This is a genomic window from Mesorhizobium sp. P2_D6 (assembly GCF_056404315.1).
In genome coordinates, this window is the sequence record NZ_JBFUEG010000006.1 from 111069 (window position 1) to 166363 (window position 55295).

At 62.9% G+C, this 55295-nt stretch carries 60 protein-coding genes, 1 tRNA gene and 1 pseudogene (2 of these 62 cut by a window edge); 40 read left to right on the forward strand and 22 right to left on the reverse strand.

What is annotated here, in order from left to right; genetic code table 11:
* A protein-coding gene (dxs, locus tag AC1D1L_RS14885) for a 1-deoxy-D-xylulose-5-phosphate synthase (protein WP_477342361.1) crosses the window boundary here: on the forward strand, positions 1–1013 show its 3' portion. It extends 901 nt beyond the left edge of the window; only the last 1013 of its 1914 coding nucleotides appear in the window; its start codon lies beyond the left edge, outside the window; it ends in the stop codon at positions 1011–1013.
* A gap of 233 nt (positions 1014–1246) precedes the next feature.
* Positions 1247–1531, forward strand: a complete 285-nt coding sequence (locus AC1D1L_RS14890; RefSeq protein ID WP_477342363.1) for a hypothetical protein — start codon at positions 1247–1249, stop codon at positions 1529–1531.
* A gap of 171 nt (positions 1532–1702) precedes the next feature.
* On the opposite strand, the gene AC1D1L_RS14895 is transcribed toward AC1D1L_RS14890, so the two are convergent.
* Complete coding sequence (locus tag AC1D1L_RS14895) at positions 1703–2116, reverse strand: GFA family protein (RefSeq protein ID WP_477342365.1); 414 nt, start codon at positions 2114–2116, stop codon at positions 1703–1705.
* Positions 2117–2390: 274 nt separating this feature from the next.
* On the opposite strand from AC1D1L_RS14895, the gene AC1D1L_RS14900 reads away from it, so the two are divergent.
* Together AC1D1L_RS14900 and AC1D1L_RS14905 are read left to right on the forward strand one after the other, a co-directional pair.
* Positions 2391–3155: a TlyA family RNA methyltransferase gene (locus AC1D1L_RS14900; protein WP_112563874.1), complete on the forward strand. Its 765-nt coding sequence runs from the start codon at positions 2391–2393 to the stop codon at positions 3153–3155.
* Complete coding sequence (locus AC1D1L_RS14905; protein WP_477342367.1) at positions 3152–4387, forward strand: class I SAM-dependent RNA methyltransferase; 1236 nt, start codon at positions 3152–3154, stop codon at positions 4385–4387. Before AC1D1L_RS14900 ends, AC1D1L_RS14905 begins: the two co-directional genes overlap by 4 nt.
* A 7-nt stretch (positions 4388–4394) precedes the next feature.
* Here the strand turns inward: AC1D1L_RS14905 and AC1D1L_RS14910 are convergent, their stop codons facing one another.
* The 6 genes from AC1D1L_RS14910 to AC1D1L_RS14935 all read right to left on the reverse strand — a co-directional run bounded on the left by AC1D1L_RS14910 (position 4395) and on the right by AC1D1L_RS14935 (position 8573).
* Positions 4395–5048, reverse strand: a complete 654-nt coding sequence (locus AC1D1L_RS14910) for a transglutaminase-like cysteine peptidase (protein ID WP_376775142.1) — start codon at positions 5046–5048, stop codon at positions 4395–4397.
* Positions 5049–5238: 190 nt separating this feature from the next.
* Entirely contained in the window at positions 5239–5628 is a 390-nt protein-coding gene (locus AC1D1L_RS14915) for a type II toxin-antitoxin system VapC family toxin (RefSeq protein ID WP_477342369.1), read from the reverse strand.
* On the reverse strand, positions 5615–5890 hold the full coding sequence (locus tag AC1D1L_RS14920) for an AbrB/MazE/SpoVT family DNA-binding domain-containing protein (protein WP_142866757.1): 276 nt from the start codon (positions 5888–5890) through the stop codon (positions 5615–5617). The genes AC1D1L_RS14915 and AC1D1L_RS14920 overlap by 14 nt, the downstream gene beginning before the upstream one ends.
* Positions 5891–5965: 75 nt before the next feature.
* Positions 5966–7378 carry a metalloprotease TldD gene (gene tldD, locus AC1D1L_RS14925; protein WP_477342372.1) on the reverse strand — a complete coding sequence of 471 codons (1413 nt, stop codon included), beginning with the start codon at positions 7376–7378 and terminating at the stop codon, positions 5966–5968.
* A gap of 105 nt (positions 7379–7483) precedes the next feature.
* A complete protein-coding gene (locus AC1D1L_RS14930; protein ID WP_477342374.1) occupies positions 7484–7951 on the reverse strand; it encodes a YbjN domain-containing protein in 468 nt (155 codons plus the stop codon).
* 73 nt (positions 7952–8024) lie between these two features.
* On the reverse strand, positions 8025–8573 hold the full coding sequence (locus tag AC1D1L_RS14935) for an invasion associated locus B family protein (protein ID WP_352584613.1): 549 nt from the start codon (positions 8571–8573) through the stop codon (positions 8025–8027).
* Positions 8574–8935: 362 nt separating this feature from the next.
* On the opposite strand from AC1D1L_RS14935, the gene coxB reads away from it, so the two are divergent.
* The 16 genes and pseudogenes from coxB to AC1D1L_RS15015 all read left to right on the forward strand — a co-directional run bounded on the left by coxB (position 8936) and on the right by AC1D1L_RS15015 (position 20365).
* A complete protein-coding gene (gene coxB / locus AC1D1L_RS14940) occupies positions 8936–9832 on the forward strand; it encodes a cytochrome c oxidase subunit II (protein ID WP_477342375.1) in 897 nt (298 codons plus the stop codon).
* Between the two features lie 38 nt (positions 9833–9870).
* A complete protein-coding gene (gene ctaD, locus AC1D1L_RS14945) occupies positions 9871–11523 on the forward strand; it encodes a cytochrome c oxidase subunit I (protein WP_352584617.1) in 1653 nt (550 codons plus the stop codon).
* Between the two features lie 70 nt (positions 11524–11593).
* On the forward strand, positions 11594–12538 hold the full coding sequence (locus AC1D1L_RS14950; RefSeq protein ID WP_477342376.1) for a heme o synthase: 945 nt from the start codon (positions 11594–11596) through the stop codon (positions 12536–12538).
* Positions 12539–12540: 2 nt separating this feature from the next.
* Positions 12541–12696 carry a hypothetical protein gene (locus AC1D1L_RS14955; protein ID WP_162712272.1) on the forward strand — a complete coding sequence of 52 codons (156 nt, stop codon included), beginning with the start codon at positions 12541–12543 and terminating at the stop codon, positions 12694–12696.
* An 8-nt stretch (positions 12697–12704) separates the two neighbouring features.
* On the forward strand, positions 12705–13331 hold the full coding sequence (locus AC1D1L_RS14960; RefSeq protein ID WP_142866751.1) for a cytochrome c oxidase assembly protein: 627 nt from the start codon (positions 12705–12707) through the stop codon (positions 13329–13331).
* Between the two features lies 1 nt (position 13332).
* On the forward strand, positions 13333–14214 hold the full coding sequence (locus AC1D1L_RS14965) for a cytochrome c oxidase subunit 3 (RefSeq protein WP_352584622.1): 882 nt from the start codon (positions 13333–13335) through the stop codon (positions 14212–14214).
* A gap of 93 nt (positions 14215–14307) precedes the next feature.
* A pseudogene (locus AC1D1L_RS14970) lies at positions 14308–14439 on the forward strand (L,D-transpeptidase family protein); the annotation flags it as partial.
* 22 nt (positions 14440–14461) lie between these two features.
* The gene (locus AC1D1L_RS14975; protein WP_112563894.1) at positions 14462–14848 is read left to right on the forward strand and encodes a DUF983 domain-containing protein; all 387 of its coding nucleotides are present in this window, start codon (positions 14462–14464) and stop codon (positions 14846–14848) included.
* On the forward strand, positions 14845–15600 hold the full coding sequence (locus AC1D1L_RS14980; RefSeq protein ID WP_477342377.1) for an SURF1 family protein: 756 nt from the start codon (positions 14845–14847) through the stop codon (positions 15598–15600). The genes AC1D1L_RS14975 and AC1D1L_RS14980 overlap by 4 nt, the downstream gene beginning before the upstream one ends.
* Before the next feature lie 170 nt (positions 15601–15770).
* Positions 15771–16781 carry a 4-hydroxy-3-methylbut-2-enyl diphosphate reductase gene (gene ispH, locus AC1D1L_RS14985; RefSeq protein WP_436258878.1) on the forward strand — a complete coding sequence of 337 codons (1011 nt, stop codon included), beginning with the start codon at positions 15771–15773 and terminating at the stop codon, positions 16779–16781.
* Positions 16782–16788: 7 nt separating this feature from the next.
* Positions 16789–17751: a homoserine kinase gene (locus AC1D1L_RS14990; protein WP_477342378.1), complete on the forward strand. Its 963-nt coding sequence runs from the start codon at positions 16789–16791 to the stop codon at positions 17749–17751.
* On the forward strand, positions 17748–18293 hold the full coding sequence (gene rnhA, locus AC1D1L_RS14995) for a ribonuclease HI (RefSeq protein ID WP_112563900.1): 546 nt from the start codon (positions 17748–17750) through the stop codon (positions 18291–18293). Before AC1D1L_RS14990 ends, rnhA begins: the two co-directional genes overlap by 4 nt.
* A gap of 30 nt (positions 18294–18323) precedes the next feature.
* Positions 18324–18899: a histidine phosphatase family protein gene (locus AC1D1L_RS15000; protein WP_477342379.1), complete on the forward strand. Its 576-nt coding sequence runs from the start codon at positions 18324–18326 to the stop codon at positions 18897–18899.
* Positions 18900–18995: 96 nt separating this feature from the next.
* Positions 18996–19277 (forward strand): ribbon-helix-helix domain-containing protein, encoded by a 282-nt coding sequence (locus AC1D1L_RS15005; RefSeq protein ID WP_477342380.1) that lies wholly within the window; start codon positions 18996–18998, stop codon positions 19275–19277.
* Positions 19267–19578, forward strand: a complete 312-nt coding sequence (locus tag AC1D1L_RS15010; protein ID WP_477342381.1) for a type II toxin-antitoxin system RelE/ParE family toxin — start codon at positions 19267–19269, stop codon at positions 19576–19578. Before AC1D1L_RS15005 ends, AC1D1L_RS15010 begins: the two co-directional genes overlap by 11 nt.
* 127 nt (positions 19579–19705) lie before the next feature.
* Positions 19706–20365 carry a hypothetical protein gene (locus AC1D1L_RS15015; protein ID WP_477342382.1) on the forward strand — a complete coding sequence of 220 codons (660 nt, stop codon included), beginning with the start codon at positions 19706–19708 and terminating at the stop codon, positions 20363–20365.
* Positions 20366–20374: 9 nt separating this feature from the next.
* On the opposite strand, the gene AC1D1L_RS15020 is transcribed toward AC1D1L_RS15015, so the two are convergent.
* The 3 genes from AC1D1L_RS15020 to AC1D1L_RS15030 all read right to left on the reverse strand — a co-directional run bounded on the left by AC1D1L_RS15020 (position 20375) and on the right by AC1D1L_RS15030 (position 22342).
* Entirely contained in the window at positions 20375–20854 is a 480-nt protein-coding gene (locus tag AC1D1L_RS15020; RefSeq protein WP_477342383.1) for a DUF2938 domain-containing protein, read from the reverse strand.
* An 88-nt stretch (positions 20855–20942) separates the two neighbouring features.
* The gene (locus tag AC1D1L_RS15025) at positions 20943–21425 is read right to left on the reverse strand and encodes a peroxiredoxin (protein ID WP_023668407.1); all 483 of its coding nucleotides are present in this window, start codon (positions 21423–21425) and stop codon (positions 20943–20945) included.
* Positions 21426–21535: 110 nt separating this feature from the next.
* Complete coding sequence (locus AC1D1L_RS15030; protein ID WP_477342384.1) at positions 21536–22342, reverse strand: protein-disulfide reductase DsbD domain-containing protein; 807 nt, start codon at positions 22340–22342, stop codon at positions 21536–21538.
* A 214-nt stretch (positions 22343–22556) separates the two neighbouring features.
* Between AC1D1L_RS15030 and AC1D1L_RS15035 the strand changes: the two genes are divergently transcribed.
* Complete coding sequence (locus tag AC1D1L_RS15035; protein ID WP_477342385.1) at positions 22557–23165, forward strand: YqgE/AlgH family protein; 609 nt, start codon at positions 22557–22559, stop codon at positions 23163–23165.
* A 29-nt stretch (positions 23166–23194) separates the two neighbouring features.
* Here AC1D1L_RS15035 and AC1D1L_RS15040 read toward each other — a convergent pair whose 3' ends face one another.
* From AC1D1L_RS15040 to thrC, 4 genes are read right to left on the reverse strand one after another with little or no spacing between them, the layout of a single operon-like run.
* On the reverse strand, positions 23195–26083 hold the full coding sequence (locus AC1D1L_RS15040) for an EAL domain-containing protein (RefSeq protein WP_477342386.1): 2889 nt from the start codon (positions 26081–26083) through the stop codon (positions 23195–23197).
* A 2-nt stretch (positions 26084–26085) separates the two neighbouring features.
* Positions 26086–26682, reverse strand: a complete 597-nt coding sequence (locus tag AC1D1L_RS15045) for a GNAT family N-acetyltransferase (protein ID WP_192256360.1) — start codon at positions 26680–26682, stop codon at positions 26086–26088.
* A 20-nt stretch (positions 26683–26702) separates the two neighbouring features.
* Complete coding sequence (locus tag AC1D1L_RS15050) at positions 26703–27995, reverse strand: M16 family metallopeptidase (protein ID WP_142866738.1); 1293 nt, start codon at positions 27993–27995, stop codon at positions 26703–26705.
* A gap of 14 nt (positions 27996–28009) precedes the next feature.
* Entirely contained in the window at positions 28010–29407 is a 1398-nt protein-coding gene (gene thrC / locus AC1D1L_RS15055) for a threonine synthase (protein ID WP_477342387.1), read from the reverse strand.
* A 128-nt stretch (positions 29408–29535) separates the two neighbouring features.
* Between thrC and AC1D1L_RS15060 the strand changes: the two genes are divergently transcribed.
* The 7 genes from AC1D1L_RS15060 to AC1D1L_RS15090 all read left to right on the forward strand — a co-directional run bounded on the left by AC1D1L_RS15060 (position 29536) and on the right by AC1D1L_RS15090 (position 32841).
* A complete protein-coding gene (locus AC1D1L_RS15060; protein WP_477342388.1) occupies positions 29536–30264 on the forward strand; it encodes a hypothetical protein in 729 nt (242 codons plus the stop codon).
* Between the two features lie 203 nt (positions 30265–30467).
* Complete coding sequence (locus AC1D1L_RS15065) at positions 30468–30791, forward strand: ArsR/SmtB family transcription factor (RefSeq protein WP_477342389.1); 324 nt, start codon at positions 30468–30470, stop codon at positions 30789–30791.
* Positions 30788–31213: an SRPBCC family protein gene (locus AC1D1L_RS15070; RefSeq protein ID WP_477342390.1), complete on the forward strand. Its 426-nt coding sequence runs from the start codon at positions 30788–30790 to the stop codon at positions 31211–31213. Before AC1D1L_RS15065 ends, AC1D1L_RS15070 begins: the two co-directional genes overlap by 4 nt.
* A 67-nt stretch (positions 31214–31280) precedes the next feature.
* Complete coding sequence (locus tag AC1D1L_RS15075; RefSeq protein ID WP_112564249.1) at positions 31281–31673, forward strand: VOC family protein; 393 nt, start codon at positions 31281–31283, stop codon at positions 31671–31673.
* A gap of 26 nt (positions 31674–31699) precedes the next feature.
* Positions 31700–31921 (forward strand): hypothetical protein, encoded by a 222-nt coding sequence (locus AC1D1L_RS15080; protein WP_477342391.1) that lies wholly within the window; start codon positions 31700–31702, stop codon positions 31919–31921.
* A gap of 5 nt (positions 31922–31926) precedes the next feature.
* Complete coding sequence (locus AC1D1L_RS15085; protein WP_477342392.1) at positions 31927–32391, forward strand: DUF1801 domain-containing protein; 465 nt, start codon at positions 31927–31929, stop codon at positions 32389–32391.
* A gap of 12 nt (positions 32392–32403) precedes the next feature.
* Entirely contained in the window at positions 32404–32841 is a 438-nt protein-coding gene (locus AC1D1L_RS15090) for a DUF1801 domain-containing protein (RefSeq protein ID WP_477342393.1), read from the forward strand.
* A gap of 2 nt (positions 32842–32843) precedes the next feature.
* Here the strand turns inward: AC1D1L_RS15090 and AC1D1L_RS15095 are convergent, their stop codons facing one another.
* The gene (locus tag AC1D1L_RS15095; RefSeq protein WP_477342394.1) at positions 32844–33530 is read right to left on the reverse strand and encodes an HAD family hydrolase; all 687 of its coding nucleotides are present in this window, start codon (positions 33528–33530) and stop codon (positions 32844–32846) included.
* A gap of 188 nt (positions 33531–33718) precedes the next feature.
* On the opposite strand from AC1D1L_RS15095, the gene AC1D1L_RS15100 reads away from it, so the two are divergent.
* Positions 33719–34852 (forward strand): DNA methyltransferase, encoded by a 1134-nt coding sequence (locus AC1D1L_RS15100; protein ID WP_477342395.1) that lies wholly within the window; start codon positions 33719–33721, stop codon positions 34850–34852.
* 25 nt (positions 34853–34877) lie between these two features.
* On the opposite strand, the gene AC1D1L_RS15105 is transcribed toward AC1D1L_RS15100, so the two are convergent.
* Positions 34878–35489, reverse strand: coding sequence for an HAD family hydrolase (locus AC1D1L_RS15105; RefSeq protein ID WP_477342396.1), 612 nt, complete (start codon positions 35487–35489; stop codon positions 34878–34880).
* Between the two features lie 25 nt (positions 35490–35514).
* Positions 35515–36621 (reverse strand): A/G-specific adenine glycosylase, encoded by a 1107-nt coding sequence (gene mutY / locus AC1D1L_RS15110; protein WP_477342397.1) that lies wholly within the window; start codon positions 36619–36621, stop codon positions 35515–35517.
* A gap of 50 nt (positions 36622–36671) precedes the next feature.
* Between mutY and AC1D1L_RS15115 the strand changes: the two genes are divergently transcribed.
* From AC1D1L_RS15115 to AC1D1L_RS15135, 5 genes are all read left to right on the forward strand, one after another.
* On the forward strand, positions 36672–37178 hold the full coding sequence (locus tag AC1D1L_RS15115; protein ID WP_477342398.1) for a DUF721 domain-containing protein: 507 nt from the start codon (positions 36672–36674) through the stop codon (positions 37176–37178).
* A 156-nt stretch (positions 37179–37334) separates the two neighbouring features.
* On the forward strand, positions 37335–38087 hold the full coding sequence (locus AC1D1L_RS15120; RefSeq protein WP_477342399.1) for a DsbA family protein: 753 nt from the start codon (positions 37335–37337) through the stop codon (positions 38085–38087).
* A gap of 69 nt (positions 38088–38156) precedes the next feature.
* A complete protein-coding gene (gene smc, locus AC1D1L_RS15125) occupies positions 38157–41615 on the forward strand; it encodes a chromosome segregation protein SMC (RefSeq protein ID WP_477342400.1) in 3459 nt (1152 codons plus the stop codon).
* A 108-nt stretch (positions 41616–41723) separates the two neighbouring features.
* On the forward strand, positions 41724–42707 hold the full coding sequence (locus AC1D1L_RS15130; RefSeq protein WP_477342401.1) for an NAD-dependent epimerase/dehydratase family protein: 984 nt from the start codon (positions 41724–41726) through the stop codon (positions 42705–42707).
* Between the two features lie 1192 nt (positions 42708–43899).
* Entirely contained in the window at positions 43900–44193 is a 294-nt protein-coding gene (locus AC1D1L_RS15135; protein WP_477342402.1) for a hypothetical protein, read from the forward strand.
* A 118-nt stretch (positions 44194–44311) separates the two neighbouring features.
* Here the strand turns inward: AC1D1L_RS15135 and AC1D1L_RS15140 are convergent.
* Positions 44312–44386: transfer RNA gene (locus AC1D1L_RS15140), tRNA-Gln, on the reverse strand.
* Between the two features lie 109 nt (positions 44387–44495).
* Positions 44496–44840, reverse strand: coding sequence for a VOC family protein (locus tag AC1D1L_RS15145; RefSeq protein ID WP_477342403.1), 345 nt, complete (start codon positions 44838–44840; stop codon positions 44496–44498).
* Between the two features lie 215 nt (positions 44841–45055).
* On the opposite strand from AC1D1L_RS15145, the gene ppdK reads away from it, so the two are divergent.
* The 3 genes from ppdK to AC1D1L_RS15160 all read left to right on the forward strand — a co-directional run bounded on the left by ppdK (position 45056) and on the right by AC1D1L_RS15160 (position 49901).
* On the forward strand, positions 45056–47761 hold the full coding sequence (gene ppdK / locus AC1D1L_RS15150) for a pyruvate, phosphate dikinase (RefSeq protein WP_477342404.1): 2706 nt from the start codon (positions 45056–45058) through the stop codon (positions 47759–47761).
* A gap of 175 nt (positions 47762–47936) precedes the next feature.
* Positions 47937–49040 (forward strand): glycosyltransferase family 9 protein, encoded by a 1104-nt coding sequence (locus tag AC1D1L_RS15155; RefSeq protein WP_477342405.1) that lies wholly within the window; start codon positions 47937–47939, stop codon positions 49038–49040.
* Positions 49041–49130: 90 nt separating this feature from the next.
* Complete coding sequence (locus AC1D1L_RS15160) at positions 49131–49901, forward strand: polysaccharide deacetylase family protein (protein WP_477342406.1); 771 nt, start codon at positions 49131–49133, stop codon at positions 49899–49901.
* Positions 49902–50035: 134 nt separating this feature from the next.
* Here AC1D1L_RS15160 and AC1D1L_RS15165 read toward each other — a convergent pair whose 3' ends face one another.
* Together AC1D1L_RS15165 and AC1D1L_RS15170 are read right to left on the reverse strand one after the other, a co-directional pair.
* The gene (locus AC1D1L_RS15165; protein WP_477342407.1) at positions 50036–50425 is read right to left on the reverse strand and encodes a DUF427 domain-containing protein; all 390 of its coding nucleotides are present in this window, start codon (positions 50423–50425) and stop codon (positions 50036–50038) included.
* A 144-nt stretch (positions 50426–50569) separates the two neighbouring features.
* Positions 50570–51001 carry a hypothetical protein gene (locus AC1D1L_RS15170; RefSeq protein WP_477342408.1) on the reverse strand — a complete coding sequence of 144 codons (432 nt, stop codon included), beginning with the start codon at positions 50999–51001 and terminating at the stop codon, positions 50570–50572.
* Positions 51002–51209: 208 nt separating this feature from the next.
* Here AC1D1L_RS15170 and AC1D1L_RS15175 point away from each other — a divergent pair, with 208 nt between their 5' ends.
* From AC1D1L_RS15175 to AC1D1L_RS15185, 3 genes are all read left to right on the forward strand, one after another.
* Positions 51210–52838 (forward strand): fatty-acid--CoA ligase, encoded by a 1629-nt coding sequence (locus AC1D1L_RS15175; RefSeq protein WP_477342409.1) that lies wholly within the window; start codon positions 51210–51212, stop codon positions 52836–52838.
* Between the two features lie 175 nt (positions 52839–53013).
* Complete coding sequence (locus tag AC1D1L_RS15180) at positions 53014–53796, forward strand: DUF1499 domain-containing protein (protein WP_477342410.1); 783 nt, start codon at positions 53014–53016, stop codon at positions 53794–53796.
* Positions 53797–54170: 374 nt separating this feature from the next.
* Entirely contained in the window at positions 54171–54605 is a 435-nt protein-coding gene (locus tag AC1D1L_RS15185; protein WP_477342411.1) for a hypothetical protein, read from the forward strand.
* Between the two features lie 203 nt (positions 54606–54808).
* Here the strand turns inward: AC1D1L_RS15185 and AC1D1L_RS15190 are convergent, their stop codons facing one another.
* Positions 54809–55295: the end of a LacI family DNA-binding transcriptional regulator gene (locus AC1D1L_RS15190; RefSeq protein WP_477342412.1), read on the reverse strand. Its footprint extends 527 nt past the window's final position; only the last 487 of its 1014 coding nucleotides appear in the window; the start codon falls outside the window, past its right edge; its stop codon occupies positions 54809–54811.

The following is a 55295-nucleotide window of genomic DNA, read 5'->3' on the forward strand; positions in this document are numbered from 1 at the left end:
GCGTCAACAAGTTCGACGTCATCACCGGCGCGCAGACCAAGGCGCCGGCCAATGCGCCGGCCTACACCAAGGTGTTCGCCGAAAGCCTGATCCAGGAAGCGCACGCCGACGACCGCATCGTCGCCGTCACCGCCGCCATGCCGAGCGGCACCGGCCTCGACCTGTTCGGCGAGGCGTTTCCCGCCCGGACCTTCGATGTCGGCATCGCCGAGCAACATGCGGTGACGTTTGCCGCCGGCCTCGCCACGGAAGGCTACAAGCCCTTCGCCGCCATCTATTCGACCTTCCTGCAGCGCGCCTATGATCAGGTCGTCCACGACGTAGCGATCCAGAAACTGCCGGTGCGTTTCCCCATAGACCGCGCCGGCTTTGTCGGCGCCGACGGCGCCACCCATTGCGGCGCCTTCGACACCACCTTCCTGGCGACGCTGCCGGGCTTCGTCGTCATGGCGGCCGCCGATGAGGCGGAGCTTCGCCACATGGTGCGCACCGCCGCCTATTACGACGAAGGCCCCATTGCCTTCCGTTATCCGCGCGGCAACGGTGTCGGCGTCGACATGCCGGAGCGCGGCTCGGTGCTCGAAATCGGCAAGGGCCGCATCGTCAGGGAAGGCACCAAGGTGGCGCTGCTCTCCTTCGGCACGCGGCTGCACGACTGCCTGATCGCCGCCGAGGAACTCGGCGCTGCCGGACTTTCGACGACGGTTGCGGACGCCCGTTTCGCCAAGCCGCTCGATGAGGATCTGATCCGCCGTCTCGCCCGTTCGCACGAAGTGCTGGTGACGGTGGAAGAGGGCGCTGTCGGCGGGTTCGCCAGCCATGTGCTGCAGTTCCTCGCCCATGAAGGCCTGCTGGAAAGCGGCCTGAAAGTGCGGCCGCTGGTGCTGCCGGACGAGTTCACCGACCATGCCAAGCCAGAAAAAATGTATGCAGACGCCGGGCTAGACGCCGCCGGCATCGTGCGCACGGTGTTCGTTGCGCTTGGCCATTCCGCGCGCGCGCAGCGCGCCTGAACAAATCTCGCGCAACGCGCCTGAATCAAAATCTCACGCCTTTGAAGCGGTTTGCCGGCTTCTAAAGCAATTCCAGGAAAAGTGTGAAGCGGTTTTCCGTCCGGAATTGCGTCAAGCGCTCTAGTCGTAACGCTCTGTTAACGCTTCTGTTTGGCGTTTCGCTTACCGTGTCTTTTGGCCGTTTTTCAACGCCGCCCTGCTAGAACCCGACCAAGGCAGGGAGTTAAAAAACAATGCGAACGCTTCTGTGCGGCGCGGCCCTTTTGGCTGTAATCGCCGCGCCCGCCGTGGCCGAAACCCGCTACGACCGCAAGCTCGAACAGGCGGTGGTCGAGATCGTCGCCGGCAAGATGGGCAACATCAGGGGCGGCTTTTCCTACAAGCAGGTGCCGCAGCTCGTCGTCGTGCCGGACGTACCGGCTGCGCCCGTCGAGAGCCCGCCCAAGCAGGCTTCTGGCGACGCCAATGACGGGCTGACGCCCGCCGTCGAGCGGCCGGCCTCGCGCACCATTTTCTAGAGCCTGTTCCATCCCGATGGGATCGGGATGGGGCTCTATCTCTTTATGTAGAGCATGATCTCCGGACAAAACGGTTCCCGTTCCAGGGTCCAGTGGGCGGCGCCGCAATGGCAGGTTCCCTTCAGCATTCAGCCTCCTCGGCATTGCCTCGTCCATCCGCCTGGGCATCGTTCAACTGGGCATGTTCTCGAACTGGGGGAGGTCGAGTGGCTTTACCCATCCGAGACGACGCCTGGTGAACATCTCGAGTTTCGGCGCGATCAACTCAGGGCGGTCGAGACTTCCGAGCTGGACGAACACCGTGCCGGGGAAGCCGTCGAGATTGTCCGTGAATACCCGCGCCGCGCATTCCGGGCAGGAATTCCGGTCGAGCCCATTGCCCGAATTGGCGATATAGTGAAACGCTTTCGGTTTGCCGCTGATCAGCGTGAAATCATCCTCTGGCACGGCGAAAAACGTCGCAGCTTCGCCGCCGGAAGCCTTCTTGCAGTCGAGGCAGTGACAAACTGCAATGAAAGTGGGATCGGTATCAAACTCGAACTTGACCGCGCCGCAGGCGCACTTCGCAGTGTACTTCTTGGTCATGACTTGTCCCCTCTATCGCAATGACGGTGGTTTAACGTGCGCGCACGGCATCGCATGAAGCGTCGTTAGGGATCGCCTTCAAACGTCCAGCGCGCGGGCGCCGCAATGGCAGGTTCACATCAGCATTCGTACTTCGCATGCCTCGTCCACCCGCCTGGCCATCTTGCCGGACCTTGCGCGATAATCAACCGGTGGACTGATCTGCGTCTCCGGTTCCAGTGTCCCGCTCATCCAATGTCCTTGCCTTCGTGACCGGCTTTCGCCATGAAGGCCGATGAACTCCCCTCTGCCAGCCAGCACACGCCAGCGGCTCGACGAATTGCTCGTACAGCGCGGCCTGTTTGCAAGCCGCTCGCGCGCCCGCGACGCGGTCGAGCGTGGAACTGTCTCAGTCGACGGCGTGGTCGCCCGCAAGCCCGGCCAGACCGTCCTGCCGCAATGCCTCATCGTCATCGACGATCCCGCGCAAGGCTATGTCTCGCGCGCGGCGCTGAAGCTGATTGCCGGGCTCGACCATTTCAGTCTTGATCCCTCGGGCTCGGAAGCCCTTGATATCGGCGCCTCGACCGGCGGCTTCACCCAGGTGCTGCTAGAGCGCGGTGCAGTCCACGTTACGGCAATCGATGTCGGCCACGGCCAGATGCATCCCGATGTCTCGTCCGACCCGCGCGTCACCGTGATCGAGGGCTTGAACGCCCGCGAGCTCACCGCCGCTGATCTCGGCGGCCGTATCCCGGATTTCATCGTTTCCGACGTCAGCTTCATTTCGCTGAAACTGGCGATGCCGCCGGCGCTTGCCATCGCCAGGCCGGGAGCGCGTGCGGTGTTTTTGGTCAAGCCGCAATTCGAGGCCGGCCGCGAGGCGATCGGCAAGGGTGGCCTGCTGAAAGACCCCTATGACGCCGCGCGCGTTGCCGGCCTGCTGCAGGAATGGCTCGAAGGCGTCCCTGGCTGGCGTACATTGGGTCTGCACATGTCGCCGATTGAAGGCGGCGACGGCAACCGCGAATTCCTGCTCGGTGGGATCAAGGACCGATGAGCACGCGCTTCACCATCAAGAGATTGGGCTCGCAAGGCGATGGCGTCGCCGAGACGGAAACCGGCGAGCTGTTCATTCCCTTCACGCTGCCGGGCGAAACTGTCACCGCGGCGCGCGAAAGGGATCGCGCCACTCTGATGGCGGTGCTGGAAGCCTCGCCGCTGCGTATCGACCCGGCCTGCCGGCATTTCACAGAATGCGGCGGCTGCGCCGTCCAGCATCTGCAAGCCGACGCCTACCACCAGTGGAAACGCGACAAGGTGGTGCATGCCTTGAAGGGCATTGCTAGCGATATCGGCGCCTTGGTGCCGTGTGCACCCCACACACGCCGCCGCGTCGTGCTTGCCGCCCGGCGCGCCGACACCGGTATGCTGCTTGGCTTCCATCGCCATCTGTCGCCGGAAATCATCCCCATCGAGGAATGCCCGATCTCGTTGCCAGAGATCGTCGCAGCACTCGATCGCTTGCGAGCGGTCGCCGACCTGGTTTGCGCCACCACCAAGTCGTTCCGCATGGTGGTCACGGTGACGGGTTCGGGCCTCGACGTCGCGGTCTATGAGTCAGGCAAACTGGGCGAGAACCAGCGCCGGGTCGCCTCAAACTTCGTCATGGCCAATGGATTTGCCCGGCTTTCGATCGACGACGAGATCGTCATCGAGCCGAAAAAGCCGGTGGTCATGTTCGGAACCGTCGCTGTCGCCGTGCCGCCCGGCGCCTTTCTGCAGGCCACCGAAGCCGCCGAACAGACGATGGCCGATATCGTTGGCGGACATCTGAAACGCGCCAAGAAAGTCGCGGATCTCTTCGCCGGCTGCGGCAGCTTTGCGCTTCGGCTGGCGGCGAAATCCGAGGTCCACGCGGTCGAAGGCGACGCGGCGGCCCTGTCGGCGCTTGACCGCGGCTCACGCTTCGCCACCGGCCTGAAGCGGGTAACCGGCGAACGCCGCGACCTGTTCCGGCGTCCGCTGACGTTCAAGGAACTGAACGCCTTCGACGGTGTCGTCTTCGACCCGCCGCGCGCCGGCGCCGAAGACCAGTCGAAGCAGATCGCCCGCTCCGACGTGCCCTTCGTCGCCGCCGTCTCCTGCAACCCGGTGACGCTGGCCCGGGATTTACGCATCCTCATGGATGGCGGCTATATGCTGAAAAGCGTCACGCCGATCGACCAGTTCCTCTGGTCGCCGCATGTCGAGGCGGTGGCGCTGCTGGAGAAGCCAAAGAGACGGCGGTAGCCGCAACCTAGCTTGGCGACATCCGTTTCGGCGTGCCGCCGCGTTGGTTGATCGACACCCAATTGTTTGGGTTCTGCTGCGACTGGCGTTTCAGGAAATAATAGCCCGTCGCGTTCCAGGGCCTGATCTCATCGACCAGATTGTCCAGGACGAGATCGCCCTTGTCGGTCTTCACGGTCAGGATGGTGTGGCCTTCATTGTTGAGGTCGCGCACCACCGTCATCAACAGCGCCTGCCGGGGGAAACCTGCCTGCAGAAGAAGCTTGCGCTTGTAGAGCGCGTAGATCTTGCAGTCGCCCTTGCCGTCCACAGGATAGTCCCAGTGGTCTTCCATGGTGCCCCAGTGATCGAAATTGCTGACGGGCTTGATGGACCTGTTCGCCTTCTGATTGACCCGCTTGAGGATGCTCAGCTTCTGCGCGGTCAGCTTGACGTCGGCGGCCGGCAAAGCGGGGACCTTGCACTCCTTTGGCCGGCGATGGCAGAAATCGACCCAACCGTAGGGGACGCTGGTGCTTCCGCCCACGGCGGCGGCAGATTGGGTCGACCGCGCCTTGAACCATGTCGACTGTGCCGCCGCCGTACCGGCATGCAGCGCTGTCGCGCCAATCAACGAAACGAAGCCAAGGAGGAGAGCCAGGACGCCGGGCCGCATTGCCATCACCAACACCGCAACGAGAAGCTGGGTACCGTGTTTGTGCGCAAACGGCAGCCCAGGCAGTTCAACAGTTACTAATTTCCTAATGTGAATTGTGTTCGCTTCAAGGTGCCGGCTGAGATTTGAAGTCGGAAAACAGCCTGCGCTTTCGGGGTTACGTCGAACGGCAGGCCGCTACCGGCGCGCCTCTTTGCTATGCTTCCTGCACGCCATCATGTCCGGCCGCCTTTGCAGCCTTCAGGAACCCGCGGTCAAAGGTTGCAAAGCCAGCACAATGAGCTGCTTTCCCCAGATGCAGCGCATCTGCGAAATCCATTCCCGCTTCGGACAGATCGAGCGCAGAGGAGACGATCGCAGCGTCTTCCAGTTCAACCGTGGGCAACCCGCCGAACACTCGCAGCGCGCCCGCGATCGCGGCTTGGCCATAGCCATAGGCACTGCGCAGCACCCATTCGGCCTCCAGGACTGCCGTGACGGCGACAAAGACGGGCTGACCATCGATCAGCCGCCGGGCTCGCGGGGACTGCTCCGGATCGTCGTTCGTCAAATACCTGACGACAACGTTGGTATCAATCGCGAGCATTGCGCCGCCGGGCTTCTGCAAGGACGGCCGCGTCCATCTCCTCCAGAGTCTTCGGCCTGCCACTGTGCGGTAGGACACCAAAGACATCCTCTGGTCGCGTCGGGGCAAAGGCCGGCGCCAATTTCAGAAGCACTCCGTCCGGCGTATCTTCGACCTGCAGACGTGTGCCCGCACCCCAATCTTTGCGCTTCCGGATCGCGCTGGGCAGGATTACCTGTCCCTTGGTGGAGACGGTCGTTGTAAGTTTTTCTGTAGCAGCCATCGCGCACGCCTTTGTGTAAGACAAAGGTAAGATATTCTTATTGCGTCAGCTATTCAAGCCTGGCGGATTGGCACCTCAAACCCTGGTGCCGCCCACCGTCATCTGGTTCATCCTGAGATGCGGCTGGCCGACGCCGACCGGCACGCCCTGGCCGGCCTTGCCGCACATGCCGATGCCGTTGTCGAGCTTCATGTCTTTGCCGATCATCGACACGCGGTGCATGGCGTCCGGCCCGTTGCCGATCAGCATGGCGCCCTTGATCGGCTGCGTCACCTTGCCGTTCTCGATCATGTAGGCCTCGGTGCAGCCGAACACGAACTTGCCCGAGGTGATGTCGACCTGGCCGCCGCCGAAGGAGACGGCATAGATGCCGTTCTTGACCGAAGCGATGATCTCGTCCGGCTCCATGTCGCCCGCCGTCATGTAGGTGTTGGTCATGCGCGGCATCGGCTGGTGCGCATAGCCTTCGCGCCGGCCGTTGCCGGTCGCCTTCATGCCCATCAGCCGGGCGTTCTGGCGGTCTTGCATGTAGCCGACGAGCTTGCCGTCTTCGATCAGCACGTTGCGGGCGGACGGCGTGCCTTCATCGTCGACGGTGAGCGAACCGCGCCGCTCGGGCATGGTGCCGTCATCGACGACGGTGACGCCCTTGGCCGCCACCTGCTGGCCCAGCAGGCCGGCGAAGGCCGACGTCTTCTTGCGGTTGAAATCGCCTTCCAGCCCGTGGCCGACTGCCTCGTGCAGCATGACGCCCGGCCAGCCGCTGGACAATACGATATCGAACGTGCCGGCCGGCGCCGGGATGGCTTCGAGATTGACCAGCGCCTGCCTGAGCGCCTCTCGTGCCGCATGCTTCCAGCTGTCCTCGACCAGGAACTCGCCGAACGCCTTGCGCCCGCCCATGCCGTAGGAGCCGCTTTCCTGGCGGTCGCCATCGCCGACCACGACGGAGACGTTGATGCGGACCAGCGGGCGGATATCGCGCACCATCTGGCCGTCGGCGCGCACGATCTCGACATGCTGCCAGGACGCGGCGAGCGAGGCCGTCACCTGGCGCACGCGCGGATCCTCGGCCCGCAGCCAGGCGTCGATTTCCTGCAACAGCTTGGCCTTGACCTCGAAGGAAGGCGAGGGGATCGGGTTCTCGTCGCCGTAGAGATGGCGGTTGGTGCGGACAGGGGCGGCGGCAAGCGTGCCGGAATAGCCGCCCTTGACGGTCGACACCGCGTCCGCCGCGCGCAGCAGCGACGCTTCGGAGAGGTCGCTGGAATGGGCGTAGCCGCTGGCCTCGCCGGCCACTGCGCGCAGGCCAAAACCCTGGTCGGTGTTGAAATTGGCGGTCTTCAGTCTGCCGTTGTCGAACATCAGCGCTTCGCTCTCGCTGTATTCGAGGAACAACTCACCGTCATCGGCGCCGTTGAGGGTCTCGGCGACGATCTCTTTGATGCGATCGTCTGAAATGTCGAATTGGCCGATCAGGCTGTTCATGGCAGGTCCGTTCACAGGAGGAATGGTGTTGCCATGATGTAGGCGCGAAGACGCACCTGCACAATCCGCAATGAAGATCCGCAGTCGGCCAGCGGTGCGCGGGTCCTACTTCTCGTTCACGAATTCCTTGATGTCGCTGGTCATGGAATCCCAGTTCGAGAACTGCTCCTCCAGATTGGAACGGGTGATGCCGCCCTTGAAGCTGACATCCATCTTGAAGTTCGAGCCGTCGCCCGCAAAGGACTTCACGTAGCGGTATTTCTTGTTCCACTCATTGGCCTGCTCTGCCGTGAAGTCATCGGCGTAGCCTGCCGTGAACTGGATCGACGTGCACTTCTCGTGGTTTTCGCAGCCGTAGAACCAGACCGAATACTTCATGCCCTGAATCCGACCGGAAACCATCGGGTCGCCATTGTCGTCCTTGTCCATCTTGGCCGAGCCATAGCCTTTCGCAATATCGAGAATGACGGCCGGATCTGGCGCCGTCATGATTTCGGCATCCTCGGCCCAGGCGACCGAAATAGCACCGGTCAGGATTAGACCAGTGGACAGGAGCAGGCAAAACGCGCGCATGATGACACCCACAGTCAAAATCAAACCCGTGGGAATTCTGCTTCAGGAACAGCTTTTTTCGCAAGCATCAAGTTCAGGGCAGCGCCGCAAAACCGTCGGCGAAGCCCTTGAGGTCGACGGGGATGCCGATGCCTTCTTCCGGCGTCTGGAAGACGATGAAGGTAGCCGACGTCCCGGTCTTCAGCGTGTCGAGCAGCGGCTTTTCGAGAATGACCTCGGCATAGCAGCCGTCCTGGAAGCAGCGCACGAAATAGGCGCGGCCGATATCCTTGCCGTCGACATTGAGGCCGAGTCCGTTGGGCAAAAGCACGCCGAGCGGCGCCAGCACACGCAGGATCTCGGCCTTGTTGTCGGCGGTGCGCAGCACGACGACCGAAAGTCCCATTTCCGGGCGATCCTCGGCGACGACATTCTGCATCATCACGCACTGTTCCGACGTCGCGCCGGCCGGCGTGTCGCAGATGATCGACCACGCGCCATGCGTCGACTTGACCGTGCCGCTAGGCTGCGCTGCATTGGCGATGCCGGTGGCGGACGAGCCGATACCGATCAGGGCGGCGAGAAAGATGACCTTCGCCCCGCTGCTCGAAAGCCAGGAGTTTCTCGAAAGCCAAGAGGTCATGACGGCTCCATTGCGAATCACGGCACTTTAAGCCGCGCCAAGGCCAAGTAAAGGATAGGGCGACCGCCGGTCAGCCCCGGCAAGCGCAATAATGCGCTTTTCCCTAGCAAATTCGCCCTAATTGCGACCGTCGGGCGCATTCCGGCCACAAGCCCGCATAGCCCATCTGTCGACGATCCGCGCGGGCCGCGATGCCGTCGAAACGGCGCGGTCGCGCTTGCGCGCAAAAATGCCGCACGGTTTTGCCCGCTCCTTTCTTGCGGAGGGAAATAGAGTATGGTTTGAACCACCCTTGGGACTGTCCGGGATTCCCATCCCGGCATTGTTCGATATTCTTGCGCGCGATCGCGAGGAACCGGGAGATGAAGAGGGCGATGAGAAAATTCCCAGCAAGCGCCAAATTGATGGCAACAGCAGGCGCTGCAGCCGCATTTTTCGCCGGTGCCTCCGCCCATGCGGCCCAGCCGCAGCCATGGGAGATGAGCTTTCAGCCGCCCGCAACCGACATGATGCGGCAGATCGAGTGGTTCGGTAACTACACAATGTGGTTCGTCGTCCCGATCACCGTCCTGGTTCTGGCTCTGCTTGCCTGGTGCATCTTCAGGTTCCGCGCCAGCGTAAACCCGGTTCCATCCAGGACCAGCCACAACACGCTGATCGAGATCATCTGGACGGTTGGGCCGGTCGTGATCCTGCTGTTCATTGCCATTCCCTCGTTCCAGCTCCTGACCGCGCAGTACACGCCGCCGGAAGAGGCCAAGCTGACCGTCAAGGCGACGGGCAATCAGTGGAACTGGGACTATGAGTACCAGACCGAGAACACGCTCTCCTTCAACTCGGCCATCCTTCAGGATGCCGATCGCGCGGCGATCGGCAAGGAAGACCGCAAGGTCTACCCGCGCCTGCTGGCGGTCGATAACGAGCTGGTGGTGCCGGTCAATACCATGACCCGTGTCCTGGTCACCGCGACCGACGTCATCCATTCCTTCGCCATGCCGGCCTTCGGCATCAAGATGGACGCTGTCCCCGGCCGCACCAACGAGACCTGGTTCAAGGCGGAGAAGGAAGGCCTCTATTACGGCCAGTGCTCGCAGCTCTGCGGCAAGGACCACGCCTTCATGCCGATCGCCATCCGCGTCGTCTCCGACGCGCAGTACAAGACCTGGCTGGCAGCAGCCAAGACCGACCTTCCCGGCGCCAACAAGGCGCTGATGGCCGAGGTCGACGGTACCAACAAGGTAGCGGCCGCCGGCAACTGATGCCGCAGGTTAGCAAGATTTAGGGAACGGAGCCGACCATGGCAGAAGCTGCAGCTCACGACGATCACGACCACAAGCCCTATCATGGCTGGGTCCGGTGGGTGTACTCCACCAACCACAAGGATATCGGCACGCTCTATCTGATCTTCGCGATCTTCGCAGGCATCGTCGGCGGCGCGCTTTCGGTCGTCATCCGCATGGAGTTGCAGGAGCCGGGCATCCAGATATTCACCGGCCTGGCGCAGATGGTCTACGGCATGAACGGCGATGCCGCCATCGACGGCGGCAAGAGCATGTACAACGCCTTCGGCACCGCGCACGCGCTGATCATGATCTTCTTCATGGTCATGCCGGCGCTGATCGGCGGCTTCGCCAACTGGATGGTGCCGATCATGATCGGCGCCCCCGATATGGCCTTCCCGCGCATGAACAATATCTCGTTCTGGCTGCTGCCGCCGGCCTTCATCCTGCTCATCGCCTCGGCCTTCATGCCGAGCGCGCCCGGCGCCTACGGCGTCGGTGGCGGCTGGACGCTCTATCCGCCGCTGTCGACCTCCGGCCAGCCCGGACCGGCCATGGATCTGGCGATCCTGTCGATCCACATTGCCGGCGCCTCGTCGATCCTCGGCGCCATCAACTTCATCACCACCATCTTCAACATGCGCGCGCCGGGCATGACGCTGCACAAGATGCCGCTGTTTGCCTGGTCGGTGCTGGTCACCGCCTTCCTGCTGCTGTTGTCGCTTCCGGTTCTGGCCGGCGGCATCACCATGTTGCTCACCGACCGCAATTTCGGCACCACCTTCTTCACCCCGGATGGCGGCGGCGACCCGCTGCTGTTCCAGCACCTGTTCTGGTTCTTCGGCCATCCTGAAGTCTACATCCTGATCCTGCCGGGCTTCGGCATCATCAGCCATATCGTCTCGACCTTCTCGAAGAAGCCGGTGTTCGGCTATCTCGGCATGGCCTACGCCATGGTCGCGATCGGCGCCGTCGGCTTCATCGTCTGGGCGCACCACATGTACACGACCGGCCTGTCGCTCGACACGCAGCGCTACTTCGTCTTCGCCACCATGGTCATCGCGGTGCCGACGGGCGTGAAGATCTTCTCCTGGATCGCGACGATGTGGGGCGGGTCGATCTCGTTCAAGACGCCGATGCTGTGGGCGCTCGGCTTCATCTTCCTGTTCACGGTCGGCGGCGTCACCGGCGTCCAGCTCGCCAATGCCGGCCTCGACCGCTCGCTGCATGACACCTATTTCGTCATCGCTCACTTCCACTACGTGCTGTCGCTGGGCGCGGTGTTCGCCATCTTCGCCGGCTGGTACTACTGGTTCCCGAAGATGACCGGCTACATGTACTCGCCGGTGATCGCCAACACCCACTTCTGGGTCACTTTCGTCGGCGTCAACCTGATCTTCTTCCCGCAGCATTTCCTCGGCCTCGCCGGCATGCCGCGCCGCACCATCGACTATCCCGACGCGTTTGCCGGCTGGAACATGGTGTCGTCCTACGGTTCCTATATCTCGGCCGTCGGCGTGGTGATCTTCCTCTATGGCGTCTTCGAAGCCTTCCAGAAGAAGCGGGTGGCCGGCGCCAATCCATGGGGCGAGGGTGCAACGACGCTCGAATGGCAGCTGCCTTCGCCGCCGCCCTTCCACCAGTGGGAACAGCTGCCGAAGATCAAGTAAGGCAGCCCGAATACGAAACCGCCGGCCCGCCGGCGGTTTCGGCCAACGGAATGATTGGACTCAACTACGCATGGCCCTGGTCGACGACCCATTGATTGACGAAGCGGGCTTTCGAATTTCGGAAGCCACGGCGGGCGACTTTTTCGCCCTCTTGAAGCCGCGCGTCATGTCGCTGGTGGTGTTCACGGCCTTTGTCGGCATGGTGGCGGCGCCCGTGACCGTCAACCCGTTGATAGCGATGGTCGCAATCCTGGCGATCGCCATTGGCGCCGGCGCCTCGGGCGCGCTCAACATGTGGTACGACGCCGACATCGATGCCGTGATGAGCCGGACCGCCGGTCGCCCGGTCCCGTCCGGCCGCATCCTGCCCGGCGAGGCCTTGAGTTTCGGCCTTGTGCTGTCGGCGCTGTCGGTGATGACGTTGGGTGTGCTGGTCAACTGGCTGTCGGCGGCGCTGCTCGCCTTCACCATCTTCTTCTACGCCGTCGTCTATACGATGTGGCTGAAGCGCTCGACACCGCAGAACATCGTCATTGGCGGTGCCGCCGGCGCCATCCCGCCGGTGATCGGCTGGGCGGCGGTGACCGGAACGGTAAGCTTCGAAAGCCTCGTACTGTTCCTGATCATCTTCCTGTGGACGCCGCCGCATTTCTGGGCGCTGGCGCTGTTCAAGTCCGACGACTACGCCAAGGCCGGCATCCCGATGATGCCTGTTATCGCCGGCCAGGCCTCTACCCGCCGCCAGATTTTTGCCTATGCGCTGATCCTCGCGCCGATCGGCGTGCTGCCCTGGGTGCTCGGTTTCACCACCGCGGGCTACGGCATCGCTTCGCTGACGCTCGGCGCCGGCTTTGTCTGGTATGCCTGGAAAGTGCTGCGTATGACCGATGACGACCGCGTCATGAAGCCGGCCAAGGCGCTGTTTGCCTATTCGCTGCTCTACCTGTTTGCGATCTTCGCCATCTATCTGGCCGACTGCGTCGTCGGTCGCGCTCTGGCCATCGGTGGAGCATGACCATGATCGACAAGAAGCTTGAACTGGTCACGCTGACCGAGCGCCAGCAGAAGGCGCGGCGCAACCGTTCGGCCGCGATCGGCCTGGCGCTGGCGGCGCTGGTTGTCGTTTTCTACGTCATCACTATCGTCAAATTCGGCCATACCGGATCGATGTGAGGCCGACGATGACCCGCCAGACCATGACCGATCCCGGGAAGAAAAACACCAACCGCGTTGTCGCCGCCGTCTGCGTCGCCTTCTTCGGCGGCATGATCGGCATGGCCTACGCCGCGGTGCCGCTCTACAAGATGTTCTGCCAGGCCACCGGCTATGGCGGCACCACGCAGCGCGCCGAGAAGCAATATGCCGGCCGCATCCTCGACCGCGACATCACCGTGCGCTTCGACGCCAACACCAATGGCATTCCCTGGCAGTTCCAGCCGGTCGCCCGCTCGGTCACCATCAAGATCGGCGAGACCACGCAGGCGCATTACAGCGCCACCAACAAGTTCGACCGCGCCGTCACCGGCCGCGCCACCTTCAACGTGCAGCCGGAACTGGCAGGCCCCTACTTCAACAAGGTCGAGTGTTTCTGCTTCACCGACACGACACTGAAGCCCGGCGAGACGCTGGACATGCCGGTCGTGTTCTATGTGGATCCAGACATCGTCAACGTGCCGGAACTGAAGGACTTGAAGACGATCACCCTGTCCTACACCATGTTCCCGGTCGAAAAGAACAAACCGGTCGCTTCATCGGCGCCGGACAGCACCACCAAAGTTTCAGATACCGAAGCAAATCTCGGGGGTTGATATGGCAGACGCGCACGCAAAACCACAACACGACTACCATCTCGTCAACCCGAGCCCGTGGCCCTTCCTGGGCTCCATCGGCGCGCTGGTCACCGCCGTCGGCGGCGTCGCCCTGATGCAGTATCTCAAGAACGGTGATTTTCCGATCTTCGGCCACAACATCGCCAACCCGTGGCTGTTCTTCATCGGCCTGGTCATCGTCCTCTACACCATGTTCGCCTGGTGGTCGGACACGATCAAGGAAGCGCATGAAGGGCATCACACGCGTGTCGTGTCGCTGCATCTGCGCTACGGCATGATCATGTTCATCGCTTCGGAAGTGATGTTCTTCGTCGCCTGGTTCTGGGCTTATTTCGATGCCAGCCTGTTTCCGGGCGAGGTGCAGCAATATGCCCGCACCGCCTTTACCGGCGGCGTCTGGCCGCCGAAGGGTCTCGAGGTCCTCGATCCCTTCCATCTGCCGCTTTACAACACCATCATCCTGCTTTTGTCGGGCACGACGGTGACCTGGGCGCACCACTCGCTGATCCATGGCGACCGCAAAGGCCTGATCAACGGCCTGGTGCTGACCGTCGGCCTCGGCATGCTGTTCACCATGGTGCAGGCTTACGAGTACATTCACGCGCCGTTCGGCTTCAAGGATTCCATCTATGGCGCCACCTTTTTCATGGCGACCGGCTTCCACGGTTTCCATGTGATCATCGGCACCATCTTCCTGCTGGTCTGCCTGATCCGCGCCATGAAGGGTGACTTCACGCCGAAGCAGCATTTCGGCTTCGAGGCGGCTGCCTGGTACTGGCACTTCGTCGACGTGGTCTGGCTGTTCCTGTTCAGCGCGATCTATGTCTGGGGATCGGCCGGCGCGCTGATCGAAGGCCACTGACGGCTTTCATCGGGGAATCAACCCCAAGGAATCGGAGAGGCGGCCGCGGCAATGCGGCCGCCTTTCTTCTTTTTGGCGCCCATCATGGCCTACGGCTTCGGCTGGCTGGGCTGGCTGCTTCAATTGGTCGACTGGACCGATGGCTGCATTGGGGTTACCGACTCCGACATGGATGAAATCTGGGCTATGGTGCCGGATGGAACGCCGATCGAAATTGAGCCGTAGAACATGAGCGAAGACACTATCCATGAGTGAAGATAGGGCGATCTGGCCACCCATCGAGCCGATTTCGGCCGGCCTGCACGGCCGGTGTCCGCGTTGCGGCGAAGGGCGGCTGTTCTCCGGCTTCCTGACCGTCGGCAAGCGCTGCATGAATTGCGGCCTCGACTATTCCTATGCCGATGCCGGCGATGGCCCGGCCGTGTTCGTCATCCTGATCATCGGCTTCATCATCGTTGGGCTGGCGCTGTGGGTGGAGGTGACGCTGAGCCCGCCGCTCTGGCTGCATTTCATCATCTGGATACCGCTGGCGGTGGCGCTGTGTCTGACGGCGCTCCGGCTGATCAAGGGCGTGCTGCTGACGCTGCAATACACCAACAAGGCTGCTGAAGGCCGGCTGGACCACGAGCAATGAGCGAGGCGCTGGCCAAAGCCACCGGCCGTTCGCGGCCGAAGACGGCGTTGCTGCTCGGCCTCGGCCTGGTGCTGTTCGTCATCCTGCTGGGGCTAGGCACCTGGCAGGTGCAGCGCCTGCACTGGAAGGAAGGCCTGCTGGCGACCATCGACCAGCGCACCCACTCGGCGCCACGGCCACTGGCGGACGTCGAGAAGGAATTTGCCGCCACCGGCGATGTCGACTACACGCCGGTCACCGCCAGCGGGACGTTCCTGCATTCCGGCGAGCGGCATTTCTACGCCACCTGGGACGGTGACGCCGGCTTCAATGTCTACACGCCGCTGGCGCTCGACGATGGCCGCTTCGTGCTGATCAACCGCGGGTTCGTGCCCTACGATCTCAAGGACGCCGCCAAACGCCCGCAAGGGCAGGTGACGGGCAAGGTGACGGTCACCGGCTTGGCGCGCAATCCGCTGCCGGCAAAGCCGTCGATGATGCTGCCCGACAATGATGTGGCCAAGAACATCTTCTACTGGAAGGACCGCGACGTCATGGCGGCAAGCGCGGGCCTGCCCGCGGGTGCCGTGCTGGTGCCGATCTTCATCGACGCCGACAAGACGCCGAATCCCGGTGGGCTGCCGGTCGGCGGCATCACCATCATCGATCTGCCGAACTCGCATTTGCAATATGCGTTCACCTGGTATGGCCTTGCCGCCGCCCTTGCCGCGGTTCTGATCATCAGGTTGCGCCGCCCGGCAAAGCCTGAATGATATTACAGCGCCGCGCGTCCTTTTGGACGCGCAAAGGACGCTGTAACACTTTTGGTTTGGCGCATGATCGTTTCCGAAAATCGATTCCGATTTTCGGGGTCATGCGCTGCTGCCCTTGACAGGGCAGGGGTGCACACCTCATTTCGCCTCTGAACAACCGGCCCGGATTCATGCTTCACACCAAGACCAAGCCTCCTCTGACGATCCGGCTCTGCCAGCCGCGCGGCTTTTGCGCCGGCGTCGACCGCGCCATCCAGATCGTCGTGCTGGCGCTGAAGAAATACGGCGCGCCGGTCTATGTCCGCCACGAGATCGTGCATAACCGCTATGTCGTCGAAGGCCTGCAAAGCCTGGGCGCGGTGTTCATCGAGGAACTGTCGGAGATCCCGCCCGAGCATCGCAAGTCGCCTGTGGTGTTTTCGGCCCATGGCGTGCCGAAATCGGTGCCGGCCGACGCCCAGGCGCGAGAACTCTTCTATCTCGACGCCACCTGTCCGCTGGTGTCGAAGGTGCACAAGCAGGCGATGCGCCACCAGCGGCTCGGCCGCCATGTGCTTCTGATCGGCCATGCCGGCCATCCCGAGGTGATCGGCACGATGGGCCAGCTGGCGGAAGGCGCCGTGACGCTGATCGAGACAGAAGCCGACGCCGCTACCTTTGCACCGGCCAACCCTGAGGCGCTCGGCTTCGTCACCCAGACGACGCTGTCGGTCGAAGACACCGCCGGCATCATCCGGGCGCTGCAGGAGCGCTTCCCGCAATTGCATGCGCCGGCCGCCGAATCGATTTGCTACGCCACCACCAACCGCCAGGAAGCGGTCAAGGACACCGCCGCCGGCGCCGATCTCTATCTGATTGTCGGCGCGCCGAATTCTTCCAATTCGCGCCGACTTGTCGAAGTGGCGGAGCGCGCCGGCGCCACCATGTCGCTTCTCGTACAGCGCGCTTCCGAAATTCCGTGGAATGACATCACTGACATTTCGACGCTCGGCCTGTCGGCCGGCGCGTCGGCGCCGGAGATCATCGTCGACGAGATCATCGACGCTTTCCGCCAGCGCTTCGAGGTGACCATCGATCTTGCGATCACCGCGACCGAAACGGAGGATTTTCCAGTCATGCGGGTTCTGCGCGATGTCGAACTGACGCGGGCCGATATGGCCTTCGTCAACGGAGCCGCGTGAACAGCCCATGGCGGTCTACACCGATGTCAACGAGGGCGAACTCGGCGGGTTCCTCAGGGCTTATCCGGTTGGCGAATTGCTGTCCTACAAGGGCATTGCCGAGGGCACCGAGAATTCGAATTTTCTGCTGCACACATCGAGCGGCTCCTACATCCTCACGCTCTACGAAAAGCGCGTCGACAAGGCCGACCTGCCGTTCTTCCTCGGTCTGATGGGCCATCTCGCCCGCAAAGGCATTTCCTGCCCGCTGCCGGTAACCGCGCATGACGGCACCGTCATCGGCACGCTGGCCGGCCGGCCGGCGGTCATCATCACCTTCCTCGAAGGCCTGTCGCTGCGGCGGCCGACAGCGGCGCATTGCGGCGAAGTCGGCAAGGCGCTGGCCGCCCTGCATCTCGCCGGCCAGGATTTTGCGATGACCCGCGACAACGCGCTCGCCATCGACGGTTGGCGCAAGCTCTGGAACGCCTCACACGGCCGCGCCGACGAGGTCGAGCCGGGACTGGCCGCCGAGGTCGACGCCGATTTCGCCGATTTCGAACGCCATTGGCCGCAGGGCCTGCCGGCGGGCATCATCCATGCCGACCTTTTCCCCGACAATGTCTTCTTCCTCGGCGAAAAACTGTCGGGCCTGATCGACTTCTATTTCGCCTGCAACGACCTCTATGCCTATGACGTCGCCACCTGCCTCAACGCCTGGTGTTTCGAGAAGGATTTTTCCTTCAATCTCACCAAGGGTACGGCGCTGCTGGCTGGCTATCAGAGCGTGCGGCCTTTGAGCGATGCCGAGAAGGCGGCGCTGCCGATGCTGGCGCGCGGCTCGGCGCTGCGCTTCATGCTGACCCGGCTCTATGACTGGCTGACCGTTCCCGATGGCGGGCTGGTCATGAAGCGCGATCCGACCGAATACATCCGCCGCATTCGCTTCCACCGCGCCATCAGGTCCCCTTCGGAATATGGACTGACATGACCAAGCAGGTTGAAATCTTCACCGACGGCGCCTGCTCGGGCAATCCCGGTCCCGGCGGCTGGGGCGCCATCCTGCGCTTCAACGGCAAGACCAAGGAATTGTCCGGCGGCGAGGCTGAGACCACCAACAACCGCATGGAACTGCTGGCCGCCATTTCGGCGCTGAATGCGCTGAAGGAGCCGTGCGCCGTCGAGCTTCACACCGACAGCAAATATGTCATGGACGGCATCTCGAAGTGGATCCATGGCTGGAAGAAGAACGGCTGGAAGACCGCCGACAAGAAGCCGGTCAAGAACGGTGAGCTCTGGCAGGCGCTGGACGAGGCCAACCGGCGTCACAAGGTGACCTGGAACTGGGTCAAGGGCCATGCCGGCCACACCGAGAACGAACGCGCCGACGAACTCGCAAGGGAAGGCATGGCGCCGTTCAAGAAGGGCTCGGCCGCATCTGCAACCCCGAAGCCTGCAGCCGCGCTGAAGCCGGCCGCGCCGGCCAAGCAGCCGGCGACCCCGAGAGCGCGGCGCTCGACCCAGAGCTATTGAGTTTAGGCTTCCCGGCAGGAAACCTCACCCGTGCCGATTGCATACTACATCACCCATCCCCAGGTTCAGATCGATGCCAACGTTCCCGTGCCGGAATGGGGACTGTCCGAGATCGGACGGGCGAGGGCGCTGGCCATGCTCGAGCAGCCATGGGTCGGCTCGATCCGGCGTGTCGTCTCGTCAGTGGAGCGCAAGGCGATAGAAACCGCTGAGATACTGGCCAGGCAGCTTGGCCTCACGGTCGAGGTGCGCGAACGCATGCATGAGAACGACCGCTCGGCAACCGGCTTCCTGCCACCGCCGGAGTTTGAGGCAGTCGCCGACTGGTTCTTCGCCAATCCGCACAAAAGCATTCGCGGTTGGGAGCGCGCCATCGATGCCCAGCAGCGCATTGTGAGCGAGGTCGAGGCTGTACTAGACGCCGCCGTTGGCGGCGACATTGCTTTCGTCGGCCATGGTGGCGTCGGAACGCTGCTGCTGCTTTCACTCAGCAATCGCGAGATCAGCCGCGAGGCGGATCAGCCGGCCGGCGGCGGCAGCTATTTCGCCTATGACATCGGCGCGCGCAGCATCCTCCACGGATGGCGACCGATCGACGGCCGCTGATGCGGCCAGAAGCGGCAGTCCGCAGTGCAGCAATCGGATTGTTGGAGAGGAGCAAAAGGAGTATTATTTACTACCTTAGAGCAAGAGTAAGATCCTATGGCAGACGTGGAAAAGATAAGCGTGGCCGTGACGCCGCAACAGGCGGCGACCATGCGCGAGGCAGTGGAAGCGGGTGAATACGCCACCACGAGTGAGATCGTGCGCGAGGCGATGCGTGATTGGCTCACCAAGCGCGAGCTTCGACAAGAGGACGTGCGCCGGCTGCGTCAGCTATGGGATGAAGGCAAGGCAAGCGGGAAGCCGGAGCCTGTAGACTTTGACGCGCTGAGAAAGGAAGCTCGGCAGCGGCTGGTGAAAGCCTCGTCGAATGGCCGCTAGGGTAGTCTGGTCGCCAGCGGCCAGAGCTGACCTGATTGACATCTATCTGACAATAGGCGGCGAAAGCCTTCGAGCAGCCGACCGCTATTACGACCGGCTGGAGTCGCGGGCCATGCAATTGGCCGATCAGGCACGCATGGGCGTGAGGCGACCCGACATCCGTCCCTCAACCCGAATGCTGGTCGAGGCGCCGTTCCTGCTGCTTTACGAAACGATCCCGGATACAGACGACGGCTTAGTCGAGTGCGTCGAGATAGTGCGCGTCGTGGACGGGCGAAGAGACTTGCGCCATCTGTTCTGATGATCTGCGTCCACAAGGCCTGCGGATACGCATCATCAGAAGCCTGTGATTCTAGACTTTGGCTTAAAGTCGATTTCATCCCTGGGTGATAGAACGGCGCAATCGATCTTGGCGGTGAGGCGCGGCGATGTTCGGACGCAGGACTTTCGGCAAGCAGAAGCACAGCTTTGCCGATCTCAAGAAAATGATGCGTCCGACGCCGGATGCCGATGGCGTGACGCGCGTTTTCTCGAAGGAACTCTGGGACGATCCGAAGATCGGCTCCTTCCTGCGTGAGGCCGGCTTCGCGCCGGACGATGCGCGCAACATCATGCGCACGGCGGATGATTACATCGCTCTTTTCGCAGCCGCCAGGTACCGGCTTCAGGTTCGCACCGAGACCTTCAACGCCGAGATGACGGCACGCCACGGCTATTGCCGCGCCACGCCCTTCCTGGTCATCAACCAGTCGATCTGGGACGGCGCGCATGGCGCGTTCCTCTATGCCCAGATGGATCTCATCGGCTTCGACGCCTGGAATGTCGTCATGCTGGCGGCCGAAGCGCGGACGACGCAGTCGTGCGGCCTGCCGGCGCATCCGGGTTCAGTCCCGGCGCTCTCCCAGGCCATGACCGGGCACGTGATCCGATGGAAGGCGCGCTATGAATCCACGCTGGAGGAATTCGGTGTCACCGCCACCGGAGGCAGGAGCATCACGCGGGAGCAGTTCGAGGCGGAGAAGGACGCGCTGCGTCAGGAGATCATCGACACCGTCGCCGCGATGAAGCCGCGCGTTGTCAGCGAATAGAACCTGTCCTCAACGGATTAGCAGGGCCGTACCGTAAAGGCCGAGCGCGAACACGGTGTGCGAGATCACGTTGAAGGCGCGGATCTGCATCGGGTTGGGGCGCTTTGAAGCGGCCCAACCCGCGCCCATGCCGGGCGCCAGCAGGAACCAGCCGGCGCCGATGGTGACCATGCCGAGGATGAAGGCCGGCAGAAAGGTCGGTGCGTCCAGCCACGCTCTGCCCATCAGCGCCACCAGGATGACGCCGTAGACGATGCCGGTAAAATAGTGGAAGGCCCAGCCCAGCGCCGTCTCGTGCGCATAGGGTGCGGCGTGGGCAATGTCGTCGTGGAAGACCTTGCCTTCCCTTAGATGCCAGACCCAGCGGCCGGGCGGCCCCCAGTTCGGCCGCGGCTGACTGAGCGCCAGATGCAGGAACATCGCCCACAGGTCCATCAGCACTGTGGCGCCGATGCCGATCGCAACACTGCGCCAGATGATGTCAAACATCGTCGATGTCCCCCAAAAGCAGGCAATCCGGCAGGAAGCGCAGAGTGGTCAGGCCATGCAGCGCATGACCCGACGCAGCCACCAAAATTTAGAGCTGGCTCAGAATGTGTGCCGCACCTGAGGTGTCGACACCGGGCTTGGTCTCGACATTGAGCGCGGTGACCTTGCCATTGTCGACGATCATCGAAAAGCGCTTCGAGCGCAATCCCATGCCGCCGCTGGAGTAATCGGAGTCGAGGCCGATCGACTTGGCGAAATCGCCATTGCCGTCGGCGAGATAGAGGATCTTGCCTTGACCGCCGGTGAAATTGGCCCAGGCGCCCATGACATGGACGTCGTTGACCGAGACGACGGCGATGGTGTCGACGCCGCGCGCCAGGATGGCGTCATGGTTCTCGAGATAGCCCGGCAGATGGTTGTTGCTGCAGGTCGGCGTGAAGGCGCCGGGAACGCCGAACAGCACGACCTTCTTGCCCGCAAAAATCTCGGCCGAGGTGATCACCTTGGCGCCGTCGGCGGTCATTTCCTTGAAGGTCGCATCGGGCAGTTTGTCGCCAACGGCAATGGTCATGATGGTCCTCGTGTGAAAGCAGGGAAGGTTTCTTGCGATAGCGAAATCAGGCATCTCCCGCAACCGCCGATAAGGCCTGGATCAAGGGAAGGCCTGGATCGGGACTTGTATCAGGGGAACGGCAGAACGCCCTCGACCGCGCCTTCCGCACTTGTCAGGGTGTAATACAACCCGCCATCGGTCGGTGTCGCCGACGGTCGGTCGAGGATCGGTATGGTAAACACCAGCCGGCCGTCCTTTTCGCTGCGCGCAGGCGCCCCGAACATGTAGTCGCGCTCGCCGGCGACGAAGAAATCCGCCGCTTCCGGATCGCCGGGAAAGGTCGCCTCGACGACCAGCGTCTCGTGGTCGCCGGGCAGGATCTTGATGCCGAAATCGGCTTTGGCAGGGGCGGGCAAGGTGGCAAGGGCCGCCTTCACCAGAGCCGCATCCTCGGCATTGTCGGGATCGGCGGCGGGATCGACGCTCAACCGCGTCTGCACCGGAATGCAGATCGTCTCGCAAATGCCGAGAAAGATGTCGGCATCGATGACGGCCGCATCCCCAGGCGATGACAGGGTGAATGTCACCGGCAGCGAAACCGGATGGTTGTAGCCGGCCCATTTGCCGTAGCCGTCGTCATGGCGCTGCGGCGGCGGGAAGGAAAACGCCGCATCGGTGATGTTGGTGCTGGCCGAAACATCGATCTGCGGTGGCACGCCAGCATCGCCCGGGTCGCGCCAATAGGTCTTCCAGCCGGGCTTGAGCGCAATGTCGAGCACGCCATGGATGCGCCCGGCCTCGTCCGCCTTGCCTGATGTCACCAGCCGCACCTTGCCGCCTTCGCTGTTGTACCAGTCCGAAGAGGAAGCCGCGGCGGGAAGGGCTGCTCCGCATCCGATGGCGGCACCGAGCAGCAGGATTTTCAAGCTTTGCATGGCAGGGATTTGATCGTCAGTTCATGGCCGCGCAATGTTTTCATGGCTCTCTGCGTATCATATTTGCGTGACTTTTGGGCGAGGGACAGTCGAGTTCAAGCATTCCGTCGGGGAAATTGGTAGTCAGGAATCCGTTGTTCCAGCTATTGGGCTTTGGGCAAATCGCGCGCGGCGCACCTTTTCGGCGCTCCGGAAACGCGTTACGCTCCGCTCCATGGACTTGTTGCGCCACAAAAAGATCGCCGGCGGACGCGGCTTTCTCGACGACCAGTTCCTGATTGCCATGCCCGGCATGAAGGACGACCGCTTCACGCGCTCGGTCATCTATATCTGCGCGCACAGCGACGAAGGCGCGATGGGCCTGATCATCAACCAGACGCAGCAGATGCTGTTTCCCGATCTTCTGGTGCAACTGGGCATCATGAACGAGCAGGAGGCGATCCGGCTGCCGGCGCAGGCGCGCGACTTCGTCGTGCGCAATGGCGGCCCGGTCGACCGCAGTCGCGGCTTCGTCCTGCACTCGGGCGACTACCGGGTGGAATCCTCGCTAACCGTCTCCGATGATATCTGCCTGACCGCGACCGTCGACATCTTGCGCGCCATCTCGTCCGGCCGCGGCCCGCGGCGCGCGCTGATGGCGCTCGGCTATTCCGGCTGGGGCGCCGGCCAGCTGGAAACCGAGATCGCCGAAAATGGCTGGCTGACCTGCCCGGCCACGCCGGAGCTTTTGTTCGACGCCGACATCGAACGCAAATACGACCGCATCCTCGCCTCGATCGGCATCGACCTGGCGCATTTGAGCCTGGCGGCCGGGCATGCCTGACCTGGCAGCCACCCAGAGCCCAACGGCCTCTAAGCCTGCGTCATCGGATACTGCTCCTTAAGCGCCTTCAGCACCTGATCGCCGGGCATCGGCGCGCCGAACATGAAGCTCTGCACGTATTCGCAGCCCATCTGGCGCAGTTCCAGCGCATCGCTTTCGTCGGAAATGCCCTCGGCCACTACAGACAGGCCGAGCTCGTGCGCCATATTGACCATGGATTTCAGCAGCACCGCACGCTTCGGCGACGCGTCGTCGACAAAACTCTTGTCGATCTTGATGGTGTCGAAGGGGAAGCGCGTCAGATAGGCGAGCGACGAATAGCCGGTGCCGAAATCGTCGAGCGACAGGCCGATGCCGAGCTGCTTCAGCTTGGTCAGCACATGCGATGTCTGCTCGGGATTGTCCATGACCAGCGATTCGGTGAGTTCGAGCCGGAAGCAGCGTGGCTTGAGATTGGCGCGCGCGATGACCGAGCGGACATCGCTGACCAGGTCACGGCGGATCAGCTGGCGGCTGGACAGATTGACCGACACCGACAGCGGCGTGTCGCCGATCTGCTTTTGCCAGCCGGCGAGGTCCTCGGCCGCCTGCTGCATGGCAAACAGGCCAAGCTGCACGATCAGGCCACAGCTCTCGGCGACCGGAATGAAATCGCCCGGCGGGATCATGCCGCGGCGCGGGTGGTCCCACCTGAGCAGCGCTTCGAAGCCGGCAATGCTGCCGTCCTCGAGCCGCACGATCGGCTGGTAGGCAAGGGTGAATTCGCGCCGCTCGATGGCGCGGCGCAGATCGGATTCGAACTGCAGACGGTCTGTGCCGACGGTGCGGAAGGCCGGCCGGAACGGCTCGATCCTGTCGCCGCCGAAGCGCTTGGCCTGGTGCATGGCAAGCTCGGCGTCCTTGACCATGTCCTCGGCCGAAGTCTGCGCCGAAGTCCAGGTGATCAGGCCGATCGAGGCGGTCAGCACGATCTCGCGCTTGGCGAAGGTGATCGGGTTGTTGATGGCGTGCTTGATGGCGTCGGCTACCGCCGCGATGCGGGACGGGTCCTGTTCGGAAAGCAGCATCAGCGCGAACTGGTCGCCGGCAAAGCGCGACAGCGAATCCTTCGGCTTCAACAGCCGGTGCAAGCGGCGCGCAATGGTGAGCAGAATGGTGTCGCCGGCCGAGATGCCAAGCCCGTCATTGACCTGCTTGAACCGGTCGATGTCGATGACGAAGACAGTCGGGCGCACCTTCTCTTCGGTGCGCGCGATCGAGATGATGGCCTCCAGCCGGTTCATCAGAAGTTCGCGGTTGGGCAGGCCGGTCAGATTATCGTGAACGGCATCGTGCAGCAGCCTTTCCTCGGACTTTTTCTGCTCGGTAACGTCGACCATGGTGCCGACGCAGCGAATCACTTCGCCGTCCGAGCCGATCACCGGCCGCGCCCTCAGCAAGAACCAGTGGTAGTGCCCGTCGGCGCCGCGGAGGCGGAAATTCTGCGACACCCGGCCACGCCGGTGTTCGAGCACCACGTCGAGCGTGGTGCGGAAGGTGTCGCGGTCGTCGGCATGCAGCACCGGCAGCCAGTTGCGGGCGGCACCCCCCAGGCTGTTGGGCGCAAGGCCAAGCTGAATGCTGACATCGGGCTTGGTGACGACGCGGTCGCGCAGAACGTCCCAGTCCCACACCGTATCGCCGGAGCCAGCCACCGCCAGGGCCTGGCGCTCAAGGTCGGAGAACAGGCCCTGATGCAGCGCGCCGCCGGCAAAGGCATGCTGCATGACGGTGAAGCCGATCAAAAGGATGATCAGGATCAGCCCGCCGCCCAGTGCCGGCTGGGCGATGTCGTTGTCGAGCATGCCGGTGATCGCCATCCACGATCCGCATAGCCACAAAAGCACCATCACCCAACTGGGCACCAGCATGATCGCGCGATCGTAACCACGAATACCGAGCAGGATGATCAGGCCGAGTCCGGTCAGCGCCGTGGCGGCGAAGGACAGCCTGGCGATGCCGGAGGCGACGGCCGGGTCAACGATGGCCACACCCGCAATCAGCACCAGTCCGAGGATCCAGACCAGCGCGCCATAGCTGAAATGGCCGTGCCATCGGTTGAGGTTGAGATAGGCGAACAGGAACACCACAAAGGTCGCTGCAAGCGCCACCTCCGTTCCCGCCCGCCACATCTGCTCATTGCCGGGCGATATCTCTATGATCTTGTTTAAAAAGCCGAAATCGACACAGATATAGGCAAGTACCGCCCAGGCTAAGGCAGCTGTCGCCGGGAACATCGAGGTTCCCTTGACGACGAACAGGATGGTCAGGAACAACGCCAAAAGGCCGGCAATGCCGATGACGATGCCGCGAAACAGCGTGTAGGAATTGACCGAGTCCTTGTAGGCTTCCGGCTCCCAGAGATAGACCTGCGGCAGCTTGGGCGAAGCGAGTTCGGCGATGAAGGTGATCACCGTTCCCGGGTTCAGCGTCACCCGGAACACGTCGGCGTCGGGGCTTGACTGGCGGTCGAGCGCGAAGCCCTCGCTGGGGGTGATCGCGGCGATGCGGGTGGCGCCGAGATCGGGCCAGAAGATGCCGGAATTTACCAGCCGGAAATGCGGCGCCACGATCAGGCGGTCGAGCTGCTGGTCGGTGGTGTTGGCCAGCGCGAACACCGCCCAGTCACCGGTAGAGCGTGCGTCATTGGCCTCGACCTCGATGCGCCGCACGATGCCGTCGGGGCCGGGCGCGGTCGACACCTGGAAGTTTTCGCCCTGGTTGCGGTAGATCTCGACGGCGCGCGACAGGTCGAGCGCGATATCGTCGCGGGCGATCTTGATCGGTTCGACGGCGAAGGCTGGGAGCGCCGCGCACAGCGTGACGACAGCCGCCAGAACGAAGGCCAACAGCGACCCGTTTCGCAGGAAATTCGTCAAAATCAGTCCTTCGTTCCAGCGCCCGGCGGATCGTCCGCGATCCGAGCGTAGAGGTAGTGGTCCTGCCAGATGCCGTTGATCCTGAGGTAGGATCGCAAAAGTCCTTCGCGCCGGAATCCGGCTTTTTCAAGCACGCGGATCGACCGGGCATTGTCGGGAATACAGGCAGCTTCGATCCGGTGCAACCTCAGCGTATCGAAGGCAAAGCGGCAGACCACCTTGACTGCGTCGGTCATCAGGCCGCGACCGCCGAAACGCTCGCCGATCCAGTAGCCGACATGGCCGCTCTGCGAGACGCCGTGGCGGATGTTGCCCAGCGTAATGCCGCCGGCGAGCTTGCCGCTCGCCTTCTCGAAGATGAAGAAGGCGATGGCGGTGCCCTGCGCATAATCTTCGCGGTAGCGGCCGATGCGCAGCCGCCAGGCCGTGCGGTCGAGCTCATCGGGCGTCCAGCGCGGCTCCCACGGTTCGAGGAAGCCGCGGCTTTCGCCGCGCAACGCCGACCATTCGCGATAGTCGTTGGTGTAGGGCACGCGCAGCGTGACCCGGTCGCCCTTCAGTGCCGGCAGGTCACGGCGAAAGAAAGGGAGCGCGAACACGGGGCGCGCCTTGAAGGGACTTAGACGGCGAGCTTGCGGGCCGTGGTGTGCGTGCCCGCAAGCGAATCGAGGATCGCCTCATAGGGCGCGAGCGTACCCACGGGGCCGACGGCGGTCAGCGTCGGCTTGGTCGAAAACAGCCGTGACGACAGGTCGGTCAGCCGCTCGACGGTCAGCGCCGACAGTCGTTCCATCAACTCCTCCTTGGCGATCGGCCGGCCGAACAAAAGCAGCTGCCTGGCGATCTGCGAGGCGCGGCTGGCCGGGCTTTCCGCAGACATGATCAGTCCGGCGCGGTATTGCGCGCGCGCCCGGTCGAGTTCTTCCTGCAGGATGTTTTCGCCGGCCTTCTGCAGTTCGTCGATGATGACGGGCACCAGTTCGGCAATGTCGCTCTGTCCGGTCGCGGCATGCACGCCGAAAATGCCGGTGTCGGAAAAGCCCCAGTGGAAGGCATAGACCGAATAGCACAGGCCGCGCTTTTCGCGGACCTCCTGGAACAGCCGGGACGACATGCCGCCGCCGAGGATCATCGACAGCACCTGCGAGGCGTAGAAGTCGCGCACATGATAGGCGCGGCCTTCGAAGCCGAGCACGATCTGCGCGTCCATCAGGTCGCGATCCTCACGGAAATCGCCGCCGACATATTGCGCATATTGCGGCATGGTGCTGTCGGCCTTGCTTCGGAAGCCGCCGAGCTGCTTTTCCACCTCGCGCACGAAATTGTCGTGCTTGATGTCGCCGGCCGCAACGACCACCATCCGCTCGGCGCCATATTGGCGCTCGATGAAATCGTGCAGCTGTTTGGAGGTGAAGGATTTGACGGTTTCAGGCGTGCCGAGGATCGAGCGGCCGATCGTTTGATGGCGGAACGCCGTCTCGGTGAAACGGTCGAAGACGATGTCGTCGGGCGTGTCGTGCGCGGCACCGATCTCCTGCAGGATCACATGCTGCTCGCGCTCCAGCTCCTGCGGGTCGAACTCCGATTCCTGCAAGATATCGGCGAGGATATCGACGGCCAGCGGCACGTCGTCGGACAGCACCCTGGCATAGTAGGACGTCGTCTCGACGCTGGTGGCGGCGTTGATCTCGCCGCCGACATCCTCGATTTCCGAGGCGATCTCGAAGGCGCTACGCCTTTTCGTGCCCTTGAAGGCCATGTGCTCGAGCAGATGGGCCATTCCGTGTTCTTCGTCACGCTCATTGCGAGCGCCCGACTTGACCCAGGCACCAAGGGCAACGGATTCGAGGCTTGGAAGGGTTTCGGTGGCGACTGTCAGGCCGTTCGACAGACGGCTTACCTCAACACCCATATGGCAAGTACTCCCTAACGCGCTGCCCTTGAGTGGCGGCTCACGTAATCTTCCACCATTTTCAGGTCGGATGGAAGTACCGTGTATTTTTCGTCGGCTGACATCAAGGACCCCAGCCATGCAGGCAGGGTCGGCGACACGCCGCAGGCGGCTTCGACAGCCGCCGGGAACTTGGCCGGATGGGCCGTGCCCAGCACCACCATCGGCACGGCGCCGTCAACCTTGCCGGCGGCGACATGCACGGCCGCGGCCGTATGCGGGTCGAGCAGATAGTTGCTGGTCTCCAGCGTCGAACGGATGGTGGCGGCAACCTCATCCATATCAGCGCGGCCAGCGTCGAATTCAGCCCGCATCCTGGCCATTTCGGCCGTTTCTATGGTGAAGGCGCCGGATTGTTTCAGCCCGGCCATATAGCGCCGCACCGTTTCGGCATTGCGGTCGGAGGCCTCGAACAACAGCCGCTCGAAATTCGACGACACCTGGATGTCCATCGACGGCGACGTCGTCGCAAACACACCTTTGGTGCGGTATTCGCCGGTCGCGAAGGTGCGCGCCAATATGTCGTTGTCGTTGGTTGCGACGATCAGCCGCTCGATCGGCAGGCCCATCTTCTTGGCGGCGTAACCGGCGAAAATGTCGCCGAAATTGCCTGTCGGCACGGTGAAGGAAACAGGCCTGTCTGGCGCGCCGAGCGAAAGCGCCGAGGAAAAATAATAGACGATCTGGGCCATGATGCGGGCCCAGTTGATCGAATTGACGCCCGACAGCGAGACACCATCGCGAAAGGCGTGGTCGTTGAACATGTCCTTCAGCAACCCTTGGCAATCATCGAAGTTGCCTTCGATGGCCAGTGCCTGGACGTTGGCGGCGGTCGATGTCGTCATCTGCCGCTGCTGCACCGGCGAGACGCGGCCATGCGGGAACAGTACGAAGATATCGGTGCGGTCGCGGCCGGCGAAGGCGTCGATGGCTGCACCGCCGGTGTCGCCCGAGGTGGCGCCGACGATCGTGGCGCGCTGGCCGCGCTCAGCCAGCACATGGTCCATCAGCCGGGCAAGCAGCTGCATGGCGACGTCCTTGAAAGCCAGCGTCGGACCGTGGAAGAGCTCGAGGATGAAAGTGTTCGGACCGGTCTGCACCAGCGGACAGACCGCCTGGTGGCGAAAGGTGGCATAGGCTTCGCGCACCAGGCGTTCGAAAACGGGTGCGGCGATCTCGCCGCCGAGGAACGGCGTCAGCACGCGGATGGCGAGGTCGGCATAGGGCAGGCCGCGCATGGCGCGAGTCTCGGCTGCCGAAAACTGCGGCCATTCTCGCGGCACATAGAGCCCACCGTCGCGTGCCAGTCCGGCCAGCACCGCGTCGGAAAATCCCAGCGCGGGCGCTTCCCCGCGAGTACTCACATATTGCATGTCACAGACCCGTTTCCGCCTGGCGTTTCCGTTCACCACAGAGTGGTTAATTTCTGCGCTGGCTCAGTCGCATTTTTGCCGCGCCATTGCTATACGTCACCAGCTTTGCGAGAGGGAAGTGCAGTTTCATGGCGTTCTATTCGTTCAACCGTCGCTTTGTCGCGGGTCTGGCGCTCACCGGCTTTATGCTTGCCGCCGCCGGCTGCCAATCGAGCGACAATGGCATCCTCAACCTCGGATTGGGCAAGAAGACCGACCCGAATGCGCCGATACCGCCGCAGGATCCCAAGGTGCTCGCCAGCCAGTTGCAGGCCTATTGTCCGAAAGTGACGTTGCGTGACGGCACCGCCTATTTCAACACCTACGCCAAGGGCTCGTCGCAACCGAAAAAGAAAAAGGTCGACGCCGCGCAGGATGCCGAGGCCGCTGCCGCCGCGCAGACGGCGCCGGATGGCACCATCGTCGACCCGAACAAGGATCCGACCAAGATCATCTACCAGGCCTCGATCAGCGATGTGAGCCGCGATTGCAGCCGTGCCAACGGTCAGCTGACGATGAAGGTTGGCGTTGCCGGCAAGGTCGTGCCGGGACCGATGTTCACTCCCGGCACCATCACCATGCCTATCCGCATCGCCGTCATGCATGGCACCGACGTGCTTTATTCGCAGATCCACCCCTATCAGATTCAGGTCAGCGATCCCTCGACCGCCACCCAGTTCGTCTTCACCGATTCCAACGTCGTCGTGCCCGAGCCCTCTGCCAAGGACTACCAGGTATATGCCGGCTATGACGAAACCGCGCCGGCGGCGGCGGACAAGAAGTCCGGCAAGAAGAAGCGAGCTCCCGCCACGAACTAAGCCGCACTTGGGCGTCGTCGCTGTTGCGGCGGTGGCTGTCAACTCTTTGAAAGATCAAACGATCTGACCATGACCCTGCAGGAATGCGTCTGCGGGGGGCTGGCGTGTGCGCCTTGGATCCTAGTCCATTGCGCCGGCGCACTTGACTCATTCATATCTCGGCGGTTATATGTCAATCAATAGCTCGCAGGTTATTGATCCCGATGCCAGACGCCCACGACACTCTGTTCAGAACGCTTGCCGACCCGACCCGGCGGGCCATCTTCGAGCGCCTGTGCCGCCAGGGTGAGCAGACTGTGGGAGCGCTGACGGCGCAGTCCGGAGTCTCGCAGCCGGCGGTATCGAAGCATCTGGGCGTCCTGAAGCAGGCCGGCCTGGTGCTCGACCGCCACGCCGGACGGCAGACCCACTACCGCGCGCAGCCCGGCGCGCTCGCTCCGTTGACCGACTGGACAGTTCAGATGACCGGGTTTTGGGAGAGCCGCTTCGACCATCTCGAGGATCTGCTGAAAAGGATGGACCAGTGAGCAAGCCGGAACTGCGCACCGTCGTCGTCGAACGCGAAATATCCTGGCCGGCGGAAAAGATCTGGCGCGCGTTGACGCAGCCGCATCTGATGGAGGAGTGGCTCATGAAGAACGATTTCAAGCCTGTCATCGGCCACAGCTTCAATCTTCGCGGCGACTGGGGCGGCGTGCTCGATTGCGAGGTGCTGGCCATCGAACCAAACAGGACGCTGTCCTACAGCTGGGATTTTGCGCATGAGGATGCGGCCTACAATCTGAAGAGCGTGGTGACGTTCACACTCACGCCCACGAGCACCGGGACCCATCTGCGCGTCGAGCAGTCCGGCTTCCATCCCGATCAGAAACAGGCCTATGGCGGCGCCAGGGTCGGGTGGCAGCAGTTCCTCACCAAGCTGGAGCAGCTTCTGGCGAAGCCAGATTGAGGCCTGCCGGTACAAGTCAGCGCCATGCCCTGATCGCGGGGCCACCGAACGCACAGAGGAGAAAATCATGAAGATCAAGCTGACCAGCGTCTACGTGGACAACCAGGACAACGCCCTGCGTTTTTACACCGACGTGCTGGGCTTTGCCGTGAAGGCCGATTTCAGCAATGGGCCTTTTCGCTGGCTGACCGTAACCTCACCCGATGAGCCCGAGGGAACCGAATTGCAACTCGCGCTCAACGACAATCCGGCCGCCAAAACCTACCAGCAGGCCATCTTCAAGCAGGGTCAGCCCGCGCTCATGCTGTTCACCGACGACATCAAGGGCGACTATGAGCGCATCAAGGGGCGCGGCGGAGCGTTCGCCATGGCGCCGACCGAAGTGACCGGCTCGACCATCGCCCAGCTCAACGACAGCTGCGGGAATCTCATCCAGATCACCCAGCTGGCACGCTGGTAAGCGCTCGTTTTCAAGAGGAGGTGGCAATGAACTGGAGCAAGTGGATAAGGCAAACCCACCGTTGGCTGTCGATCATCTTTACGGTGACCGTGGCAGCCAATTTCATCACCATGGCATTCGGGCAGCCTCCGGCATGGGTGGTCTATTCGCCGCTACTGCCGCTCTTCCTGCTGCTGTTCAGCGGGCTCTATATGTTCGTGCTGCCCTATGTCGCCCGGCCGCACGGCGAGCAGCGCGCGCAAGGCTAGGGACGATGGCCAAGGCGCCCGGAAAATCGAAGGTCGCAAAGCCGGCCCCAGCCAAACCAGCGCCAGCCAGGCCGGTCCTGCTTTCAGGCGGCAACCCGCAGATCGCCAAGGCCTATGGGGATGCTCCCGTGCAGGCCTATATCGCGGCCATGCCGGGCTGGAAAAGCGATGTCGGGCGCCGCCTTGACGCGCTCATCGTCGCCGCCGTTCCCAGCGTCTACAAGGCGGTGAAGTGGAACTCACCGTTCTATGGCATCAAGGGCGAGGGCTGGTTCCTCAGCCTGCATTGCTTCACCAGATACGTCAAAGTCGCCTTCTTCCGCGGCATGTCGCTGGATCCCATTCCTCCCGGCGGCTCCAGGCAGAAGGAAGTGCGCTATCTCGACATTCATGAAGGCGAAGAGATCGACGAGGCCAGGTTTGCCAGCTGGGTGAAGCAGGCCAGTAAATTGCCCGGCGAGAAGATGTGAACGGAGAAGACCATGAAGACCAGCGGTGCGAACAAGTCAGAGGCAGGCGCCTCTGCCTCCGAGCGGATAGATGCCCGAATCCGCGAGCTGGACGATTGGCGCGGCAAGACGCTCGCCAGCCTGCGCCAGACCATCCTCGACGCCGATCCCGAAATCATCGAGGAGTGGAAGTGGATGGGCAGCCCGGTATGGTCGCGCGACGGCATGATCGCGGTCGGCAACGCCCACAAGGACAAGGTGAAGCTCACCTTTTCCCACGGCGCCAGCCTGCCGGACCCCGGCAAGCTGTTCAACAACGGCTTTGGCGGCAAGGTGTGGCGGGCGATCGACGTTTCCGAGGGCGACGAGATCGATGCGGATGCGCTGAAAGCGCTCGTCCGCGCCGCCATTGCCTATAACAGGGCAAAGAAGAAACCGGCTCGAGCCAAGTCGGTCAAAGCCAAGGACTGAGTTCAGGCGTCCGACCACTCCGACAGCGCGGCAATCACGCTTTTCAATTCGGCCCAACGGCGGATGACCGTTTCGGCGCCGGCCTCGGTCAGCGCGTCGGCATGGCCGGGATAGCTGTGCGCGGCGCCGGTGAAGCCGATCACGCGCATGCCGGCGGCCCTGGCGCCAGCGACGCCATGCACCGAATCCTCGATGACGAAGGTGTTTGCCGGATCGGCGTTGAGTTTCTCCGCCGCGACGAGGAACACGTCAGGCGCGGGCTTGGTCTTCTTGCTCGGCATCTCCAGCGCTGAAAAAATCCGGCCGGCGAAGAATGGCAAAAGGCCAACCTTCTCCAGCATGAATTCGATCCGCTCCGAGCGCGAATTCGAGCACACACAGCGCGGCGCCGTGACCGCCGCCACCGCCTCGCGCGCGCCGTCGATGGCGCGCACGTCGCTGCGCAATTTGCGGTCGACCAATTCTTCGGCGCGGTCGATCATCGAGGCCTGGAACGGGATCGCGGACTTCGCTTCGACCCGCATCATGATGTCCTTGAAGGTCAGCCCGGCGTAGCTTTCGGCGATCTCCTCGGCCGATATTTCGAAACCGGCGAGTGTCAGCAGCTCGGCCTCGACGCGGGCTGCGATGATTTCGGAATCGACGAGCACGCCGTCGCAATCGAAGATGACAAGATCTGGCTGGGGCATGGCAATCCGGAACTGGGAGGGTGATGGAGGCCCTGCAGGGCTCAAGCGGCGCGACATACACCAACGGGCCGGGCTGCGCAAATTAACGACATCAGGGCTGCCGGGTCGGTTGCGTCCTTCACCGAATATTTACGCTGATCGGTAACCATAACGGGGAGTAAACAGTAACGCGTGCTTTGGGTGTAAAAATGTCTGCCGTGCGTCTTCTCGACGACCTTTCTCACGCTCCCCAGCAATCCGAGTGGCTGGACACCATCCTCAAGGGCGATTGCGTCGCCGCACTCGACCGGCTGCCGGAAAAATCCATCGACGTCATCTTCGCCGATCCGCCCTACAATCTGCAGCTCGACGGCGACCTGCACCGGCCCGACCAGTCCAAGGTCGATGCCGTCGATGATGACTGGGACCAGTTCGAGAGTTTCGAGGCCTATGACGCCTTCACCCGCGCCTGGCTGCTGGCGGCGCGCCGCGTCTTGAAGCCGAATGGCACCATCTGGGTCATCGGCTCCTATCACAACATCTTTCGCGTCGGCGCCAAGATGCAGGATCTCGGCTTCTGGATCCTCAACGATGTCGTCTGGCGCAAGACCAATCCGATGCCGAATTTCCGCGGCCGCCGCTTCCAGAATGCGCATGAGACCATGATCTGGGCCTCTCGCGATCAGAAGGGCAAGGGCTACACCTTCAATTACGAAGCCATGAAGGCCTCCAACGACGACATCCAGATGCGTTCCGACTGGCTGTTCCCGATCTGCACCGGCGGCGAGCGGCTGAAGAACGACAATGGCGACAAGCTGCATCCGACGCAGAAGCCGGAAGCGTTGCTTACCCGCATCATGATGGCCTCGACCAAGCCGGGCGACATCGTGCTCGACCCGTTCTTCGGTTCCGGCACCACCGGCGCGGTCGCCAAGCGCCTCGGCCGCCATTTCGTCGGCATAGAGCGCGAGCAGGCCTATATCGACGCCGCCAATGAGCGCATCGATGCGGTGCGGCCGCTGGACGGCGCCGATCTCACCGTGCTCACCGGCAAGCGCGCCGAGCCGCGCGTCGCCTTTGTCAGCCTCCTCGACACTGGACTGATGCAGCCCGGCGCCACGCTTTATGACTCCAAGAAGCGCTGGGCCGCCAAGGTGCGCGCCGACGGCACGGTGGCGATCGGCGACAGCGCCGGCTCGATCCACAAGATCGGCGCCGAAGTGCAGGGGCTGGACGCCTGCAATGGCTGGACCTTCTGGCACTATGAGCGCTCTGGCGGCCTGACCCCGATCGACGAATTGCGCCGCATCGCCAGGCTCGGCATGGAGCGGGCAGGAGCCTGATCGGCCCCTCCGCAACCGCCTGAGATCAGACTTCAATCCCAAAACGCTCAAGGTCCGCCTTGAGCGTTTTTGCATCCGTGAACAGCACAGCCTGCCAGCCGGCCGCCTTGGCGCCGTCGACATTTTTCGGGCTGTCATCGATGAACAATGTGGCTGAGGGTTCGAGGCCGAAGGCGGCGACATGGTAGTCGTAGATGGCGCGGTCGGGCTTGATCTCACGGATGTCGGCCGACGCGGTGACGCCGCGCGGGCGGCTGAGGAAGTCGAAGCGCAGCCGCGCTTCGGCAAGCGTGTCGGCGGCGAAGTTGGTCAGCATGGTCACGTCGTGCCCGCTCTCGATCAGGCCGAGCATGATGGCGACACTGTCCTCATAGGCATGCGGCACCATCTCGTGCCAGTGGCGGCGGAAATTGCGGATGTTTTCGGCATGATCGGGATGCTCGGCGATCAGCAGCGCCTCCGCCTCTTCCCACGTCCGGCCGCGGTCCTGCTCGATGTTCCAGTCATGCGTGCAGACATTGTCGAAGAACCACTTGCGCTCCTGCGCGTCGGGGATGAGGCGGCTGAACGGAATGCTCGGATCGTAATGGATCAGCACGCGGCCGATATCGAACACGATGTGACGGATTTCAGTCATGTGGGGCCTTTCATGCAAACGCTATTCAACGCGGACGCTTCTTGGTCGCGCCCGGTATCGCCGCTTCGATGACCTTTTTCATGACAGTCGGCAGCGCCTCCCCCGAAATGTCATGGGCCAGCGACCAGAAATACCCATCCGGGGCATCACTTTTCACCTGCGCATGAAAGACTTCGATCTCGAGCGCGAAGTGGGTGAAAACATGCGCGATCTCACCGGCGCGCCGCCAGTCGGCGGGGAAGGGCGCCGCTTCCGCAGTCGTCGCGCCATCCACCCGCGCGGTCCAGCCAGTGGTCGGCACTTCGGTCATGCCGCCGAGCAGGCCTTTATCCGGCCGTTTGCGCAACAGAATGGCGCCGTCGCCGCGCTCGGCCACAAAGGCGGCGCCGCGCCTGAGCGGCTTGTCAGCTTTCGGCAGGCGAACCGGAAAACGCTCGGGGTCGCCTGACAGGATGGCGGTGCAATCCTCGCGCAGCGGGCACAGCATGCAGCGCGGCCGCTTCGGCGTGCAGATCGTGGCTCCGAGGTCCATCATCGCCTGCGCGAAGTCGCCCGGCCTTGTCTGCGGAACCAGTCTTTCGACCAAAGCGCGAATTTCAGGCTTCGCCTCGCTGAGCGGCGTTTCGATCGAATAGAGCCGCGAGATGACGCGTTCGACATTGCCGTCGACGACCGCCGCCGGCCGGTCGAAGGCAATCGCGGCGATCGCCGCCGCCGTATAGGCGCCAATGCCCGGCAATTCCCTCAATCCCGTTTCATTATCCGGAAAGTGGCCGCCGCGCTGCGCGACGAGATCGGCGCAGGCCTTGAGATTGCGCGCCCGCGAATAATAGCCGAGCCCGGCCCAGGCCTTCATCACATCCTCGGTCGGCGCCGCGGCCAGCGCCTCGACATCGGGCCATTTCTCGACGAAAGCGCGAAAATAGGATTTTACCGCTTCGACCGTGGTCTGCTGCAGCATCACTTCCGACAGCCAGATGCGATAGGGATCCGCCCGGGCGCCGCCGGCCGCCGCACGCGGCGTGACCCGCCACGGCAACTCGCGATGGTGTGCGTCGTACCAAGCGAGCAGGCGCGAAGCGACGTCTCCGTCCTCGGATGCGGCCTTGCGGGTCTGTTCGTGCAGTGCCATTGATCGCGGGCTGGCTCTAGGCTGGTGAGGAGCGTGGCTGGAGAACGTACATGGCAGGGAGAACGCCTTACGGCAATCCCGTTCCGGTGAGCGATCTCGCCACCCAGATCCTCGATCCCGTGCTGCGCAAGCGGGCGGGCATTTCGATCGGGCTGGTGCAGTCGTGGGAAGAGATCGCCGGCCCCAGGCTTGCCGGCCATTCGCGCCCCGAAAAGATACAATGGCCGCGCCGCATGCACGAAGACGACCCGTTCGAACCGGCAACGCTGGTCATCGCGTGCGAAGGCATGGCAGCGCTGCATCTGCAGCACGAGACCGGCGAAATCATCAACCGGGTCAATGCCTTCCTTGGCTTCAACGCAATCGGCAGGATCCGGATCGTGCAGAAGCCGGTGCTGTCTGAGAAAGCCCGGACGAAACCGGCTCCCAGGCCGTTGACTCCTGTCGAGAAGGCCAAATTGTCCGATACGGTCGGAAAGATCGAGGATGAAGGCTTGCGCGCTTCGCTGGAGCGGCTGGGCGCCACCATACTCGGCGAGAGGAAGCGGCAAGGGTAATCAGCCGGTCATGAACCCGTCACCAATCTCGCGCATTCGTGATGATGCATGTAGTGTTAGGCGATTGGAATGGGGACAGCGATGCCTTAATTCCCGCCAACTCTCGCCTTTTCTAGCCTTTGCATTGCAAAATCCAACCATAGTCAGGTGATTCGCATGAACCGTAGCTTGTCCCGCAGAAACCTCCTGTCTTCGCTGGCCGTTATTCCGGCAGTGGCACTGCTCGCCGCATGCAGCGACTCCAGCGAGGACGCCAAGGCAGCGGACGTCAAGCCTGCAACGCCTGCCGTGCCAGCCGCGACGCCTGCCACGCCGGCCGCGACGCCTGCCACGCCGGCCGCCGCCAAGGCACCGGACTCGACGGGCGACGTCAACATGGCCGAGCTGCTGAAGCCCGGCGCTCTGCCCGACAAGCAGCTCGGCAAGGACGACGCCAAGGTCACCATCGTCGAATATGCCTCGATGACTTGCCCGCATTGCGCGCATTTCGCCGCGACCACCTTCCCTGAGTTGAAGACCAAGTACATCGACACCGGCAAGGCTCGCTACATCCTGCGCGAATTCCCGTTCGATCCGAGCGCCGAGGCTGGTTTCATGCTGGCGCGCTGTTCAAAGGACAATTATTTCCCGATGGTGGACGTGCTTTTCAAGCAGCAGGCCAACTGGGTCGGCGTCAACAACACCAAGGATGCCCTGCTGCAGATCTCCAAGCTCGCCGGTTTTACACAGGAGTCCTTCGAGGCCTGCTTGACGGACCAGAAACTTCTGGACGATGTGAGATCGGTCCAGAAGCGCGGCGCCGATGAATTCAAGGTCGACTCGACGCCGACCTTCTTCATCAACGGAAAGACCTACAAAGGTGCGATGTCGATTGAGGAAATATCGGCCATCATCGACCCTCTGCTCTGACGTCCAGGCGGCGCCGGAGCGACTGCGCTTTGGCGTCTGCGCACCTCTGCGACCTGTAGGCAGGCGCGAATGAAGTTTTCGCGCCTTCGCCTCCTCGGCTTCAAGTCCTTCGTCGAACCCGGCGAGTTCGTCATCGAACGCGGCCTGACCGGCATTGTCGGGCCGAATGGCTGCGGCAAGTCGAACCTTGTCGAGGCGATGCGCTGGGTGATGGGCGAAAGCTCCTACAAGAACATGCGCGCGTCCGGCATGGACGACGTGATCTTTTCCGGTTCGGGAACGCGCCCCGCGCGCAACACCGCCGAAGTCACGCTGTTCCTCGACAACAGCGACCGCACCGCGCCCGCCGCTTTCAACGACGCCGATGAGTTGCAGGTGTCGCGCCGCATCGAGCGAGAGGCCGGCTCGCTCTACCGCATCAACGGCAAGGAAGCCCGCGCCAAGGACGTGCAGCTTCTGTTCGCCGACCAGTCGACCGGCGCGCGCTCGCCCTCGATGGTCGGTCAGGGCCGCATCGGCGAGCTGATCCAGGCCAAGCCCCAGGCGCGCCGCGCGCTGCTCGAAGAAGCCGCCGGCATTTCCGGCCTTCATACGCGCCGTCACGAGGCCGAGCTTCGGCTTAAGGCGGCCGAGCAGAATCTGGAGCGGTTGGACGACGTCGTCGGCGAGCTGGAGAGCCAGATCGAAAGCCTGAAGCGCCAGGCGCGCCAGGCCTCGCGCTTCAAGAACCTGTCGGCCGATATCCGCAAGGCGGAAGCCACGCTTTTGCATTTGCGCTGGACGCTGGCCAAGACCCAGGAAGGCGAGGCGCGCTCGGCGCTGGCCGTTGCCACCGCACTGGTCGGCGACCGCGCTTCGGCGCAGATGAGCGCCGCCAGGGAGCAAGGCATCGGCGCGCATCGGCTGCCCGACCTGCGCGATGCCGAAGCCGCCGCTGCCGCCGCCTTCCAGCGCCTGTCGATTGCCAAGGCGCAGATCGAGGAGGAAGCCGGCCGCATCCGCGCCCGCCAGGCCGAGCTCGAGCGCCGCCTGCAGCAACTCGACGGCGACATCGCCCGCGAAGAGCGCATGGTGCGCGACAATGCGGATATCCTCGAGCGCCTGCGCGAGGAAGAAGCCACACTCAATTCTGAAAATGCCGGGGCCGCCGAACGCGAAGCCACCACGCGGGCCGCTTTCGAACAGGCCGGCGCGACGCTCGTCCAGAGTGAAGCGAAACTCGCCGCGCTGACCGCCGAACGGGCCGAGGCGGCCGCCTCGCGCAACCAGATCGAGCGCACGCTGCGCGAGACCGCCGAACGCCGCGACCGTTTTGCCCGGCAGCTCGCCGACGTCGATCGCGAATTGTCCGAGATCCTGTCCAAGGTCGCGGGCTTGCCCGACCCTGCCGAGAAGCGTGCTCTGGTCGAGGATGCGCTCGCCCGGCTGGAGGAGACCGAGGCCGGCGCCATATCAGCCGAACAGGCGGTCGCCGAGGCGCGCGCCGCTGAGAGTGCCGCCCGTCCGCCGCTGCAGGACGCCAAGGCAGAACTGGCCGGGATCGAAACCGAAGCGCGCACGCTGGCCAAGATCCTCAATGCCGCCAGCGGCGATCTTTTCCCATCGGTGCTCGAACAGCTCAGCGTCGAGCGAGGCTATGAGACGGCCCTAGGTGCTGCCCTTGGCGAAGACCTCGACGTGCCGCTCGACCGCAGCGCGCCGGTGCATTGGGGCGAAAGCCAGGTCCAACCAAGCGATGCGGCTTTGCCGGAAGGCATCAAGAGCCTCGCCAGCGTGGTGCGCGCGCCTTCGCAGCTTGCACGCCGGCTGGCGCAGATCGGCATTGTCGACGCCACTAACGGCCGCCGGCTGCAGGCCCTGCTTGCGCCCGGCCAGCGGCTGGTCAGCCGCGACGGCGCGCTGTGGCGCTGGGACGGCTTGACGGCAAGTGCCGATGCGCCGACCGCTGCCGCTCAGCGGCTGGCGCAGAAGAACCGGCTGGCCGAACTCGATGCCGAGGCGGTGCAGGCGACGCAGATCGTGCGCGAGGCGGAAGCAGCCCTTGCCCAGGCCGAACAGGCGCTGCGCCAGGCAAGCGAGGCCGAACGAAACGCCCGTCAGGCGGGGCGCGATGCCCAGCACGGGCTGGACGCCGCGCGCAACGCGCTGGCCGAGGCCGAAAAGGCCGGCGGTGAGCTGGCAAGCCGTCGCGCCGCTCTGGACGAAGCGCGCGCGCGCATCGTCGACAGCCATGAAGAGACGGCCGCTGCCTTTGCCGAGGCCGAAATGCTGCTGCAGGACGCGCCCGATCTCGGGGACCTGCAATTGCAGCTCGAACAATCCGCCGCCAATGTCGGCAGGGATCGCGCAACCCTTGCCGACGCGCGCGCCGTGCATGAGGGCCTGCGCCGCGAGGCCGAGGCGCGCACGCGCCGGCTCGACGCCATCGGCGCCGAGCGCAGCAGCTGGCTGCAGCGTGCCGAAAACGCCTCGACGCAGATCGCTTCGCTCGGCGAGCGCAGGGCCGAAGCCGAGGCCGAACGCGAAACGCTGGCCGACGCGCCCGACGAGATCGACGCCAGGCGGCGCGCGCTGCTATCTCAGCTGACCGAGGCCGAGACCTTGCGCAAGGCGGCTGCCGACCGTCTGCAGGAAGCCGAGAACAAGCAGGCGGAGCTGGACAAGGCCGCCACCGCGGCGATCCAGTCGCTGGCCGACGCCCGCGAAACTCGCGTCCGCGCCGAGGAGCGGCTGACGGCTGCCGACGAACGCCGGCTCGAGGTCGAGGCGCGTATCCAGGAAACGCTGAACACGCCACCGCATCTGGTCATCCGGCACACCGGTCTGGAAGCCGACAGCCCGATGCCGGAAATGGCCGACATCGAGCGCCAACTCGACCGGCTGAAGGTCGAGCGCGAGCGGCTTGGCGCTGTCAATCTGCGCGCCGAGGAAGAGCAAAAGGAACTGTCGGACCGGCTGGAGACCATCGTTTCCGAGCGCGAAGACATCATCGAGGCGATCCGCAAGCTGAGGCAAGCGATCCAGAGCCTGAACCGCGAGGGCCGCGAGCGGCTGCTCGGCGCCTTCGACGTCGTCAACGGCCATTTCCAGCGGCTGTTCTCGCATCTGTTCGGCGGCGGCACGGCGGAACTGCAGCTGATCGAATCCGACGATCCGCTCGAAGCCGGGCTCGAAATCCTGGCGCGTCCGCCTGGCAAGAAGCCGCAGACCATGACGCTGCTCTCCGGCGGCGAGCAGGCGCTGACGGCGATGTCGCTGATCTTTGCCGTGTTCCTGACCAATCCGGCGCCGATCTGCGTGCTCGACGAAGTCGACGCACCGCTCGACGATCACAATGTCGAGCGCTTCTGCAACCTGATGGACGAAATGGCCGCGACCACCGAGACGCGTTTCGTCATCATCACCCACAATCCGATCACCATGGCGCGCATGAACCGCCTGTTCGGCGTGACCATGGCCGAGCAGGGCGTCAGCCAGCTGGTGTCGGTCGATCTGCAGGCCGCCGAGGCGATGCGCGAGGCGAGCTGACGCGTCGGCTTGGCCAGTGGCCTCAACCCCGGCTTTCGACTATAGCACCAATGGAATGCAGCCAATCGCCTCTGATGGCTGGCTTGGTCATGTGTCTGGAGAACGTTGTTGCCTGTACTCGTCACCGGAGCCGCGGGGTTCATCGGAAGCCATGTCTGCCATCATCTGCTGAACCGCGGCGAAGCCGTCGTCGGCGTCGACAATATGAACGACTATTACGACCTGGCGCTGAAGGAAGGCCGGCTCGCCCGCCTCAAGCCGCAAAACGGCTTTTCCTTTCACCAGCTCGACATCGCCGAGCCGGGCGCTCTCGCCGATGCGCTGGCCGGACAAGGCATCGTCAAGGTCGTGCATCTGGCGGCACAAGCGGGCGTGCGCCATTCGCTGGACAATCCCCGGCTCTATGTCCGTTCCAACGTGGTCGGCCATCTCGAAGTGCTCGAATTCTGCCGCGCAACGGTCGGCTTCGAGCATCTGGTCTATGCCTCGTCGAGTTCGGTCTATGGCGGCAATCGCAAGGTGCCGTTTGCCGAGACCGACCAGGTCGACAAGCCCGTCTCGCTCTACGCCGCCACCAAGAAGGCCGACGAGCTGATGAGCCACACCTACGCCCATCTCTTCGGCCTGCCGCAGACCGGCCTGCGCTTTTTCACCGTCTACGGTCCCTGGGGCCGGCCCGACATGGCCTATTGGCTGTTCACCCAGGCGATGCTCGAGGGCAGACCGATCCGGGTTTTCAACGATGGCGAGATGTGGCGCGACTTCACCTATATCGACGACGTCGTGCGCGCCATTGTCGCCGTGCTCGACAAGCCGCCGGCGGAAGTGCCGCCATGCCGGATCTACAATGTCGGCAACAACCGGCCTGAGCGGCTCGACGATTTCATCGCCACGCTGGAGCGGCTGCTCGGCGTCACCGCGATGCGCCACAACGAGCCGATGCAGACCAGCGACGTCGAGCAGACCTATGCCGACATGACGGCGCTGGAACGCGATTTCGGCTTCCGGCCGAGTGTCTCGATAGAGGACGGGCTGAAGAAATTCGTCGACTGGTACCGGTCGGAATGGATGACGAAGTCGGCAGACCGCTGACTGCCGAAAGCCGGCCATCAAGGCGGTGATGGCCATGGCCTCCGACCCCATAAATCATCCCGCGCGCGAGACGATGACGGTGCAAGCATCGCCAGCCAAGCCGGCTGAAACGGGTCCCGGCTTCGGTCGCGTCGCACGCATCATTGGCCGCAAGACGAACTGATTGCGCAACTTCGGTCGCTTGAAAACGATGGGACGCGTGGCGTCCTCAACTCAACTCATTCTCCCAGAAAAGTTGCGCGAACGAGTTCGTGTTTGTCGCCAATTCGGCAGGCGCCCCGTTTATCGGAGGCCAAAGAAGCTCAGTATCGCAATCACGATGACCACTGCTCCGACGAGCCAAATTATGTTGTTCACAATGTCTCTCCCGAAAATTTGTTGCTGAGAGTGAACTCGTCAGAGCCTACTAATGTTCCCGCATTTTTCTGCGTCGAAACGAATGGCCGCCATCCGTTTCGTCCGCCGTCAGACTAAGGTCCGAACTGGGTATGACTGAAGTCCTGGCGTCAGAGTCATAGGTCGAAGGTGAGCAACCTATGCCCTCCCAATACATTGCAACCAGGCTGCCGAGTATGAGTCCCTTCATCGGCGGTCAATCGGGTGCCCGCCATTCTCCATAGACTAGCGGGCACCCGATTGTCGTGGGACCGCCAATCGGCGTGACGTTTCAACAACGAGGCTAATAGTGACTTTTGTCCAGAGATCCGTGCGTGAACGCGCAACCACCCCACCCGCAAACGACAACGACAGTCCTACGGAAGTTTCTTCGGTCCTTGATCTTATACCGCGGGCTGACGACGACAAAGTCGCTGACCTTGTCAGGCGAACAGAGCGCCTGGCAATCGCCGTGCTTATCGCGATGGCGATTTTGCTGATCTTGGGACCGGTGGCTTACTTTGCACTTTCTTACGGAATCTGAGGCGGCCTGCTTGGTTCGTCCTTTCGGAAATCCTGAAAGGCCGAGGGTCGTTCGCAGCACTGCTTTGTTGAGCTGCGCAACTCCTCATGGCGGCTTTGAAAGAGCGTCCTGCCAACAAGACCTGGTGTCGAAATTCCCTTTCGACATGCCGTTTTGCGCGGGAGCGTCGGTCACTGATCGCGCCGCCGCGAGAACCGACGACGCCACTCGGAACCAAAGGGATGGGAGGTGGTTATCCCCGCGAAGGGATGATCAGAAGATGGATATATTGCAATGAAAACAATGATCGTGAGCGCTTTGGCGCTGTTCATCGCGATGCCGGCGATAGCTTCGGCAGCCGAAGCTGACGTAATCATCACGACCCACCATCGACATCACCACAAGACCGTCAAGATCATCAATGACCAGGGTCAACGCCTTCATCACCGTAAACACGGCACGGTTGCCTTCTACGACCACGGCCGCAGACATCATCGTCCGGATACTGTTATCGTGACCGGCTCAATCGAGCGTCGCCACCATCGTCATCGTCATCCCGTCATCATCCAGGACGACAGCGACTACTGATCCTCTTCGCACGGCCCGGCTCTGTGGATGGAGTCGGGTCGCGTGGGGGAGCCGGATAGCCGCTGACGGCAGCCATTCATGGCGTCTGTAAATCATTGATTTCAAAAGGCGTGTGAATTGGCTGGGGCGCCAGGATTCGAACCTGGGAATGTCGGTACCAAAAACCGATGCCTTACCACTTGGCGACGCCCCAGCAGGCGGGCTTTGCCCGCTGCGCGCGGCCTTATAGGACGAGCGGCACGAAAGCTCAATGCCGAGTTGGCCCTGTGCAAAACTGATCCACCGCTTGGCACGGGCGCTCGCTATTCGCCCCAGACCGCCAACTCATTGCCGGCCGGATCAGTGAAATGGAACCGCCTGCCGCCCGGAAACGAGAAGATCGGCTTGACGATCGTGCCACCGGCATTCTCAACCGCGTCGAGGGTTGCTTCCAGATCCTGCGAATAAAGCACCGGCAACGGTTTGGTCGGCGCCTCCGCGCCATCGGCCTGGAAACCGCCGTCGAGCCCTTCGCCAAAGGCCGAATAGGTCGGCCCGTAATCGGTGAACGACCACGAGAACGCCGCGCTGTAGAACGCCTTGACGCTGTCCAGCGTTCCGCCGGTCGCAGGCAATTCCAGATAGTCGAGTTTTCCGTTGAGTTTCATCACGCTACTCCCAACTTGTTCATGATATGTTCTATATCGCGGGCGGCTGGCCGGCAAGTCTTTTTGACGCAGCTTTTGCTTAATCGATTGTAGTGGCCAGGCTTGGCTGACCACGCCTTGCCTTTCGCACTGCAGCATAATAACGCTCGGGTCGGACGCGGGGGAACCGGGCTTTGGCTCCGGTGTTGTTTCTTCCAAGGACTTGGAGGGCGAGCATGACCAAATGGGTCTACACCTTCGGCGATGGCGCCGCGGAGGGGCGTGCGGGTGACCGCAATCTTCTCGGCGGCAAGGGCGCCAATCTGGCCGAGATGTGCAGCCTCGGCCTGCCGGTGCCGCCGGGTTTCACCCTCACGACCGAGGTCTGCAACGCCTATTACGCCAACGGCAACACCTATCCGCCCCAGCTGAAAGCCGATGTCACAAAAGCGCTGGACCATATCGGCACGCTGACCGGGCGCCGTTTCGGCGATCCGTCGAAATTGCTGCTGGTCTCGGTCCGCTCCGGGGCACGCGCCTCGATGCCGGGCATGATGGACACCGTGCTCAATCTCGGCCTCAACGACGAGACGGTCGAGGCACTGGCCGCCGATTCCGGCGATGCCCGCTTTGCCTATGACAGCTACCGCCGCTTCATCCAGATGTATTCCGACGTCGTCATGGGTCTCGACCACGAAGTGTTCGAGGAAATCCTCGAGGACCAGAAGGCGAGCCTTGGCCACGAACTCGACACCGAACTGACCGCTGAGGAATGGCAGGGCGTCATTGCGCTCTACAAGGCCAAGGTCGAGGAGGAACTCGACAAGCCGTTCCCGCAGGACCCGCACGAGCAGCTCTGGGGCGCGATCGGCGCCGTCTTCTCCAGCTGGATGAACAACCGCGCCATCACCTACCGGCGCCTGCACGACATCCCGGAAAGCTGGGGCACGGCGGTCAACGTCCAGGCCATGGTGTTCGGCAACATGGGCGAGACCTCGGCCACCGGCGTCGCCTTCACCCGCAATCCCTCGACCGGCGAAAAGATGCTCTATGGCGAGTTCCTGGTGAACGCGCAGGGCGAGGATGTCGTGGCCGGCATCCGCACGCCGCGGAACATCACCGAGGCGGCGCGCATCGCCGCCGGCTCCGACAAGCCGTCGCTGCAGAAGCTGATGCCGGACGCGTTCCGCTCTTTCGTCGACATCTCCGACCGCCTCGAACAGCACTACCGCGACATGCAGGATCTCGAATTCACCATCGAGCGTGGCAAATTGTGGATGCTGCAGACGCGCTCCGGCAAGCGCACCGCCAAGGCGGCGCTCAAGATTGCCGTCGAAATGGCGCGCGACAGGCTGATCACCACGGAAGAGGCGGTCGCTCGCATCGATCCGGCCTCGCTCGACCAGCTGTTGCATCCGACCATCGATCCGAAGGCGCCGCGCGACGTCATCGGCGTCGGCCTGCCGGCTTCTCCGGGTGCTGCGACCGGCGAGATCGTTTTCTCGTCCGCCGATGCAGAAGAACTGAACACGCAAGGGCGCAAGGCAATCCTGGTGCGCATCGAAACCAGCCCCGAAGACATTCACGGCATGCATGCTTCGGAAGGCATCCTGACCACGCGCGGCGGCATGACCAGCCACGCCGCCGTGGTGGCGCGCGGCATGGGCAAGCCTTGCGTGTCGGGCGCCGGCTCGCTGCGCGTCGACTACAAGGCCGGCACGCTGATGTCGATGGGCCAGACCTTCCGCAAGGGCGACATCATCACCATCGACGGCAGCAACGGCCAGGTGCTGAAGGGCGCCGTGTCGATGCTGCAGCCGGAACTCTCCGGCGATTTCGCCGCCATCATGGAATGGGCCGATGCGACGCGCCGCATGAAGGTGCGCACCAACGCCGAGACGCCGCTCGATGCGCGCATGGCGCGCTCCTTCGGCGCCGAAGGCATTGGTCTGTGCCGCACCGAGCACATGTTCTTCGACGGCGAGCGCATCGTCGCCATGCGCGAGATGATCCTGGCCGATACCGAGAAGGACCGCCGCACCGCCTTGGCCAAACTTTTGCCGATGCAGCGCTCGGATTTCCTCGAACTGTTCGAGATCATGGCCGGCCTGCCGGTGACGATCCGATTGCTCGATCCGCCGCTGCATGAATTCCTGCCAAAGACGGAAGCCGAAGTGGCCGAAGTCGCCGCTGCCATGAATGTCTCGCCGGACAAGCTCAGGCAGCGCACCGAGGCCTTGCACGAGTTCAACCCGATGCTCGGCCATCGCGGCTGCCGTCTCGCGGTCTCCTATCCCGAGATCGCCGAGATGCAGGCGCGCGCCATTTTCGAGGCCGCCGTCGAGGCCGGCAAGAAAGCCGGCGCGCTGGTCGTTCCCGAGATCATGGTGCCGCTGGTCGGCCTGGTGAAGGAGCTCGATTACGTCAAGGCGCGCATCGACGCCGTCGCCAAGAGCGTCATGGAAGAAACCGGCGTCAAGATCGACTATCTCACCGGAACGATGATCGAGCTTCCGCGCGCCGCGATCCGCGCACATGTCATTGCCGAGTCGGCCGAGTTCTTCTCCTTCGGCACCAACGATCTCACCCAGACCACCTTCGGCATCTCGCGCGACGACGCGGCGTCCTTCCTCGAGACCTACCGTCAGAAGGGCATCATCGAGCAGGATCCATTCGTCTCGCTCGACATCGAGGGCGTCGGCGAACTGGTGCGCATGGCGGCTGAAAAGGGCAGGGCGACGCGGCCCGACATCAAGCTCGGCATTTGCGGCGAGCATGGCGGCGATCCGGCCTCGATCCGCTTTTGCGAAGAGGTCGGCCTCGACTATGTCTCGTGCTCGCCCTACCGCGTGCCGATTGCGAGATTGGCCGCCGCGCAGGCCGCGGTGCAGATTGCCAAGATGGTCGCGCCGCGCCCCAAAAAGAGCGCCGCGGCATCCTGATTTCGACATAGTCCTCTCGGCGTCGCGCAAATGGCCACCCCAGGGGTGGCCATTTGGCGCTAAGCTTACGATTTTGTAAGCAAATTCACGCTGATGTGCGCGGCTCAGCACGCAATCCCGACATCGTTTCTGCCCAATTTCACGGTCCCCCAACCCGCCCGGTGCCGAGAAACAGATGTTGCAGATTTCGCCCAAACCCTTCCGCTCGATCCTGATCCTCCAGACCAAGTTCATCGGCGATATTGTTCTGTCCTCCACGCTCGCCAGGAACCTGCAGCTCGAATATCCCGGCGTCAGGATCGCCTTCCTCTGCGAAGCCCGCCTCGCCAGTTTCGTGACCGCGCACGGCATCGCCTCGGACGTCGTGACCTTCCGCCGCGCTGCCATGCGCGGCACCCCGCTGGAGCGGGGACGCGAACTCTATTCGATGATCAGCAAGCTGCGCCAATTTCGTTTCGACCTGACCATCGACCTCACCGATTCAAAGACCTCGCGCATCATCGTCAGGTTCCTCAATGCCAGGACCCGTGTCGGCTACAATCCACCGGAAAGGCCGCTGCGCTGGCATGAGCGTCAGCCGGCCAATCTGTTTGCCGAGCCGTTCGGCTTTGGCGAGCAGCACTATCTCTACCGCTATCTCTCGCCGCTCGAGCCGCTTGGCGTGGCTCTGCGCGTGCGCGCGCCGTCGATCCTGCCATTGCCGCTGGAGACGGTGAGGGCCCAGGCATTGCTGGATAGACATCGTTTGCGCCCGAACGGCTTCATCGCCGTGCATGCCGGCGCGAGCTTTCACGGCCGGCGCTGGCAGCCGGAACGCTTTGCCGCGGCGATCGACACGATTGCGCGCGAGACCGGACTGGACTTTGTGCTGGTCGGCGGACCGGACGAGCGCAAGCCCGCCGAGCAGATCCTCGCTCACGCCGCGTCGCCGATCGTCAACCTCGTCGGCGCGCTGTCGCTGGAAACGCTGCTGGCGGTGTTGCAACAGGCGCGACTGTTTGTCGGCAATGAGAGCGGCCCTATGCACATGGCAGCAGCCGCCGGAACGCCGGTTGTCGGCCTGTATGGCCTGACCAGCCCGGCCGTTTGGGGGCCGGTCGGCGTGCCCAGCCTCGCTTTGCAGCCGTCCATGCCGTGCAATTGCGTCGCGGGCAGCCTGTGCAATCCGCTCGATCCCAGCAAGGCGTGCTGCGTCTGGCGCCTGGAGGTCGAACCGGTCGTCGCCGCGGTGGGCCAAGTCCTGTCGCGGACGCAAGTGGAGCTGGAACACGCCGTCTGATGGTGCGCGGCGGTCACATTGTCGGGATATCAGCTTTCTGCATGGCCGATGTCCCGATTTCCGCCTTGTTGCGGGTCTTGGAATGCGGCTATGACAGCGCCGATTCTGAAACAGAACAGGCATCCCTTGCAAAAACTGATTTGGGCCACCGCTTTATCGTTCTGGGCCGCATTTGCGGCCCACGCGGCGCCGCTTGTCGAGCCGACGCTGCGCCTCAAGGCGGACGCGGGCGGCAATGTGGGCCGCGTCGCGCTCACGCTCGACGCCTGCGGCGGGCAGACCGATACGAGGATACTTTCGGCCTTGGTGGAGAACCGGATTCCGGCGACGATCTTCGTCACCGGCATCTGGCTGAAGCGCAATGCCGCCGCCGTCGAGATCATGCGCGCGCATCCCGATCTGTTCGAACTGGAAAACCATGGCGGCCATCACATCCCGGCCGTCGACACGCCGCAAAAAATCTACGGCATCCGCAGCGCCGGCAGCCCTGAAGCGGTGCAGGCCGAAGTCGAGTCGGGCGCGGCGGCACTCGCGCGGACCGGCGAGCCGGCGCCGAAATGGTTCCGCGGCGCGACCGCCGAATACAGCCCGTCGGCCATCGCCATGATCCGCAAGCTCGGCTTCAAGATCGCCGGCTTTTCGATAAACGGCGATGGCGGCTCGTTGCTCGGCGCAAAAGAAACCGCCCGCCGCATTGGCGCTGCCAAGGATGGCGATGTGATCATCGCCCACATCAACCAGCCGACCCACGCCGCCGGCGAGGGCGTCGTGCAAGGCCTGCTGGCGTTGAAGGCCAAGGGGCTGACGTTCGTGCGGCTCGACGACGCCGATGGCGTCGGCAACGACGGGACGACGGATTAGATTGCGGCGGAAGGCGGTTTTCATCGCCGCCTGAGAGCCATCGCCAACATTCGGGACTCGGCCGAGGCCTATAAGCTTGGTCATATGATAACGACGCGACGAGCGTTCTGGCTAACCTTCAGGGCATGCAGCCCTCAGGCCGGCGTGGCTTCGATCGTGACCCTGTTGGCGTAAAACGCGCCGTGGTCGCGAATCTCGACCATTTCGTCGAAGGGTCGCTCATAGGCCCACATCGCGTCCTTGCCGGTTTCGCCGGCCGGCAGCACGCTCCAGTAGCTGGCGTCGCCCTTGTAGGGGCAGTGGGTCGACAGGGCGGTTTTGCCGAGCTGCGTGAAATCGATGTCTTCGAAGGGGATATAGAAATGCTGGGGGTAGGGCGGTTCGGACAGCAGCTTCGCCCGCGTCGATGAGGCGATGACCGTATCGCCGGCACGCACGACGACGGTACCGCGATAGGGCTCGACGGTGATGATCTTGCCGGGATTGCTCTGGAAGCCGGGGGCGGGGTTGGCGATCTGGTCCATGCGGGGGGTCTCCTTGTCCGATTGGGAGCACGGGGGATTGCTTCCCATATCCCTCAAATGTGTTCGGAGAACCTGTCGCGCAAGGCCATCGTGACAGACAGGTGTGCCTGGCCGGTCGTTGAAACGATCACAAATATGCGAACGTCAGGCCGCGGTCTTGAAGACGTCCATCAGCCCGGCATAGGCAGCGGCAATGCCGGCCACCGGGTTGGTGCTTCTTGACGTGGTCTCGACCTTCAGCGCGCCGCCGCCGGTCGGCAAGGTGAGCAGCAGGAACTGGCGATTGCCGCCATCGCCGATCGATGCGGCCGCGACATGCTGGCCTTCGCCTTCGTTCTGGACGCACATTTTGAACAGCAGCGTGCCGCCGACCGCCTCGAGGGCGCCGCCGACCACCTCGACAAATTCGTCTTCGGAAACCTTTTTGGCCTCCGGCACCAGATCGGCCAGGCTTGCGGCCAACGTGTCTTCAAGCTCTTTGTCGTCGAGTTGGATATCGTCCAGCAGCACGTCTTCGGCCTGGTTGTCGTCCAACGGCCTGTCTTGCACCTGCGTGTCGTCGAGCTGCGCGTCCATGCGAACCTCTTTCAGTCGCCTATCGCACCCCTTGCCCCGTTAACGAACGTTAACACCGACGATGGCCGGATTGTGGCGGTTTCCCTAGGGATTCGATCACTGCTTGCTTCAGCCGTTAACGGTTGGAGACTTGATGACTGGACAATCTGTCCGTTCGTCTCACAATGGAACAAAAACGGAAGAACGAGGAACCAATGGGAGGAACCAGATGCTCGGACTGATGCAGGAATGGCCGCTGCTCTGCCACAAGCTGATCGACAATGCCGAGCGGCAACACGGGACGCGAGAGATCGTGTCGCGCTCGATCGAAGGTCCGGTCGTTCGCACCACTTATGCCGAGATCCATCGCCGCGCCCTGAAGGTTGCCCAAAGGCTCGAACGCGATGGCTTTGTGCTCGGCGACCGCATCGCGACCCTGGCCTGGAACACGGCGCGCCACATCGAGGCCTGGTACGGCATCATGGGCATCGGCGCCATCTACCACACGCTGAACCCGCGTTTGTTTCCCGAGCAGATCGTCTGGATCATGAACAATGCCGAGGACAGAGCGATCTTCGTCGACCTGACCTTCGTGCCGCTGCTTGAAAAGATCGCCGGCGCGGTCAAATCGCTGAAAAAGGTGATCGTGCTGACCGACAAGGCGCATCTGCCTGAGACGACGCTGCCGAATGTGGTCGCCTATGAGGACTGGCTGAACGAGGCCGATGGCGACTTCGCCTGGAAGACGTTCCCTGAAAACACCGCTGCCGGCATGTGCTACACCTCCGGCACGACGGGCGATCCCAAGGGCGTGCTTTACAGCCACCGTTCGAACGTGCTGCACGCCATGATTGCCGCAATGCCCGACGCCATGGGCATCTCCGCGCGGGACACGATTCTCCCCGTCGTTCCGATGTTCCATGCCAATGCCTGGGGCCTTGGCCAGAGCGCGCCGATGATCGGCGCCAAGCTGGTCATGCCCGGCTGCAAGATGGACGGCGCCTCGATCTACGAGCTGCTCGACACCGAGAAGGTGACTTTCAGCGCCGCCGTGCCGACCGTGTGGATGATGCTGCTGCAACATCTGGAAGAGACCGGCAAGAAACTTCCCCATCTGAGCAAAGTCGTCATCGGCGGCTCGTCCTGTCCGCGCGCCATCACCAGGAAATTCCAGGACAATTACGGCGTCGAGGTCATCCATGCCTGGGGCATGACCGAAATGTCGCCGCTCGGTACGCTTTGCACCATGAAGCCGCAATATCAGCAGCTCGAGGGCGAGGCCCGGCTCGATGTCCAGGGCAAGCAAGGCTACCCGCCCTTCGGCGTCGAGATGAAAGTAACCGATGACGACGACAAGGAACTGCCCTGGGACGGCAAGACCTTCGGCCGCCTGAAGGTGCGAGGCCCGGCCATCGCCAGCGCCTATTATGGCGGCGTCGGCGCCGAGCAGTTCGACAAGGACGGCTGGTTCGACACCGGCGACGTCGCCCATATCGATCCGGGCGGCTACATGCAGATCACCGATCGCGCCAAGGACGTGATCAAGTCGGGCGGCGAGTGGATCTCGACCATCGACCTGGAAAACCTCGCCGTCGGCCATCCCGACGTCGCCGAGGCAGCCGCTATCGGCGTCCATCATTCGAAATGGGGCGAACGGCCCTTGCTGGTCGTGGTCGCCAAGCCGGGCAAGGAGCCGAGCAAGGCCGACATCCTGGCTTTCATGGCCGGCAAGGTGGCGAAGTGGTGGATGCCCGACGACGTCGCCTTTGTCGGCGAAATCCCGCACACCGCCACCGGCAAGATACAGAAGATCACCTTGCGCAAGCAGTTCAGCGACTACCGCCTGCCGACGGATTGATTGAGGTCGTACGTTTTTGGGCCGCATGCGGTTATCGAAAACGTTGGAGCATGTCGCCCAAAAGTGCGAAGCGGTTTTGGGACAACGACATGCGTGGAAACAACGAGCAAGGGATGTTCAATTTGAGCATGACTTGCTCTAAGCCTCTGTGCGGGTTGGGGCGGTGCTGAAGACAATGGACGTTAACGAGCGGCAAACATCGAGGGCGGCCGGCTGGTCGCGGCGGACGGGCGCTTTTGCCCTGGTGCTGTTGCTGACCGTGCTGGCCGGCCATCATTTCGAACTGGTCGAAACGCCGGCCTTCCTGTGGGTGCTGGCGATCGTCGCCCTGCTTGCCGCGTTCGCTTTGCTGTTTGCCGGCCTCGCTTTGTCCAGGTTGTGGCATTTCGGCGGCCGTGGCGGGCGCGACCTCTCGGTCGGCGCCTTGCTGGCGCTGCTGGTGCTGACGCCCTACGGCATCGCTGCCTATTGGGTGGCGACCACGCCGCCGCTCAGGGACATCTCGACCGATCTCGACAACCCGCCGGCGCTGGATACCAGCGACCGCACCAAGGATATGAACCTGCTCGCGCCGCCAACCCCGGGCGAAGCGCGCCTGCAGACCGACGCCTATCCGCTGGTCACCGGGCGCAGCTACGATCTGCCGTTCGAAACCGTCGTCGACGCTGTCGAAACCGTGCTCGACCGCCGCGACTGGCAGCTTACCGCACCTTATCCGGTGACAGACGGTCAGGACGAGGTAACGATATCGGCCGTGGCCCGGAGCTTCGTGGTCGGCCTGCCCGCCGACGTCGCGATCCGGGTGAGCAATGATGGCGACACCATCGTCGTCGACATGCGCTCGGCCTCCCGCTACGGCCGCTACGACCTCGGCGATAATGCATCCCGCATTGTTGGGTTCCTGGCCGAACTCGACCAGGAGGTGGCGGGCCAGGTGGGTGCTGCGCCGGCTGAGTGAGGGGTGGCGCCAAGGCACTGCAGGGGGTGAGCGCGGGCGCCGCTAGCGCCAGCGGCGCCCGGCGATCTCGGCATCCAACGCGCGCGTCAATGCCGCCTCGGCCATAATCCACTGCAACGAGGTGGTAAAGCATGACGGCGTTCCCACGCAAACCAGCACAAAACGCTGAAATCCTGCAAGGTGCTGAAATCCTGCAAGGTCTTGCCACGAATGGTCCGCCCTTTGTGCGTAGTGCCGGAAAGGTGAAAAAGGGTTCTCTATCCAGTGCTCAATCGCAGTGTTGATCCCAACTGGCGCGCGTAACGCGCCGTGACCGGGCTGACGAACTACCAGTTCAGGATCACGTATTGTGAATAAAGAGAAAGGTCGTATGAATGGGAAAGAAAGCAATATTAGCGTTATCTATTGTAACTCCTATGTTTATTGCGATAGTAAGCATAGTGTATTGGTATTCCGGCGAGATGAATGGTTACTGTGGAAAAACAAAAAGTTTTGCGTCTGACGCAGAGTTAATTGAAAGTGCGTTGGTCCTTGAGGCTCGACAGCCAGATTTCCCCTATGCAATTTCAAGCACGGCAGTTGCAAGCGAGTACTTAAAAAATAATACCGACTGCTGCAAGGTAGAGCGATGGGATCATCCGCTGATGGCGAATCCGTTTTTAGCAGCTCTGAGTGGACAACGCGGATTTGCAGTCATCTTAGTTTATCCAAGAAAACATCCTGATCTGGATGGGATGCACCAAGAAACTATAAATGTATTAGATAGTTGTGGTGCATCGATCGACAGGTACTCTATATCTAAAAAGTGACCCGATATAAGCGAGTATTATAGGAGACATGAAATGTCTATTCCAACGGCAGCAGAAATAATTAGTCGGGTTCCTCGCCGAGCTTGATCAGGAGGTGGCGGGCCAGGTGGGGCGGCACCGGCGGAGTGACATCCAGAGCACCAGACGGCCAATCGGAATCGCTTGGCGCCGCAAAAATGCGGATTGAGACCGCGGGCAGACTACTACTCGGCCGGGTCGAATTTGCCTTGCAACAAGACTGTCACGACCGGCCCAAGCGGATTGGCGATCCGGCTTTCCAGGACTTCGATGAGTTTGTGCCCGACGTCTGCCATGTCTACGGAATGAACGCCGATCTTCGCCGGCAGGAAGCGCGCCAGACGCGTGTTGTCCCGGGTGACGATGTGGACGTCGCGGCCGGGCTCAAGACCCCGCCTGCCGAGAGCGTGCAACGCTCCCAGAAGGCCCAGTTCGTTGGCGCATGCCAGGCCCGTCGGCGGATCTGATGACGCCAGCAGGCGGTCGAACCAGGCTACGCTCGATTCCATCGTGAACGTGCCGTGACCGATCAGCGATTGGTCGATCGGAATACCGGCCTCGGCCATCGCCCTGCCATAGCCGGCAAGACGCATGGCGCTCGCCTGATCCTTCGCCACGAGGAGTTGCAGGGCAATACGCCGGCAGCCCTTGTCCATGAGCCGTTGCGTCGCA

Bases quoted from the DNA above. Each gene is read 5' to 3' on its own strand.
- thrC (WP_477342387.1), bottom strand. From the start codon at position 29,407: ATGCAATATGTGAGTACTCGCGGGGAAGCGCCCGCGCTGGGATTTTCC.
- AC1D1L_RS15080 (WP_477342391.1), top strand. From the start codon at position 31,700: ATGAACTGGAGCAAGTGGATAAGGCAAACCCACCGTTGGCTGTCGATC.
- AC1D1L_RS15020 (WP_477342383.1), bottom strand. From the start codon at position 20,854: ATGTTTGACATCATCTGGCGCAGTGTTGCGATCGGCATCGGCGCCACA.
- AC1D1L_RS15155 (WP_477342405.1), top strand. From the start codon at position 47,937: ATGTTGCAGATTTCGCCCAAACCCTTCCGCTCGATCCTGATCCTCCAG.
- coxB (WP_477342375.1), top strand. From the start codon at position 8,936: ATGAAGAGGGCGATGAGAAAATTCCCAGCAAGCGCCAAATTGATGGCA.
- AC1D1L_RS15105 (WP_477342396.1), bottom strand. From the start codon at position 35,489: ATGACTGAAATCCGTCACATCGTGTTCGATATCGGCCGCGTGCTGATC.
- AC1D1L_RS14910 (WP_376775142.1), bottom strand. From the start codon at position 5,048: ATGGCAATGCGGCCCGGCGTCCTGGCTCTCCTCCTTGGCTTCGTTTCG.
- AC1D1L_RS15120 (WP_477342399.1), top strand. From the start codon at position 37,335: ATGAACCGTAGCTTGTCCCGCAGAAACCTCCTGTCTTCGCTGGCCGTT.
- AC1D1L_RS15135 (WP_477342402.1), top strand. From the start codon at position 43,900: ATGAAAACAATGATCGTGAGCGCTTTGGCGCTGTTCATCGCGATGCCG.
- rnhA (WP_112563900.1), top strand. From the start codon at position 17,748: ATGACCAAGCAGGTTGAAATCTTCACCGACGGCGCCTGCTCGGGCAAT.
- AC1D1L_RS14935 (WP_352584613.1), bottom strand. From the start codon at position 8,573: ATGACCTCTTGGCTTTCGAGAAACTCCTGGCTTTCGAGCAGCGGGGCG.
- AC1D1L_RS15060 (WP_477342388.1), top strand. From the start codon at position 29,536: ATGGCGTTCTATTCGTTCAACCGTCGCTTTGTCGCGGGTCTGGCGCTC.
- AC1D1L_RS14980 (WP_477342377.1), top strand. From the start codon at position 14,845: ATGAGCGAGGCGCTGGCCAAAGCCACCGGCCGTTCGCGGCCGAAGACG.
- AC1D1L_RS15075 (WP_112564249.1), top strand. From the start codon at position 31,281: ATGAAGATCAAGCTGACCAGCGTCTACGTGGACAACCAGGACAACGCC.
- AC1D1L_RS15165 (WP_477342407.1), bottom strand. From the start codon at position 50,425: ATGGACCAGATCGCCAACCCCGCCCCCGGCTTCCAGAGCAATCCCGGC.
- AC1D1L_RS15035 (WP_477342385.1), top strand. From the start codon at position 22,557: ATGGACTTGTTGCGCCACAAAAAGATCGCCGGCGGACGCGGCTTTCTC.
- AC1D1L_RS14900 (WP_112563874.1), top strand. From the start codon at position 2,391: ATGAACTCCCCTCTGCCAGCCAGCACACGCCAGCGGCTCGACGAATTG.
- AC1D1L_RS15145 (WP_477342403.1), bottom strand. From the start codon at position 44,840: ATGAAACTCAACGGAAAACTCGACTATCTGGAATTGCCTGCGACCGGC.
- AC1D1L_RS14965 (WP_352584622.1), top strand. From the start codon at position 13,333: ATGGCAGACGCGCACGCAAAACCACAACACGACTACCATCTCGTCAAC.
- smc (WP_477342400.1), top strand. From the start codon at position 38,157: ATGAAGTTTTCGCGCCTTCGCCTCCTCGGCTTCAAGTCCTTCGTCGAA.
- AC1D1L_RS15175 (WP_477342409.1), top strand. From the start codon at position 51,210: ATGCTCGGACTGATGCAGGAATGGCCGCTGCTCTGCCACAAGCTGATC.
- AC1D1L_RS15180 (WP_477342410.1), top strand. From the start codon at position 53,014: ATGGACGTTAACGAGCGGCAAACATCGAGGGCGGCCGGCTGGTCGCGG.
- AC1D1L_RS15100 (WP_477342395.1), top strand. From the start codon at position 33,719: ATGTCTGCCGTGCGTCTTCTCGACGACCTTTCTCACGCTCCCCAGCAA.
- AC1D1L_RS15185 (WP_477342411.1), top strand. From the start codon at position 54,171: ATGGGAAAGAAAGCAATATTAGCGTTATCTATTGTAACTCCTATGTTT.
- AC1D1L_RS15010 (WP_477342381.1), top strand. From the start codon at position 19,267: ATGGCCGCTAGGGTAGTCTGGTCGCCAGCGGCCAGAGCTGACCTGATT.
- AC1D1L_RS15065 (WP_477342389.1), top strand. From the start codon at position 30,468: ATGCCAGACGCCCACGACACTCTGTTCAGAACGCTTGCCGACCCGACC.
- AC1D1L_RS14955 (WP_162712272.1), top strand. From the start codon at position 12,541: ATGATCGACAAGAAGCTTGAACTGGTCACGCTGACCGAGCGCCAGCAG.
- AC1D1L_RS15005 (WP_477342380.1), top strand. From the start codon at position 18,996: ATGGCAGACGTGGAAAAGATAAGCGTGGCCGTGACGCCGCAACAGGCG.
- AC1D1L_RS15095 (WP_477342394.1), bottom strand. From the start codon at position 33,530: ATGCCCCAGCCAGATCTTGTCATCTTCGATTGCGACGGCGTGCTCGTC.
- AC1D1L_RS15160 (WP_477342406.1), top strand. From the start codon at position 49,131: ATGACAGCGCCGATTCTGAAACAGAACAGGCATCCCTTGCAAAAACTG.
- AC1D1L_RS14915 (WP_477342369.1), bottom strand. From the start codon at position 5,628: ATGCTCGCGATTGATACCAACGTTGTCGTCAGGTATTTGACGAACGAC.
- AC1D1L_RS14920 (WP_142866757.1), bottom strand. From the start codon at position 5,890: ATGGCTGCTACAGAAAAACTTACAACGACCGTCTCCACCAAGGGACAG.
- AC1D1L_RS15170 (WP_477342408.1), bottom strand. From the start codon at position 51,001: ATGGACGCGCAGCTCGACGACACGCAGGTGCAAGACAGGCCGTTGGAC.
- AC1D1L_RS15085 (WP_477342392.1), top strand. From the start codon at position 31,927: ATGGCCAAGGCGCCCGGAAAATCGAAGGTCGCAAAGCCGGCCCCAGCC.
- ctaD (WP_352584617.1), top strand. From the start codon at position 9,871: ATGGCAGAAGCTGCAGCTCACGACGATCACGACCACAAGCCCTATCAT.
- AC1D1L_RS14895 (WP_477342365.1), bottom strand. From the start codon at position 2,116: ATGACCAAGAAGTACACTGCGAAGTGCGCCTGCGGCGCGGTCAAGTTC.
- tldD (WP_477342372.1), bottom strand. From the start codon at position 7,378: ATGAACAGCCTGATCGGCCAATTCGACATTTCAGACGATCGCATCAAA.
- AC1D1L_RS14930 (WP_477342374.1), bottom strand. From the start codon at position 7,951: ATGCGCGCGTTTTGCCTGCTCCTGTCCACTGGTCTAATCCTGACCGGT.
- AC1D1L_RS15015 (WP_477342382.1), top strand. From the start codon at position 19,706: ATGTTCGGACGCAGGACTTTCGGCAAGCAGAAGCACAGCTTTGCCGAT.
- AC1D1L_RS15025 (WP_023668407.1), bottom strand. From the start codon at position 21,425: ATGACCATTGCCGTTGGCGACAAACTGCCCGATGCGACCTTCAAGGAA.
- AC1D1L_RS15030 (WP_477342384.1), bottom strand. From the start codon at position 22,342: ATGCAAAGCTTGAAAATCCTGCTGCTCGGTGCCGCCATCGGATGCGGA.
- AC1D1L_RS14905 (WP_477342367.1), top strand. From the start codon at position 3,152: ATGAGCACGCGCTTCACCATCAAGAGATTGGGCTCGCAAGGCGATGGC.
- AC1D1L_RS14990 (WP_477342378.1), top strand. From the start codon at position 16,789: ATGGCGGTCTACACCGATGTCAACGAGGGCGAACTCGGCGGGTTCCTC.
- AC1D1L_RS15050 (WP_142866738.1), bottom strand. From the start codon at position 27,995: ATGGGTGTTGAGGTAAGCCGTCTGTCGAACGGCCTGACAGTCGCCACC.
- AC1D1L_RS14950 (WP_477342376.1), top strand. From the start codon at position 11,594: ATGGCCCTGGTCGACGACCCATTGATTGACGAAGCGGGCTTTCGAATT.
- AC1D1L_RS14960 (WP_142866751.1), top strand. From the start codon at position 12,705: ATGACCCGCCAGACCATGACCGATCCCGGGAAGAAAAACACCAACCGC.
- AC1D1L_RS15115 (WP_477342398.1), top strand. From the start codon at position 36,672: ATGGCAGGGAGAACGCCTTACGGCAATCCCGTTCCGGTGAGCGATCTC.
- AC1D1L_RS14975 (WP_112563894.1), top strand. From the start codon at position 14,462: ATGAGTGAAGATAGGGCGATCTGGCCACCCATCGAGCCGATTTCGGCC.
- ispH (WP_436258878.1), top strand. From the start codon at position 15,771: ATGCTTCACACCAAGACCAAGCCTCCTCTGACGATCCGGCTCTGCCAG.
- AC1D1L_RS14890 (WP_477342363.1), top strand. From the start codon at position 1,247: ATGCGAACGCTTCTGTGCGGCGCGGCCCTTTTGGCTGTAATCGCCGCG.
- AC1D1L_RS15090 (WP_477342393.1), top strand. From the start codon at position 32,404: ATGAAGACCAGCGGTGCGAACAAGTCAGAGGCAGGCGCCTCTGCCTCC.
- ppdK (WP_477342404.1), top strand. From the start codon at position 45,056: ATGACCAAATGGGTCTACACCTTCGGCGATGGCGCCGCGGAGGGGCGT.
- mutY (WP_477342397.1), bottom strand. From the start codon at position 36,621: ATGGCACTGCACGAACAGACCCGCAAGGCCGCATCCGAGGACGGAGAC.